This window comes from bacterium (genome assembly GCA_035505375.1).
GTDB lineage: Bacteria > Hydrothermota > Tepidihabitantia > Tepidihabitantales > Tepidihabitantaceae > UBA2258.
In genome coordinates this window covers 1-45,650 of record DATJQV010000073.1, presented here as the reverse complement: position 1 = coordinate 45,650, position 45,650 = coordinate 1, and the positions used below count along the sequence as shown (strand labels likewise).

Below are 45,650 nucleotides of genomic sequence, written 5' to 3'. Positions count from 1 at the left end.
GCGGGGGGGGGGGGGAGGAGGACGAGGAGGTCTTTTCTTCCACGGTCGGCGCGAGGAGGTAGATGTCGTAGTCGGTCTGTTCCCGCATGAGCCGGTAGATAGGCGAGCGGATGAACATGGCCTGAAGCAGTGACCGCCGGGGTTTGCCGATGAGGATACTCGCGACGTTGTTCTCGCGGGCGAAGCGGAGCAGGCCGGGCACGACGTCGAAGCCGGACAGGGTAGTCGCGTGCGCGCCGAACTCCTCGGCGAGGTTGAAGGCGTCGGCCAGCCAGGTCTTTTGCTGGGGTGAAAGCTCGGTCGCGCTCGGGGCCGCGACGTAGACCGCGAACCACTCGGCACTGGTGTCCTTGGCGATGCGGTAGGCCTTGCGCACAAGCTGGCTCGCGGTCGGGGTCGGGCCGATGCAGACCATCAGCCGTCCCGCGGCCGGCCAGGTGCTCGAGATTGCCTTGGCCCGCATGTAGTTCAAGAGCTCGCTGTCCATCTTGCGCGCGGCCACGCTCAGCGTGATTTCGCGCAAGGCGACAAGGTTGCCGCGCTGGAAGAAGCCGGCCATCGCCTGTTTTGCCTGTTCGGGGATGTAGACTTTGCCTTCGCGCAGGCGTTCGAATAGCTCTTCGAGCGGGATGTCAATCACCTGGACTTCGTCGGCCCGGTCGAGCAGGTCGTCGGGCACGGTCTCCTGCATGCGGATGCCGGCTATCTTGGCGATGATGTCGTTCTGACTCTCGAAGTGCTGGACGTTGACCGTGGTGTAGACGTCGATGCCCGCAGCGAGCAGCTCTTCGACGTCCTGATAGCGCTTCGGGTGGCGGCTCCAGGGTGCGTTCGAGTGGGCGAGTTCGTCTACGAGCACGACCGAGGGCTTGCGCTTGAGCACCGCGTCGAGGTCGAACTCCTCAAGCCTGATGCCCTTGTAGTCGGCCGACTTGGAGGGGATGACTTCGAGGTCCTGCAGCAGTTCCGCGGTCTCGGCGCGCTTGTGCGTCTCGACTACGCCCACCACGACGTCGTCGCCGCGGCGTTTGAGCAGGTGCGCCTCTTCGAGCATCGAGTAGGTCTTGCCCACACCCGGCGAGTAGCCGAGGAATATCTTGAGTCGGCCGTGCTTGCCCTCTTCCTTCTGGATTTCCTTCAGGAGGGCGTCGGGGCTGGGGCGGGTCTCACTCATAATGCCCAAGCCCCAATTGCCAATTCCCAATCAAGTCCCAATGCCCAAATGACCAAACAGGACTGAGTCGGGTTGAACAACATGTGGTCATTTCCTCGTTGGTTCGTCATCAGGAATTGGTTATCAGTCATCTCCCAGCGGATATGCTATCGAGCGCGAGGTTCAGTTTCAAGACGTTCACCCGGGGCTCACCGAAGACGCCAAGGAAAGGCCGATCGGTGTGACGCAGCACGAGGCTGCGGACGAGCGCGGGCTCAAGGTTGCGGACTCTCGCAATCCGTGCTACCTGCAAGAGCGCCGACTGAGGAGAGATGTCGGGGTCGAGCCCGCTGGCGGATGCGAGCACAAGGTCGGCGGGCACGGTCGCGCCGGGCGGCAAGTTCTCTTCCGTCTTGAGGCTTTCGACACGGGCGCGGGTCTGGGCGAGAAAGGCGGGGTTAGACGGCCCGAGGTTCAGCCCGGTCGAGTGAGCGGCATCGTACCCGCATTCGGACGGACGGCCGTGGAAGTACAGGGGAGAAGAGAACTGCTGGCCGATGAGGAGGGAGCCGACGGGTCCGCTTGGGACACGATCCGAAACTCCCGGAGAGTTTCGGTCATGTCCCGCGCTGACCAGGCTGCCGTTGGCGCGGAAGGGAAAGAGGACTTGGGCAATGCCGGTGACGGCGAGCGGGTAGATGATGCCCAGCAGGAGCGAGAAGATGCCCAGCATCAGGAGCGACGTTCTCAGGTTGCGCATGGGGCGGTTCGCACACCCCTCACCCTGGCCCTCTCCCCGCAGGCGGGGCGAGGGAGGACCGGAGAGAATATCCACAGACTTCATGGGTTCCGCCGATTTCCGTCCGGACCCATCTGTGTAATCTGCGTAGTCTGCGGATACTCTTTGCAGGTTACCGGGGTTCATGCGAGATGGAGCCAGACCAGCAGCAGGTCGAGGAGTTTGATGCCGAGGAACGGGAGCAGCAGTCCGCCGACGCCATAGACCAGCAGGTTGAGTCGGAGCAGGGCCGAGGCCGATGTCGTTCGGAACCTGACCCCGCGCAAGGCTATCGGTATCAGCATCGGGATGATGATGGCGTTAAATACGACCGCGGCGAGGACCGCGCTCGACGGGTTGGTAAGGTGCATGACATTGAGGAACCCGAGCCGAGGATAGACTGCGACAAAGATTGCCGGGACGATGGCGAAGTACTTGGATACGTCATTGGCAATAGAGAACGTAGTCAGCGCGCCGCGCGTGATGAGTATCTGTTTGCCCACTTCGACGATGTCGAGGAGCTTGGTCGGGTTGGAGTCGAGGTCAATCATGTTGGCCGCTTCGCGCGCGGCCTGGGTTCCTGCGTTCATTGCGACCGCGACGTCGGCCTGGGCAAGGGCAGGAGCGTCGTTGGTACCGTCACCGATCATCGCCAGCAGGTGGCCGTCGGACTGGTATTTCCGAATCAGCTCCAGCTTGGCCTCAGGTCTTGCCTGGGCCACGAAGTCGTCGAGTCCGGCCTCAGCCGCAATGGAGGCGGCCGTGAGTGGGTTGTCGCCGGTAATCATCACCGACTTGATTCCGAGCTGGCGGAGTTGGGAGAGCCGCGCCTTGATGCCTTGCTTCAACACGTCCTTGAGGCGGATGATGCCTAGAAGACGAGGAAGGGGTCGAGGAGTCGAGGGGTCGAGGATTCCAGTGTCCGGAACTGGACCCCTGGAATCCTTGAATCCTGGAGTCCTGACTTCGGCGATGACTAGTGGCGTGTCGCCCTGTGCGGCGAGCGCGTCGACCTTGTGTTTGAGGTCTTCGGAGAACGTGCCGCCGGCGGCTTCGACCCAGGCGCGCACCGCGTCCACCGAGCCCTTACGAATACGACGCGGCGGAAACTGCGAACTGCGAACGCCGAACGCCGAGCTGTCCAACCGGGAACTCCGGACTTCGGAGTTCGGCGATTGGCGATTGGCGTTTGGCGATTCTGGGATGTCGATTCCGCTCATCCGGGTCTGGGCCGAGAACGGGACGAACGAAGCGCCTTCGGGCGCGCGGATGTCGCGGCCTTTGATGCCGAGTTCGTTCTTGCTCAGGACCACGATGCTGCGGCCTTCCGGGGTCTCGTCCGACAGGGAGGAGAGCAGGGCGGCCTCGATTGTCTCCTCGCGCGTCACGCCGGTCGCGGGAATCAGCTCGGTCGCCATGCGGTTTCCGAGCGTGATCGTCCCGGTCTTGTCGAGCAGGACCACGTCCACGTCGCCCGCGGCCTCGATTGCCCGGCCGCTCAGGGCGATGATGTTGTGCTGGAGCAGGCGGTCCGTACCGGCGATGCCGATGGCAGGCAGCAACCCGCCGATGGTCGTGGGCATCAGGCAGACGAGGAGCGAGATGAGTATCGGGACCGTGGTGCTGACTCCCATGTAAGCGGCAAAGGCAGGCAGGGTCACGACGACCACGATGAACAGGACGGTGAGCCCGATAAGCATGATTTCGAGGGCAATCTCGTTCGGGGTCTTGTGGCGGCGCGCGCTCTCGACCATCTTTATCATGTTGTCGAGGAAGGTCTCCCCGGGATTGGCGGTGATTCTCACCTTGATGGTGCCGGAAAGGACTCGGGAGCCGCCGGTGACGCCGCTGCGGTCGCCGCCCGCCTCACGAATGACCGGGGCCGATTCGCCGGTGATGGCCGATTCGTCCACGAGTGACGTGCCTTCGATGACCTCGCCGTCGCCGGAAATCACCTCGCCGTCCTTGAGGAGAATCACGTCGTCCTTGCGGAGCTTGGTCGCCGGGACCGGCTCAGTACTGCCGTCATCGCGCATGACCTGGGCTATGAGGTCGTGTCGTGACTTGCGCAGGGACTCGGCTCGGGCAGTGCCCTGCGCCTCGGCCAGGGCTTCGGCGAAGTTGGCGAAGATGACGGTGAACCAGAGCCAGATACTGACCTGCAGGACAAAGCCGACACCGCTACCGCGGGCGGCATCGATTCCGATGAAGACCGTGGTGACCAGCGCTCCGAGTTCAACCGCGAGCATCACCGGGTTGCGCCAGAGCGAGATCGGGTTCAGCTTATGCAGGGACTGGGTCAGGGCGCGCAGCAGGAGCCGGGGCGCGATGAGCGTCGCGGGACGGTGGTCCATGTTACTCGGCTAGAACGCGCCGCCTCCGGTCAACGTTACGTGTTCGAGGATTGGCCCGAGCGTGAACACCGGGAAGTACGTCAGTGCACCGACGATGATAATGACGGCGACCAGCATGACGACGAAGAGAACGCCGGTCGTTGGGAACGTGGCGATGCTTGATGGCACGCGCTTCTTGCGGGCAAGAGCCCCGGCAATGGCCAGGCCGGGCAGGATTGTCGCAAACCTACCGGCCAGCATCGCCAGCCCGAGTGTCAGGTTGTAGAACGGCGTGTCGGCGTTCAAGCCGGCAAACGCGGACCCGTTGTTCCCGGCAGCGGATAGATACGCATAGATTATCTCAGAAAGGCCGTGGGCCGATGGATTGGCAAGACTGGCCCGTGCCGAAGGCAGGAGGACGGCCAGTGCTGCGCCGAGGAGCATGACCGCCGGCGGCAGGAGCACGCCGATGACGGCCATCACCATCTCGAACGGGCCGAGCTTCTTGCCGAGGAACTCAGGAGTCCGGCCGATCATCAGGCCGGCGATGAACATGGTGAGGATGACATAGAAGAGCATGGTCATCAGGCCGACTCCGACTCCGCCGAAAATGGCCTCGCCGATGCCCATGTTGAACATGTAAACGAGGCCGGTCAGCGGCGAAGCGGCGTCGTGCATGCTGTTGACCGAGCCGTTTGAAGTGCAGGTAGTAGACTGGCCCCAGAGTACGGAATTGACTACACCGAACCGGGTTTCCTTGCCCGCGAGGTTGGGACCGTTCTCGACCCCGAGGTGCCGCAGGGCCGGGTTGCCCGCGAGTTCGGAGGCGAGCGCGATGCCGAGCCCGAGCAGGAAAAGGACCGTCATCGCATAGAAGAGTGCGCGTCCCTGTTTCGGGTTCCCGAGCATCTGTCCGAGCGTGAAGACGAGAGCCACCGGTATCAGCAGGATTGCCAGCAGTTCGAGGAAGTTCGAGAGCCAGTTCGGGTTCTCAAACGGGTGCGCGGAGTTGGCGTTGAAGAACCCGCCGCCGTTCGAGCCGAGCTGCTTGATGGCAATCTGCGAGGCGGCCGGCCCGACCGCGATGGTCTGGCCTGCACCGTCGAGAGTCCGGACGGTCGCGGATGGCCGGAGAGTCTGGACTACGCCCTGGGAGGCGAGAAACAGCGCGAAGACGAATGAGAGCGGCAGCAGGACGTAGACAATGCTGCGGGTCGTATCCACCCAGAAGTTGCCGATGGTCCCCGTTTCCTTCCGGGTGAAACCACGCAACATGGCAAGGAAGGCGGCAATGCCGACACCGGCGGAAACGAAGTTCTGGACCCCGAGCCCTAACATCTGGGTCAGGTAGCTCATCGTGTACTCGCCGCCATAGGACTGCCAGTTGGTATTGGTGACAAAGGAAATAGCGGTGTTGATGGCCGTGTGCCAATGGACTGCGGCAAGGCCCTGGGGATTCAGTGGCAGGATTCGCTGCAGCGCCTGCAGAAGGAACAGCACGATGAGGCCGGCTAGCGTGAATACGACAACGGAAGTACCGTACTCGCGGGCAGTCATCTCGCGGGCCTCGTCCACGCCGCAGACACGATACACCAGTCGTTCAAGCGGCCTTAGGACCCGGGTCAGGAAGACTCGCTCGCCCGCGAATACTCGAGCCATGTACCGGCCAAGCGGGACGGCCAGGCCAACCAGGACTGAAAGCCAGACGCCGACATAGAGCGCGTGTGACATTGTCGCTGGTTTCGTCTAGCGGGACAGTGCTATCGAAGCGGCTCGGGGACTGGTGACGGTCGCCAGAGGTTCCACAGAAACCGTTTGGTCCGGCCGCAGCCGGGCCGGCGCCGGGCGGTCCGGCTTCACGAAGATGCGCTTGCGGAGTTCTTCGAGCAGGAAGATGGCCAGCATGAAGCCGAAGAGCATGCCCCATTGGTGGATGCCAAGGGCCGTCGTGTTGAAGATGCGCTGGAAGAAGGGGACGTAGATGAGGACCGCCGTGAAGAGGAGCTCGAAGGCGATTCCCAGGAGTATCAGTTTGTTGCTGAGGAAGCCGAGTTTGAAGGAGGAGTAGCGTTCGCTGCGGCAGGCGAAGACGTTGGCGAGCTGCATGACGACGATGCCGGCGAAGACCATGGTCGTGGCCTGGAGGTGGAGCGGGTTGGCAAAGATCGTTTCGTGCGGTTCGAGGATGCGGGCCGCGCCCCGGAGTGAGAAGCTCCAGCCGCCGGCAATGAGCGTGATGAAGTAGGCGGCCATGACCGCGACGGTGTTAAGCAGGCCGAGGAATACGTAGCCGCGGAAGAGGACGGTGCCGTCGATGATGCCCTTCTTGCGCGGCCGCGGCGGGCGGTCCATGATACCGGCTTCGGGTTTCTCGATGCCGAGCGCGAGGGCGGGCAGGGTCTCAGTGCCGAGGTCGATGGCGAGGATCTGCATCGCGGTAATCGGCGCGGGCAGTTTCATCAGGACGTAGAAGATGAAGGGCACCGCCTCGGGCACGAGGTGGGCGAAGATGTAGGTGATGAACTTCTTGATGTTTTCGAACACGGCCCGGCCTTCTTCGACCGCGGCGACGATGCTGGCGAAGTTGTCGTCGGTGAGAATCATCTCGGCCGCCTCGCGCGCCACGTCGGTGCCGCGCACTCCCATGGCCACGCCGATGTCGGCGCGTTTGAGCGCCGGTGCGTCGTTGACACCGTCGCCGGTCACCGCGACGATGTGGCCGAGTTCTTTGAACGCGCTCACGACCCGGAGCTTGTGCTCGGGGTTGACGCGGGCGAACACGACTTCCTTGTCCTGCAGCCGTTTCTTCAGGGCTTCGTCGGACAGGTCGGCCAGTTCGGTTCCGGTGATGACCGTCGCCTGGTTGGTGGTGACGATGCCGACCTGGCGGGCGATAGAGAGCGCGGTGACCGGGTGGTCGCCGGTGACCATCACGACGCGGATGCCGGCCCGGCGGCAGCACTGGATCGCGCCCGGCACCTCGGCCCGCGGCGGGTCGGACATGGCAGTCAGACCGATGAAGGTAAGGCCCTGCTCCATCGTCTCGCCCGAAGCAGTTTCGAGCTCGGCCGCAGACGTGTCGCGCCAGGCCAGGCCCAGGACGCGTAACCCGTCGCTCGCGAACGCGTCAGCCTGCTTACCGATTTCCTTGCGCAGGCCGGGAGTCAGCTCAGCCGACGTGCGTCCCTGCATGACTCGGGTACAGAGTTCGAGCAGTTCGTGCGGGGCGCCTTTGACGAACGCCCGCAGCGAGCCGTCGGCCAGCCGGTGGACCGAGCTCATGCGCTTGCGGACCGAGTCGAAGGAGAAGCGTTTGACGTAGGGGTTCGCAGTCCGTTCGGCGTCGATTTCCATGCCGCCTTTGTTGGCCAGGGCGAGGAGCGCGCCCTCGGTCGGGTCGCCGATGGTGCTCCAGTACTTCTGTTTCTCGCTCGGCGGGACAAACTTGGCCGTGCTGCAGAGGACGCCGGTGCGGAGGATGAGGTCCATGCCGTCCGCAGTAAACGCGCCGGCGTCGGTCGACTCCTCTTCGTGTCGAAAGTCAGCGCCCGGTTCGCAGGAGGTGCCGCATACTTCGATGACCTTGCCATTGAGCCAGATGCGGCTGACGCTTATCTGGTTGGTCGTCAGGGTGCCAGTCTTGTCCGTGCAGATGACCGAGGTGCAGCCGAGGGTCTCAACCGATGAGAGCTTCTTGATGAGCGCGTGACGCTTGGCCATGCGCTGGACGCCCATGGCGAGAGCCAGACTGACGGTGGGCAGCAGTCCCTCGGGCACGTTGCCGAGGATGATGCCGATGGCGAAGATGGCGGCGCCGGCGAATGTCATGCCGGTGAAGGCTTTGCCGAACAGGAAGAAGACCATACCCATGCTCACGGCCAGGATCGAGATGACCCGGGTCAGGCGGTTTATCTCCCGCTGCAGCGGGCTCAGTTCTTCTTTGACGGTCTGGGTGAGGCTGGCAATCTCGCCGATCTCGGTATTCATGCCCGTGGCAAATACCACAAACCGACCGGACCCGGACACAACGCTGGTGCCGGCAAACACGAGGTTGGGCATCTCGGTCCAGAGGAAACCGGCGCCGTTCTGCAGCGGCTCCGACATTTTGTACGCCGGACGTGATTCTCCGGAGAAGACGCTGTTATCCACCCGCAGTTCGTGCGCCTCGAGCAAACGGCCATCGGCCGGGATGTTGTCGCCCTCGTCGAGCACCGCGATGTCGCCGGGCACGACGTCGAACGAGGAGACCCGTTTCTCCTGGCCGTCACGGATGACCCGCGCGTACGACGGGATGAGGTTGCGCAGCGCGTCGATGGCCTTCTCGGCCTTGAATTCCTGCCAGAAGCTGAACAGGGCATTGATGATGATGACCGCGATGATCGCCCAGCCGACCTGGGGCATCTGGACAAGAAACGCCAGCAGGCTGCCGACCCACATCAGGATGGCGAGCAGGTTGGTGAAGTTCCGCAGGAAGCGGGTTATCAGCGGGGTCCGCCGGATCTTCTTCAGGCGGTTGGGGCCGTAGTGGTGGAGGCGGGTCTGGACTTCGGCTTCGGCCAGGCCCGAGTCCGTAGTCCCGATTTCCGCGTAGACCTCGTCCTTGGTCAGCAGGCGGAAGCTGCGGGCCTTGCCTTCCTCTTCGATCTTGAGGACTCGGAACATCTCATCCGGGGTGCCGGCCGCGGTCAGCCTGGCCATGAACTCCGGGTGCTGGAACAAGCCGGCGGCCCGTGAGAGCAGCTTCAGGTGGAGTTCGGATTCGGCCAGCGGCGTGACAAAGAGGAAAACCACATGGACCTTGCCGCCGTCCCTGGCCCCGAAGTCGATGCCATCGCGGGAAACGCCGAGGAAGACCAGCGGCTCATCCAGGTTCTCAACTCGCGCGTGGGGAAAAGCGATGCCGCCGCCTAATGCCGTGGATGATTGGGCCTCGCGCTTGAGCAGTGCGTCGAGGATTACCTGATCGTTTCCGACCTTCCTGCGGGCGCAGGCGATGGCGACGATTTCGGCAATTGCTTCTCGTGCAGTCTGCGACCGGATGTCGGCGCTGAGCAAAGAAGGGCTGAGCAGGCTGGATAGGTTCATGTTCCTGTTGCCGGGATCTACAGCCTGGTCTGCCTGCCGGCTTCCGCCATGAGGTGGGGCGCCAGAGGAGAGTAGACGATTGCTAAGTCAAATTGGCGACAATACTTAAGTAGTAGCCTGCGCATGTCGTTGTTGGGAGTCTATTTGCCGGCGGCCATGGAATGTGGCGGTAATTATCGGCAGGGCCATCCGATTGTCAAGTTGATGCTAGAGTACTATGGCGAGTCCGACGGCGGCCAGAAGCCCGAGCACTCCGCCGAACCAGAACGGGGCAGACGGGCCGAACAGGCTCCAGAGCCCGCCGGCAAGCAGCGACGCGGGCAGGAGCCCGACTCCGGTCAGGGTCGAGTGAAGGCCGACAAAGGTGCCGCGCTGCTCTGGGGGCGCGACGTCGGCGACGAGGGCCTTTTCCAAGCCTTCGTTCAGGGCGCTGAATACGCCGTAGAGACCGAACAGCAGCCAGACCAGGCCAGGCTTGCGAGCGAGGGCGAAGCCGACGTAGACCAGCCCATAGAAGGTGTAGCCCGCAACGAGCAGACGCTTGCGGCCGATGCGGTCGGACAGGTGGCCGAACGGGTAGGAGAGGATGCTGTAGACCACGTTGTATAAAAGGTAGGCGGCAAGAGCTGCCAGCACCGAAAGGCCAAGGTTCTTTGCCCGGAGGATGAGGAACTGGTTGGAGGAGTTGCCCAGCGCGAAGAGCGTGACCACGAACAGAAACCACTTCAGCTTGGTTGGCAGGCCCTTCCATGAGATGCGGGGCAGCTTCCGTGCCGCGGTTTCCTTCCGATGTTCGCGGATGAACAGGAGCGCGGCGACTCCGAGCACGGCCGGAATGAGTGATATCAGGAAGATGCGTTGATAGTCGTGGGGGAGCAGGTTGTGGCCCACTGCGTTCACCAGCCAGATGGCGAGGGCGACGCCGGCGGCAGCGCCGAGACTGTCCATGGCGCGGTGCAGCCCGAATGCCTTGCCGCGTTTGCCCTCGGGTACGGAATCGGCAATCAGGGCGTCACGCGGGGCGGTCCGGACACCTTTGCCGAGCCGGTCTACCATGCGGCCGGCGAAGACCAGTCCCCAGCCCTGCGAGATGTAGAGCAAGGCCTTGCCGATGGTCGAACCGGCATATCCAACGATGGCAACCGGTTTGCGGCGGCGCAGCTTGTCCGAGAACCAGCCGGAGAAGACTTTGAGAATCGAGGCCGTGCTTTCGGCAAAGCCCTCGATGACGCCGAGAATCGCCGGCGGAGCGCCGAGCGCCATGAGGTAAAGCGGGATGAGCGGATAGACCATCTCGGTCGAGATGTCGGTGAGCAGACTCGCGATGCCGGTGACGATGACGTTGAACAAGTGGCGACAGTCTAGAGCGGGCGAAAGCCAAGTCAAAGGACGAATCACGAAGCCATAAGCACCACGGTTTGACCGCTACTGCGTCACTGCTATCATTACCGCCAGAATGAGTAGTGTTCCAGTGGCAAAGCGTTCCGGCGGTCGAGTGCTTCGGACGGCCTTATCCTGGTGTTTTGGTGTCTTGGTGGTCGTTCCGGCCCTGCTCCTGTTTGCCTGCGGTGCGAAGCTGCCCCGGTTGAGGCAGGCGCTGAGCGATCCGGACCCGGCCAGGCGAATCGCCGCAATGCAGGCACTGGCCGAGGCCAAGGACACGGTTTCCGTTCCGCCCATAGTTGAACTGCTGAAGGACACCCTGCCGGACATACGCAAGCAAGCCGCGACCAGTCTGGGTGCTATCGGCGACCGCCGTGCCTGTCAGCCGCTGGCTGAGTTCTACGATCACGAGCAGATAGAAGACGTCCAGGATGCCGGGGCCCGGGCGCTCATCCGACTCGGCAGCTTCTCAGTCGAACCGCTTGTCGGCCTGCTGAGCTCGGCCCGGCCGGTCGTGAGGTCGGGCGCGGCACGGGCGCTCGGCAAGATTGGGACAAGAAGCGCGGTTGACCCGCTCATGTCGCTTCTGCGCGACCGGGACCCGGATGTCCGGATGGATGCGATCTTCGCCCTGCGCCAGATTGGAGACGCGCGCGGCATGGAAGCAATCGCCTCGATGGTACAGGACACCAATCCTGACGTACAGAGCGCTGCCGAACAGGCCTTGAGCGGCCAGGGAGCCCAGGAGCAGTTGAACCAGGCCAAGGGTTTGATACGGCGGCTGCCGTATCCGTGATTCCTCAGTTACAATCCCGCAGTAGATGAGTCGCAAAGAGCCGCAGGAGAGCAAGAAAGGCCGCGCCAGTTCGAGACGAGGCCCGGTCAGGCGTTTTGCAGGCACCATTGCCGGCGTCGTGCTCTTCGTGCTTGCGTTGCCGTTCCTTTTGCTGGCCGGCTGGGGGCTCCTGTTCAGCGCGCCGACTCTGGCAGTGGTCGCATTCACCGCTGCCTGGGTCTTGTTCCCGCTGTTCAACCGCATCAAGGCGGTGCGGGTGCTCAAACTCGGCGCTTCGTTCGTCCTGATCCCGGCCGCACTGGCGCTTGCGCCGCTGATGATGCATGAGGTAAACCAGAAGGTCGCCGAACTCAGCCTGAAGCCGAGACGCGACATCAGGGCGTTCACCCTTCAGGACCGGCTCGGCATCTACGGTCTCAACATCGTGATGGGCGTGGTCGGATACCCGTTCTATCCGGAGGCGTCGAAAGAAACGTTGCTGATGGTATTTGACCCCGGGCCAACGGCTCGGCGGGTGTTCTACTCCGACTTCGGCCTGGGCTCGCGCAGAGTGAAGTCGCGGCTCAGAGATTTCCTGGCCAGCCTTCGGTCGGACGACACCACCTCATCTCGTAAGTACGGACCGACCATGGTCCAATGGACCCACTCCGACTACACTTTTACTCGGCCCGAGGCTCGGTACGCGCTGGCCCTCAACCAGACCTGGCTGACCGCGAAGGCCGAGCGCTGCGGGCAACGGTGGCGGATCGATGTGCGCGACGCCATGGATGTCAGATACGCGGAGAGCGCCTACGTCACGCTGGTCAGCCGACCGCCGTTGGCCATGGAGGAGGGATTGTTCTGGGTCCTGCAAGACTGCGGCTGGCTCCATCCCTACACTGCCGAGTTCCGGTACAGCGTCTACAGTGATGACCCGAGATTGAACTGACACTGATGGACTTCGGACTGCTCGGTTCGACCCCCTCCCTCTTGTTCCCTCCCCCTACAAGGGGGAGGGAGAGGGTGAGGGTGAAGACGACGGCCGCCTGAGGTAGGAGCAGATGGATTTCAGACTTCTTACTCTCGCCGACAAGCCGTTCCTGGACATGGCCCTTGGCACCAATCCGCCCGAGATCTCCGAGCTGACGTTCACCAATCTGTTCTGCTGGCAGGCGAAGAGGAGGATTTGGATAAACCGGAACTCAGAATCCAGAGACCAGAATGCAGAACCGGGGGAATGGAATCGGGCACAGGCCAACGGACAGGACAGGATAGGGGTTGAGGATTTGAGGGGTCAAGTGGGCGAATCTGCCGGGGTCGAAGGGCTGGTGCTCCTCTGCGAGGAGCAAGGGCGGCGCTTCTTTCTGCCACCGGTCTGCGCCTGCGACGTCAAGAGCGTGGCTCAAGCAATGTTTGAGCACGCTCAGGCTGCCGGGTTCGAGCCGGTGATGGAGCGTGTGCCGGAGGCCATGGCCGAGGAACTGGCACGCTCGGGGTTCAGGCTGGAAGAGGACCGGGCAAACTGGGACTACGTTTACCTTGTGTCCGACCTGGCCCGGCTCGAGGGGCGGCGCTACGATGGAAAGAGGAACTTCGTCAAACAAGCGCTGGCGAGCTACGGATGCGAATACCGCCGGATCACTGCCGAGAACGTGTCGGACTGCCTGGCCATGGAGACCAGTTGGTGCAATCTCCGCCACTGCGAACTGGACCCCGGACTGGAGGCAGAACAAAGGGCGATTGCTGCATGCTTCGGGAACTGGGCTCAGTTCCCACTGATCGGCGGGGCGGTCCGGGTCGACGGCGCGATTCAGGCATTCTCCATCGCGGAGCGACTGAATCCGACCACGGCGGTCGTACACTTCGAGAAGGCCAATCCCGAGCTGCGTGGCATGTACCAGCTCATCAACCACTGGTTCGCGCAGAATGAGTTGTCCGGTTTCACCTACGTCAACCGGGAACAGGACCTTGGCATCGAAGGCCTCAGAAAGGCCAAGGAAAGCTACCACCCGCACCACATGGTGCGCAAGTTCACCGTCCGTCCCTGACACAGGGCCACCCCGGTTTCAAACGCGGCGTGCGAGGCAGGGGAAGGCGTGATTCCGGAGGCCTTCGGACGGATGGAAGCGTCAAGGCATTCTCGCGCAGAGAGAGAGAGAGAGAGAGCTAAGCTCAGGTTCGTGAGCAGGTTATGACAAGCCGCGACTTGGTGCGTCTCGTCGCGGCTCGGGTTCGCTGCTCGTTGACATAGGCACAACTAGACCTACAATCTACGCGAAAACGCTGACAGGGAGCGGCGCGGGCCGCCAACCAAACAGCGGCGCTGAGTGGCAGCAAAGTCAGAACCTTGCTGGGGGCGCGTATGTCAGACTATGCTCGTGGCAGCGATTGCCGTTACTCCTTCTCCTCCTACAGGCTCAAGAACCTGAAGCCACTGCTGTGCGCGCTTGCGCTCAGCGTGAGCATCGGTCGGTCGCAGTGGCTGGAGACCACTCTGACCGTTCCCGACTCGTGCGGCGGGATGCTGTCCGTGTGGTGCTTCGCCTACGACTCAGTGGACAACAGGACGTACGTCGGCGGCGCAAAGGGTGTAATTGCCATAGACGGCGCAACAGACCAGAAGATAGCGCGGATTCCTTTCGGCACGTGGAACTCCGCCATCTGCTACAATTCCCACGACAACAAGGCGTACAGCGCCGACGGTGCGTCCGACGACGTAGGCGTGATTGATTGTGCGACGAACTCAGTCGCCGCCACTGTCACCGTCGGTCAAGGCCCCGTGGCCCTATGCTACAGCCCGCTGCACAACCGAGTCTACAGCGCGGACAACGCCAGCGGTACGGTAAGCGTGATTGACGGTGCGGACAACTCGCTTATCGCCACGATAGCGGTCGGAAAATGCCCACAGGCCTTGTGTTACAACCCTCAAAGCGACAAGGTCTACTGCGCCAACGACAGCGCGGGCACTGTAACCGTGATTGACTGCGCGACCAACGGCGTGGTCGCAACTGTGACAACGGGGAGCGCGCCCAACGTGCTCCAATACGATGCGCACGACAACAAGGTCTTTTGCGCGAACTACCACGGCAACAACGTGACCGTGATCGACGGGGCGGGCGACTCGGTTATCGCCACGATAGCGGTCGGAAAATACCCGTGGGCCTTGTGCTACAACCCTCAAGACGACAAGGTCTATTCCGGGAGTGAAAACGACGGCACTGTGACGGTGCTAAACGGGGCGACTGACTCCGTCATTGCCACCGACACGGTGGCGACGACGTGGTTGGCTGCCCTGTGCTACGACCCGCTGGACAACAGGGTCTATTGCGCGAGTGCGAATCTGCTGGCCGCGATTGACGGCTCAACCAACTCCGTCGTCGCCAAGATTTCTCTGTACGAAGACCCGAATGCGAGACCGCGTGCTCTCAGCTTCAACCCGCGGAACGACGAGGTCTACTTCGCGAACGACTACGGCAATGCCACAGTCGGGGGTTACGGCAGCGTGGATGTGATTGACTGCAAGACGGACAGGCCACCGGTGACGACTATCTATATGGGAGACCAGACCATGTCGCTCTGCTACAATGCACAGGACGACAAGGTCTATTGCGCGGACTACGGCCACGGGGCCGTGACGGTAATGGACGGTGCGACCAACTCCGTCATCACCGGCGTCAAGACCGGGGCCAGTTCGTGGGCCTTGTGCTACAACTGGCGTAACAACAAGGTCTACTGCGGGTGCAGGCTCACCCCTCAACTCATGGTGCTTGACGGCGCTACCAATCAGGTCATCGACAGCGTCCACGAGAAGTGCGCCTACAAGGGCCTCTGCTACAACACGAGAGACAACAAGGTCTACATTGCCATCGGGTCGCAGTTGGTGGTGATGGACGGAGCAACGGACGCTCTCGTCAAGGGAATCGCGTTCCCGAGCAATGGACCGCTCTACTACAACTCCGCGAACGACCGGCTCTACTGCATAGGCTCGAACAACGCCGTAGGTGTGGCCGATGGCGCAACGGACACAATAATCGCAAACGTACCCGTAGGGGCCAACGCGATTGCCCTCTGCAGCAACTATCCGCCCAACAAGGTCTACTGCTCAACCCCCAATAACACATACGTAATCGACTGCGCGACGGACTCGGTGACAAACGTCATCAAGGTCGGGGGGCAGCTCTGCTGCAACATCCAGAACGACCGAGTCTACTGCGCGTACACTGACAGCAGCCATAGAGGCTTCGTGACCGTGATTGACGGCAGGACGGACTCGGTCATCGCGACCGTCGCCGCCGGATACGGCTCATCGCTTCTATACTACGACGTAACGAACGACCGGGTCTACCGCGTGAATGACGGCGGGCAAGACGAGACCGGTGTCATCGACAGCGTTACAGTAATCAACGGCTGGGACAACAAGGTGCGCCGCTCAATCGCTGTCGACGCTGACCCCAATGCTATTGAGTGGAACATGGCCCAGAACCGAGTCTATGTTGCCAACAAAATGGGCTCCAGCGTTTCAGTGCTGCGAGACTACCAGGGCCCGCCGCTGGGCGACCTTGACGTTGACCCTGACTCGCTCAGAGTAGTGGCCGACACCATCCGACTCAGAGGCGCGGGTTCGTATGCGGTCGGCGAGTTTGTGCTGGTCAACACCAGCGCGTCGTTCAACCCGGACCCTTCCGACGGCCCCAGCCAGTCGCCGATAGATTCCTTCAACTACTCCTGCTCGCTCAGAGGCCCGCGTGGGACGCTCGATAGCATCATCATCCCGCATCTGTCCGACTCGCTGGTCGTGGGCCAAGGCATTGTCTGCTCGCTGTCGGTCTACATCCCGCCGGCGATGCGGAACGGCACCTATTCGGGCTGGGTCAGAGTGGCTGGTCGGGACACGGCGGGCATGGTCGTTGAGGCGAGGTTCTGCGCGCTCGTCAAGCAGCTTGGTGACATCGACATCGACCCCGACTCGCTGGACGTGGTCGGCGACACGATTCGGGTCCGCTCGCAGTCAGGACTGACGCGGGACATGACCGAATTGTCTTCAATTCGGATCGTGTCCCAGGTCCGGACCAACGCGGCAGCCGCGGCAGTGGCGCGCGGGTCCGCTCCATCACATGTCGGTCTCAGTCCGGCACGCAGCCCGGTGCAAGTCCTGCAACCCGGACTCAACCAGACGGCCGGCCGGAACCTGACCGGGTATGAACTCGGGCGGTTCATCCTGGTCAACACGAGCGCGTCGTACAACCCGGACACGTCCGACGGCCCAAGCCAATCCCCAGTGGATTCTCTGCGCTTCACCGGTTCGCTCACCGGGTCCGGCGAGACTCTCGACAGCATCCGCATCTTCAACCTGCCGGAGTCGCTGGCGCAGGGGCAGGCCGTTGTCTGTACCTTGGCTGTCTACGTGCCGGACAACCTGCCCAACGGCGACTACTCAGGCCCGATTACCATCACCGGTATCGATTCTCTCCACTACGAGATTGCGGCGACGGCCTACGCGTTCCTGCAGAAGCATAACGCAGGAGGACCACTCGGAGATTTGGACGTGGACCCCGACTCGCTGAGCGTGAAGCATGATACCATGAATCTGCATGCTCAGCCCGCGGGGCCAAACTACTCATCAACCATCAAGGCTGAGTTCATGCTGGTCAACACGGACAGTGCCTACAACCCGAACAAATCGGATGGCCCGAGCCGGTCGAAGCTCAGACAGGTTAAGGTCGAGGCTAAGGTTGAGGCGCAGAACAAGACCACAAAGTCCCGGTCCGCGTTTCACTCTTCTGACTTCACTCTTCACTCTTCGTCCGTAATGGACAGCGTGTACGTGCTCAACCTACCCGATTCGCTGGCGGTTGGACAGGCGGTTCAATGTACGCTCGCGCTAGTCATTCCGACGAGCGAGTCGCTCGGCAGCCACTCGGGCTGGGTTGTAGTCAGCGCCATGGACACGATAGGCTATCAGGTGCAGGATAGCTTCTTCCTCAAGGTGACTGGCCCGCAGCCGTGGAAGAACCTCGATTCGTTCCGGGTAGCGCCGATTCCGTTCAAGCCGCATCAGAACCCGGCGCACGACGCCATTCACTTCTGGGGTCTACCCGCCGGTGCCCGTGCTATCGTCTACGATGCTTCAGGACAGTCGGTCTGGAGCGCGACTGCGTCAAGTGACGGCCAGCTCAAGTGGGACGCCAAAGTGGCCAGCGGCATCTATGTGTACCTGGTCGTCTCGGCGGACGGCAAGAGCAACAAGGTCGGCAAGCTATCGGTGATACGCTAGCTGAGGACAGATGACGCGGGGCGCTGGTCGGCAGGTTGACATCCTGGGAGTCAGTTCTATCATGTACCCGAGGAAAGCGATGACCATCTTCGCGTTCCGCCTGCCAGCGTTTGATGTTGGGCTTGCGTTCTTCCATTGGAGGTGTCCATGAGAACACCAGTGTTAGCATTCTGTCTGGGCTTGCTGCTGGTCGGCGTCGCGCAGGCCGACTCGCTCAACGTGCGGTTCGTCGGCGGCTACGAGTGCGGCATGACGTCCGCAGACCACGTGGCGCTCGACTCGGCCAGAAACCTGGCGTTTCTCGGGACTAACCGCTCTGTAAGAGTGGTGGACGTGAGCAATCCTGGCTCCCCGGTGGAGCTATCACGAGCGTGGGTGAATGACGAGGTTCAGGGCCTTAGTTATCAGAACAACCTTCTGTTTGTCGCGGATTACGGCGCAGGATTACGCATATTCTCAGTCGCCGACCCGGCACACCCGGTGGAGCTCGGCCACTACACCGACTCGGTCCGTACGATTATGGTAGCTGCCAGCGGTGGATACGCATACATCGTAGACGTCGGTGGCGTGCTGCGAGTCATTTCGATTACGGACCCTGCACACCCGGTTGTGGTCGGGTTGGACTCGCTACCGAGCTACGTCAGTGGTCTAGGTTGTCTAGTCGTCGTTGGAGACCTTGCCTATCAAACGACCGGCAGGACCGGACTGAGGGTGATATCGGTCGCGGACCCGGCAAACCCGGTTGATGTCGGCTCTTGCGATACTCTTGGCAACGCTGGCGCACTGGCGGTCGCCGGAGGCTTTGCCTATGTTGGGGACGGCGACTCCAATAGACTGGAGGTCATCTCCGTTGCCGACTCGTCTAATCCAGTCGTGGTCGGTCAGTGCCGCACGCGCGGCGCTCCAGTCAGTGTGGCCTTGTATGGAAGCTACGCCTGCGTAGCGGATAGCGGATTGACGGTCATCTCGGTGTCTGACCCTGCGCATCCGGCTGAGGACGGACACTGCGCAGTGAGTACTTGGCGGCAGGTAGCCGTGCTTGACGGGTACGCTTATGTCCCGGATGAGGGCCGCGAGCTCTACGTTGTGTCGGTCATTGACCCGGCGCACCCCGCGGTGGTCGGGTTGCTTAACACATACAGTAGCCCTTCGGGTGTAGCTGCTTTTCGAGGCCATGCCTACCTCGTCGGCGACTCTTTTGGGTTGAGCGTCATGTCGACGAGCACTCCGGCCTATCCTTTTGAGGCGGGAAAGTGTACGATGCCGGTCTGGCCGTTGGGCGTGGCTTTGTGCGGAGGTGGCAAGTATGCCTACGTCGCAGATCGCGACTCCGGGCTGCGGGTAGTCTCGATTGCTGACTCGTCGCATCCCAGAGAGGTCGCGTCCGTCAACACGTACTACGCAAACGCCGTCGCCCTCGGCGGTGACTATGCGTACGTGGCAGACGACACGGCCGGATTGCGGATTGTCTCGGTAATGGATCCGACGAATCCGGTTGAGGTCGGGCACTGGCACTACAGTACGCCGGGAGAGGCCTACGGCTTAGCCGTGTCTGGTGACCTGGCTTTTCTTGCCAGCGGACGAGGCGGGCTGAGGATTGTCTCGGTGGCGGACCCTGCGCACCCGGTTGAGGTGGGTTACGACGACAGCATGCCGGGAAAAGTCTATGGCGTGGCTGTGAGGGGAGACTTTGCTTGCGTTGCCGGAGATTCCGGACTACGGGTGATTTCGATCAATGACCCAACTCACCCGGTCGAGGTCGGCTTCAGTGATACGCTGGGTTCAGCAACGAGCGTAGCGATGACCAGGGACAATGCTTATGTCGTGGCATCCGGCAACTTGTGGGTGATGTCGATTGCCGCCCCGGCGCATCCGGTGGAGGCCGGGTTCTATGCACTCATCGGCAATGCGTGGTCTTTATCGAACGATGTGGCCCTTGACGGGGGCTACGTCTACGTCGTCGACAACCGTTCGATGAGAGTACTCCGCTTCTACGGCGATCCCGCGGAGCAGCTCGGCGACCTAGATGTTGACCCCGACTCGCTTGAGGTGTCTGCCGACACGCTCCGACTGGGAAGCTCCGGTGCGAACCGTAGCGGCGCGCTTGTCCTGGTGAATACCACCGCGTGCTACAACTCGGACCCAAAGGACGGACCGAGCTTGTCCTCGGTAGGCTCACTTCACGTCACCGGTTCGCTTGCGGGTCCGGGCGGGACGCTGGACAGCATCCTCGTTCCGAATCTGCCTGAATCGCTGTATCAAGGTCAGACTGCTGTCTGCACGCTCTCGGTCCACGTGCCGTCGGGACTGCAGAACGGCGACTATGCCGGGTCAATCACGATTACCGGCAGGGACGTCAACAACGTGCCGGTCGATGTCACCTTCTACGCACTCCTGCAGGTGAATAACCCGCTGGGGCCGCTTGGGGACTTGGATGTAGACCCCGACTCGCTCGGCGTGGTGCATGACACCATGAACCTGCACACTAACCCGGCAGGGCCAAACTACTCGTCAACCATCAAGGCCGAGTTCATGCTGGTCAACACGGACAGCGCCTACAACCCGAACAAATCGGATGGCCCGAGTCGGTCGCCCCTCAGAGAGGTTAAGGTTGAGGCCAAGGTTGAGGCAAGGATGGGAACCGCCAAGAAGGATGTCATTCCGACCGGAGTGAAACGGAGTGGAGGAATCTCTCAGAAGACAACCGCGGATGACGCAGACAGTATCTATGTTACCAATCTACCAGAGTCCCTTGCAGTTGGACAGGCGGTTGCGTGTACGCTCGCGCTAGCCATACCAACGAGCGAGTCGCTCAGTAGCCACTCGGGCTGGGTTGTGGTCAGCGCCATGGACACGATAGGCTATCAGGTTCAGGATAGCTTCTTCCTCAAGGTGACTGGCCCGGAACCGTGGAAGAATCTCGACTCATTCCGGGTAGCGCCGATACCGTTCAAGCCGCATCAGAACCCGGCGCACGACGCCATTCACTTCTGGGGTCTCCCCGCGGGTGCACGCGTCATTGTCTACGATGCCTCAGGACAATCGGTCTGGAGCGCGACTGCGTCAAGTGACGGCCAGCTCAAATGGGACGCGAAGGTGGCCAGCGGCATCTATGTGTATCTGGTCGTCTCGGCTGACGGCAAGAGCAGCAAGGTCGGCAAGCTGTCGGTGATACGCTAGCTGAGGACGGATGACGCGGGGCGCTGGTCGGCAGGTTGACATCCGGGGAGTCAGTTCTATCATGTACCCGAGGAAAGCGATGACCATCTTCGCGTTCCGCCTGCCAGCGTTAGAGCTTGGGCTTGCGTTCTTCGATGGGAGGTATCCGTGAGAACACCAATTGTGGCATTCTGTCTGGTCCTGCTGCTGGTCGGTATCGCGCAGGCAGATTCGCTCTACTTTCGGCAGGTCGGCCATTGGGGCGGTTCACAACTGGTTGGCGTGGCAGTCAAGGGGGAGTATGCCTTCGTTGTGGGACTTTCGGACGACGGGTATGATGGACTGCACGTTCTCTCTCTGGCTGACCTTTCTCACCCGGAGGAGGTCTGGCGGTGTTCCACGATGGCCGTATCGCGCAATCTTGCGGTAAGCGGGGAGTACGTCTACTACGCGGATGACACGGCAGGGATGCGGATCTTTTCCGTTTCCAACCCGGCGAACCCAGTTCAGGTCGGCTGTTGGAAGCACGAGGCCTGGGATTTGGCTGTCGGCGCGGAATGCGCCTACGTCATTGATTCCATGGGGCTAAGTATCGTCTCAGTGGCGGACCCGACACACCCGACCGAGGTCGGGCGCATCAACGACACATCGGGTCTACAGATGTGGGAGCAGGTAGAAGTTGGTCAAGAGCACGCCTACGTCGCGTCGCGCGCGAGCGGCTTGCACATCATCTCGATCGCGGACCGGGCGCATCCGGTTGAAGTGGGGAAATACACGCCCGGCCCTGTCTACGGCGTTGCGCTGAGCGGTAGCCTTGCGTATGTCGGGTGCCAAGGAAGCTTCAAGGTAGTATCCGTTGCCGACCCGTCGAATCCGGTCGAGATTGGGTCCCTCGATTCGACACCCTTCAACGGCTGGGGGATGGTGCTGAGACGCGGCTATGCCTTTGCTGCCGGCGGCATGTCCTCTGGGCTGTGGGCCATATCCATTTCAGCGCCGACCCATCCGACCCTCGCCGGGTACTACGGCGGCGGGTTTGGTTGGTGCTCCCTCGTGGGGCACGGAGACTATGTCTACTACTGCGGACTTGGGTTTCAGATGTACCGGTTCTATCAACTCGGCGATCTTGATATCGACCCTGACTCGCTGGACGTATCGGCCGACACTCTCCGGCTCAAGGGCGCGGGTTCGTGGGCTCGCGGCGAGTTCATCCTCGCCAATACGAGCGCAGCCTACAACCCGGACACCAGCGACGGGCCGAGCGTGTCTCCGGTAGCTTCACTGAGATGCACCGGTTCGCTCACCGGGCCAGGCGGGACCATCGACAGCCTCGTCATTCCGAGTCTACCATCGTACCTTGCGCAGGGCCGGACTGTAGTTTGCACACTTGCTGCGTACGTACCGGTGGGCCTCAGGGATGGTTACTACACCGGCCAGCTTTTCATTAGCGGCAAGGACACGGCAGGCCTGCAAGTCTATGAAAGCTGCTACGTCTCCGTCAGGAAGCTGGGCGACCTCGACGTGGCCCCAGACTCGCTTAACGCAATAGCCGATACTATTCGAGTTCGACCCCAATTGGTCTCAGCCGGGCCCCCGCCGAAGTACACGGAGTACGCTCTCGGCGAGTTTCTCCTTGCTAATACGAGCACATCCTACAACCCGGACACTTCCGATGGCCCCAGCCATTCGCCGGTGGACTCCCTGCGCTTCACCGGCAAGCTTGCCGGGCCGGGCGGGACGCTCGACAGCATTCTCATCCCGAATCTGCCCACGTCGCTGGCACAAGGCCAGACCGCGGTCTGCACCCTGGCCGTGCTCGTTCCGGCGGAGAAGAGCAACGGTGACTACGCGGGGGCCATTACGATCTCGGGCAAGGACACGGCGGGGTTTCTGATTGGCGTGACGTTCTATGCGCTTGCGAGAAAGCTCGGCGACCTGGATGTGGACCGTGACTCACTGAGTGTAGCTCATGACACGATAGACATGCACACCCAGCCGGCAGGACCGGTCTATCATCCCTACGCCAAAGCTGAATTCATGCTGGTCAACACCAGTAGCGCCTACAACCCGGATAAGTCAGACGGCCCGAGCCGGTCGCCGCTCACGATAACAGGATATGGTTATCGTGAAGATAGAGTGGTGAATAGAGAAGAGAGAAACCCGAACTCCGGACTTCACTCTTCTAGCTTCACTCTTCACTCTTCTGCTCGTGGAGCAGCCATTCACCCTTCACAATTCACTATTCACTCTTCTTCTAGCGCCGACAGCACTTACGTTCTCAACCTGCCTGAGTCTCTGGCAATAGGGCAGGCGGTGAAATGTACCCTCGCGCTAGTCATACCGACGAGCGAGTCGCTCGGCAGCCGCTCGGGCTGGGTTGTGGTCAGCGCCCTGGACACGGCAGGTTACCAAGTGCAGGATAGCTTCTTCCTTAAGGCGCGCGGTCCGCAGCCGCGTCAGAACCTCGACTCGCTTCGAGTCGCGCCCATACCGTTCAAGCCGCACACGCATCCGGAGCAGGATGCCATCCACTTCCAGGGGTTGAGCGCAGGGGCGCGGGTGACTATCTACGACAACTCAGGTCAGTCGGTCTGGAGCGCGGTGGAACACGGCGACGGGCATCTGGAGTGGGATGCCAAGGTCGCCAGCGGTATATATGTCTACCTTGTCGTCTCGGCAGACGGCAAGAGCAGCAAGGTCGGGAAACTATCCGTCATCAGATGACGGAATTCCCAATTCTCAATTGCTAATGCCCAATCAATCAGGAAATGCCCAAGGTCTGAATGCCAGTTGGTCATTCGCCCATTGGGAATTGATTAGGAATTGGCAATTAGTCATTAGTGATTTGAGACGCGGAGCTAAGGAGACAACGTGAAACATACGGCTGTGCTTCTGTGTCTGGTAGCTCCCGTGCTGGTGTTGGCCAACACTGGAGCGTCGTTTCTCAAGATCCCGGTCGGGCCGCGGGTGTGCGCTACCGGCGAGGCGGCTGTGGCCTACATCGACGACGCCTCGGCCTTGTTCTACAACCCGGCCGGGCTGGCGAACGTGCCCACGTTCAGCGCCCTGTTCGCACATAACCAAGGGTTCCTGGACATGAACCAGGAGTACGTGGCCGGTGTGTGCGGCTTTGAGGGACTGGGTAAGTTCGGGCTTGCGCTCGACTACTGGGGCTCGGGAGAGATTCAGGGCATCAACATCCGAGGCGAGACCGTGCCCGGCTACGTGTTTTCAGCCGCAGACTGGTCCCTGAACCTCGGCTATGCCCGGAGCTTCTCCGACCTGTCAGTAGGGCTCGGGCTTGAGTTTGTCCACGACCAGCAGGAGAGCCTCTCGACCTCGGCCGTGGCCTTCGACGCGGGCGCGATGTACGAGACACCGCTGGAAGGCCTGCAGGTCGGTGTCTCGGTGTCGAACCTTGGGACCAAGGGGACGCTGTACCAGGAAAGCTACTCATTGCCCTTGCAGGGCCGCCTGGGTTGGCGCTACGACCGGGGCATCATCGGAGTCATGCAGGACTTCATCTTCTCGTACGAGGGACTAGGCGGGGACATGACCCAATCGTCCTCGATTGGGATCGTGTCCCAAGCCCCGCCCGTGGGCATTGCGGCCGGAGTCGAGTGCAGGCCCGTCTCAATCCTGGCTATCAGAGTCGGCTATCGCACCGGGTCAGACTATGACGGGTTCTCGGGCCTGCGGGCCGGGCTTGGCGTCTCCTGGCATGGCATCGGCGTGGACTACGCCTATGCGCCCTACGGCAAGCTCGGCGCGTCCCACCGCCTCGCCATCTCCTACCACGGCCCGGCAGCGGCAGAGACAGACGAAGAGTAGCGTCCGATGCTTGAGGCCAGAACCCGCAAGCTGCAGGCTGTCCGAATGGTCGTCGCGACGACGTAAGAGGTAATGTACAGAGGAGGATAGATGGCCTGTACTAGATTCCGGACGTTCTTAGTGCTGTGTGTTGCCATAGCGCTCGCGGTGATGTCTTCCTGCAAGAGGAACCACCCGCCCGATGTGCCGGCCGTGCTGGCCGGCCCCGACTCATGTTTCACTGATACTACTTACGCCCTCATGGCAACTACGACGGACATCGACGGCGACAGCGTGCAGGTGCGCTTCGACTGGGGCGATTCCACCTTCTCAGACTGGAAGGGCTGGTTCCCCAGCGGCGATACGGTCGCCCTGGCGCACGCGTGGACCGACACTGGTTCCCACAAAGTCGCTGCCCAGGCGCGGGACCAGAAGCTTCTCGCCTCCAATTGGTCGAGCGGGCTCACCATCCGTGCAGTGCATCACCGTCCGTCGCACGCGCCCGACCGGCCGACCGAGCCGACCGGCCCCAGCATCGTCGGACGCGAGACATCCTGCGTTTTCACCACGGCGGTTACCGATACGTATATAATCCCCGTGGCCGTCAGGTTTGCCTGGGGCGATGGCGACACTTCTGCTTGGAGCGCGTTCGTGGCGTCCGGCGAATCGGTCACGATGCCCCACCTTTGGGCCGTGCCCGACACCTACGCGATAAGAGCCCAGGCAAAGGACACCAGCAGCGTGCTTTCTGAATGGTCCTACCCTTGTAGCGTCGTGGTCCGACCGCCCGATACACTGAGCAAGTGGCGTTTCCGTTTGGCTACTGGATACGACATGTCCCTGCTCTCGTCGCCGGCCATCGCCCCTGACGGCACCATCTACATCGGGTCACCGGATGGAGCATTGTACGCACTCAACCCGGACGGTGCGCTCAAATGGCGCTATCCCGCCGACGTGAACGACCGGTCATCACCCGCCATCGCCCCTGACGGCACCGTCTACATCGGTTCAAACGACGGCCACCTGTATGCCATCAACCCCAGTGGCGCCCTCAAGTGGAGCCACCAGTTCGCAACAGCAGACGCCGTGTCGTCACCCTCCATTGCCCTTGACGGCACGGTCTACTGCGCCTGTGGGTTCGACCTCTACGGCGTGATCCCTGACAGCGGCGGCGGTCTGCGCGTAGCGACTCTCGACTCCAACACGACGGCGTCGGCTGCGGCGATTTCGGCTGACGGTATGGTCTGCCTCACGGACAGGGCCGGCGGCGTGCACGCGCTGTACTCGGATTTCGTAAGCAAGTGGGCGTGGTCTGGTACCCACGGACTCGACCTTACCGACCTAGCTGTCGGAGGCGACGGCACCATCTACTTCGGATGCGGGCAAGCCTACTGGTATGGGCTTTACGCCGTGGAACCCGTGGGCCAGTGGATATGGGGCGCATCCCCAAGATGCGGCGTCAAGTCCGCTCCTGCGGTCGGCCCTGACGGCACCATCTACTTCGGGGCGACGGACCACAATCTCTACGCCGTGAACCCCGACAGCACGCCCAAGTGGCGGTACGCGACCGGCGGTGAAGTTGACGCCGGCCCCGCAATCGCGGCGGACGGCACGGTCTACGTTGGCTCGAACGACGACTACCTCTATGCCGTCAACGCCGACGGGAATCTCAAGTGGCGTTACGAGACCGGCGGAAAGATAGAGGCAGCGTCGACCATCGGTACGGACGGGACAATCTACTTCACCAGCGACGACGGGTATCTGTATGCGCTCAAGGGTTCCAGTCCGCTCGCCAGTTCTCCTTGGCCCAAGTTCCACCACGACCTCCAGAACACCGGCCGAGTTCCCGGAGATGCTCGCTGGACTCGCATGGACACGGTTGGCAGCCCTATTCTCGCTCCCGACAGCTCTGGCTTCACTATCCATGTCGCAAACGCCGGGAACAAGGACGTCACCATTGGCTCGCTCAAGACTCACTACTCGACCGGCTTTGCCTGGATGCGGGATTTCCTTGCCGATAGTGTACACGGATTCGGCTATCCGATTCCGAGCGGACGGCGCGGAACCTGGTCCGGCGACACCATACGATTCACACCTATTACCGTCGCGCCGAACCGGACCCAAGTGGTCGATCTTCAGTTCCTTGATTTCCACGTCGACTCGCTGGGGGCAGACACAACCACGAAGGTGGTCCGCGAGTTGTTCCGATACCAGTTTGAGGACGGCTCAAGCATACAGGTCCAGCCATGAAACTGAGTATGTTGCAGGACCAGGCTCCGGTAGCCCGAAGGAGGCCAAATGGCTCGAACTGACGCCCGACCGCTACTTCTGTTTTTCGCTGTCGCAGCAGTGCTGGTGGCCTCTTCCTGCAAGAGAAACCACCCGCCCGATGTGCCGGCCGTGCTGGCCGGCCTCGACTCCTGCTTCACTGACACGACTTACTCTTTCATGACCACTGCGACCGACCCTGATGGCGATAGCGTGCAGGTGCGAATCGATTGGGGCGATTCCACGCTGTCGGACTGGGGAGGCTGGTTCGCGAGTGGAGACACAATCTCCCTTACTCACGCGTGGTCTGGCGTCGGCACTCGCGACATCAAGGCCCAGGCGCGGGACCAAAAGCTTGCCAGTTCGAACTGGTCGGGTGGACTCGCCATGCGGCTGGTGAGTTTCCATTTACCCCACTCGCCCTACACGCCGGCCGTGCCGTCAGGGCCATCCGTCGGCGGACAGGATTCCATGTACTTCTTCGTAACCACCGACTCCCATCCTGACCGTATCCCCGTCGCAGTGAGGTTTGCGTGGAGCAACGGCGATACTTCGGCATGGAGTAAGTTCGTGGCCTCGGGGGAGTCGGTGCGGATGAGCCACGCGTGGCACGACACCGGCTTCTACGCGGTGGCGGCGCAGGCAAAGGACACGAACGGCGCGTTATCCTCGTGGTCGGAGCGACATAGCATCACAGTGCATGCGCTGGACTTGCTGCGCAAGTGGCGCTTTCGCGTGGCTACCGGCAACGACCTGTCCCTTGCCGCATCACCAGCCATAGCTCCAGACGGCACCATCTACGTCGGTTCACCGGGCAGCGCGCTGTGCGCGGTCAATCCTGACGGTACGCTCAAGTGGACCTACCCGGCCGACGCGAACGCGAAGTCGTCACCGGCGGTCGGGCCCGATGGCACCGTCTACGTGGGTGGCAACTACGGCACCCTGTATGCCATCAGTCCCGATAGTGGTGCCCTGAAATGGAGCCACTCCTTTGCCGTGGGCGTCCCGGTGTCGTCCCCTTCCATTTCGAGTGGGGGGGCGGTTTTCTGCGGTTGTGAAGACCGTTTCAGCTCTCTGACCCATAACGGCGGGTACGTATCGGACTTTCAAACCGACGAACACAGCGTGACGGACGCGGCCGCAGCGATTTCGGATGATGGCACGGTCTACATTGCTCAGCAGAACGGCACCGTGGGCGCGTACAGCACAAACTGCACGCGGAGATGGAAAATCCACACTCACGCCGTCAGCCCTACCGACCTTGCCATCGCAGGCGACCTTTCAGTCTACTTTGGGTCGGAACAGAGTCCGTCATTCACCGATTTTGCGGCTCTCTACCATGACGGGGCTTCTCAGTGGGCCTACAGCGCGGGCGTCGACGTACATTCCGCTCCGGCAATTGCGCCGGACGGCACTGTCTACTTTGGGTCAACGGACAACTGTCTCTATGCCCTGAATCCGGACAGCAGCCTGAAGTGGCGGTATCAGACCGGCGGCGACGTCAGCTCCGGCCCTGCAGTCGCGGCGGACGGCACAATCTACGTCGGCTCGAACGATAGTTGTCTCTACGCGCTGAACGCGGACGGGACCCTCAAGTGGCGCTACCTGACTGGCGGGCGGGTCGAAGCAGCGCCGACCATCGGCACAGACGGTACTGTCTATTTCATCAGCGACGACGGTTATCTGTACGCGCTCAACGGTACGAGCCCATTGGCTGCTTCGCCTTGGCCCAAGTTCCACCACGACCTTCAGAACACCGGACAGGCCACCAGCGGGTTCTCGACTCACGTAGACACGGTCGGCGACCCCGTTCTCGCTCCTGACAGCTCGGGTTTCACAATACAAGTCGCCAACACCGGGAATACTCCGCTTACCCTCAACTACCTGTGGTACAACATTGCGCCGCCCTCTGCATACATGCGGGACCTTCTTGTCAATGGGGCGCACGGATACGGATACCCGATACAGAGCGGGCAGCGTGGCTCCATACCCCCCGATACCATGCGGTTCGCTCACGTCACTATCGCGCCCAATCGGGCGCAGGCGGTTGAGTTCGGATTCCTCGACTTCCACGTAGACTCACTGGGTCTGGGTACAACAACCAACGTGGCCGGGAAGGATTTCGGTTTCTACTTCATTGATGGCTCGGCAATATCGGTCAGGCCGTGACCAGTCGGTCGCGGGGCCACAGTCTTGGGCCAGCAGGTTGGCAAGGTCATGGTGACGAGGTGAGCGACAGAGGACAGTAGACAGCAGGCAGTAGACAGCAGGCAGGGTATGGGCGGGCGAGAGCCCGCCCTTGCGTTCATGCCGGGCGCGCGGGCGGAAAGTTTAGCCTTTGGATATGAGCCCATGGAGCCAGGAAGTCACCTAACTACTTGAACAATAAAGCGCTAGGTCGCCTCTCCGGAAGTCCCCTCCCTCGCCCGGGGGATTGCCCCGCGGATAGTAGACAGGATTCAGTAGACAGTAGACAGGGAGGTTACCTCCACCGCAATTCCCGGATGAACCTCCACCGGAATTCGCCGGGTTGCTTCATCGGTTGCACTCCGCGTTACCTTCCGGGTTAGTCCGTCGGTTGGTCTGCCCGTTCCTCTCCGGGTTGGTTGGAGCGTTGCGGCCCGAGTAAGTCCGCGGGTTCCTGTCCGGGTTGCTCCCGAGTAAGCTCCGACCGTTGCTCTCCGTTTTGCCCGGAGAATAGCTTCCCGAGCTGCTCTGCCCGCTAGGAAGCAGACGCCCGCCGACAGGTTTTGCCGGCGGGCGATGTTGGTCTGGAGCTAGTCCTCGACTTTGATGGCGCTGGACGGGCAGTCTTCGGCGGCCTGCTGCACGCAGTCCTCGGCACCTTCGGGAATAGCGTCGACCTTGATTGTGGCCGTTTCACCTTCGATCTCGAAGATATCCGGGCAACTGCTGACACACAGCTCGCAGCCGGTGCACAGCTCTTTGTCGATAGATGCTTTCATAGTGACCTCCGTTCAAGGCCGGTTGGTAACGCCCGACCGGCGCTTATTGTCCAATTCAGCGCTTCAATCTAATGGCAGAAACCGGTTTGTCAAGACTTGTTTTGGGCCGGATTCGGACATCAACCACAAAGACACGAAGTCACAAAGAGGTCAGGAATCGGAATCGGAGTCCGGTTTCGTGTCTTTGTGTCTTGCCGGCGAAGTCCGTCCCCCGTTTCCGGTCGCGGCTGCTTCGGGACGGGTGAGGAAGGAGTGAACGAAGCTCTCTATGTGCCCGTCCATCACCCCGACGAGGTCGTGGGTTGTGTAGTCGGTCCGGTGGTCCTTCACCTGCTGGTAAGGGAAGAAGACGTAGGAGCGAATCTGGTGCCCCCAGGCGATTTCGGTCTTGGCCGCGTCGAGCTTCTCGCGCTTCTCGTCCTGCTCGCGCTTGTGGAGGTCGTAGAGCCGGGAACGGAGGATCTTGAGGGCGTTGGTCTTGTTCTGGAACTGCGAGCGTTCGTTCTGGCAGACGACCACGATGTTGGTCGGGATATGGGTGATACGCACGGCCGAGCTGACCTTGTTGACGTTCTGGCCGCCGTGGCCGCCGGCGCGGAAGGTGTCGAACTTGAGGTCGCTCGGGTTGATTTCGACCTCGATTTCTTCGACTTCGGGATAGACGGAGACCGCGGCGAAGCTGGTGTGCCGCCGTTTGGCCGCGTCGAACGGCGACACCCGGACCAGGCGGTGGACGCCGATTTCGGATTTGAGCAGGCCAAAGGCGTATGTGCCGCTGACCTCGATCGTTGCTTCTTTGATGCCGGCGACGTCGTTGGGCTGGAGGTCCAGTACGTCATACTTCAGCCCCTGCAGTTCGATGTAGCGGGTCAGCATCCGGTAGAGCATTTCGGCCCAGTCGCACGACTCGGTGCCGCCCGCGCCGGGGTGAATCGAGAGGATGGCCGCGCGGGAATCTTCCTGAGTGCGGAACATCGCCCGCTCTTCGAGCGCCTCAAGTTCGTGGCCCATGGCCTCAACCTGCGCGCTCAGTTCTTTGCGGGCCGCCTCGTCCGATTCGTCGAAGAGGTCCATCAACTCGGTCGCGTCTTTGATTTCGGAAGCGAGCTTGTCCACGCGGCCGAGCATGTCGTTCAGGACCGCGATGCGCTGCATCGTGGTCTGGGCGCGCTCGGCCACGCTCCAGAAATCAGGTTGTGAGCTGGCTTTGGTAAGCTCGGCTAGTTCGACCCGTCGCCCGGGCAGGTCAAAGAAACTCCTGCAGCTTGTGCAGGCGCTCGCCCAAGTGAGCGAGCTCCGGCGCTGCGGCTCGGGAGTCCCCGGTCATCAGGAGTGGTTCCCGGCAAGGAGCCCTGACCCAGCACAAAGGCACGAAGACACGAAGTCAAGTATGAAGTAACAAGGACAAAGGACTAAGCAATCAGGAAAGGACAAAGTGGTAAGGCCGGCACGGGTTCGACCTTGATACTTTCCCATTGCTTTGTCCTTAGTACTTTGTCCTTGGGACTTCCGCCGTTACTCGGTCTTCACCTCGGGCTCAGCCGCAGGCGCGGCGGGCTCCGTTGCGGGCTTGGGTGCCCTGGGCTTCCGGGCCTTTGGGGGCTTCGGGGGCTTGGGAGCCTCAGCGGGTTTGGCAACCTTCGCCGGCTTGGTCGGAACCACGTCGCCGTACTTACGGCGGAACTTCTCGACGCGGCCGGCGGTGTCAACGAGGTGCTGTTTGCCGGTGAAGAACGGGTGACAGTTGGAGCAGAGGTCAACGTTCATCTTCGGCTTGGTCGAACGAGTCTTGACCACGTTGCCGCAGGCGCAGGTGATGGTCGACTCGACGTACTTAGGGTGAATCTTTGGTTTCATGTTACATCAACTTTCGCTCATCGAATCCAGGAACTCTTTATTGTTGCGCGTCAGACGCATCTTGTCAAGCACGAACTCCATCATCTCGACCGGGGAGAGCTCGGCCAGGAGCTTGCGCATCACCCAGATGCGGTTGAGTTCGAACTCCGACAGCAGCAGTTCTTCCTTGCGGGTGCCGGAACGCTGGAGGTCGATGGCCGGGAAGATACGGCGGTCGGCCAGCTTCCGGTCGAGGATGAGTTCCATGTTGCCGGTGCCCTTGAACTCTTCGAAGATGACCTCGTCCATGCGCGAGCCGGTCTCGACGAGAGCGGTGGCGATAATGGTGAGCGAGCCGCCCTCTTCGATGTTGCGGGCCGCGCCGAAGAACTTCTTGGGCTTCTGCAGGGCGTTGGAGTCGAGACCGCCGGAAAGGGTGCGGCCGGAGTGCGGCACAACCAGGTTGTGGGCGCGGGCGAGGCGGGTAATCGAGTCGAGCAGGATCACGACGTCGTGGCCGTGCTCGACCAGCCGCTTCGCTTTCTCCAGCACCATGTCGGCGACCTGGACGTGGCGCTCAGGCACCTCGTCGAAGGTCGAGCTGATGACCTCGGCCTTGACCGACCGTTCCATGTCGGTCACTTCCTCGGGCCGTTCGTCGATGAGCAGGATAATGAGCTTGATCTCGGGGTGATTGGCCGTGATGCAGTTGGCGATTTTCTGCATGAGGATGGTCTTGCCCGCGCGCGGGGGAGAGACGATGATGCCGCGCTGGCCTTTGCCCACGGGCACGAACAAGTCTTCGACCCGCATCGAGAAGTCGTTCTTCTCCGGCACCTCGAGCTGGATCCGCTGCAGCGGGTAGAGCGGGGTCAGCGCCTCGAACGGGATGCGGCGCCGGTCTTCGGCGAGCGGCGTGCCGTTCTCGGTGTCAATCTTCAGGAGAGCGAAGTAGCGCTCGCTGTTCTTGGGCGGCCGCGCGTGCCCGACGATGGTGTCGCCGGTCCGGAGGGCGAACCGCTTGATCTGGGACGGCGAGACGTAGACGTCGTCCGACGAAGGCAGGTAACTGTAGTCCGGTGAGCGGAGGAACCCGAAACCCTCTTCGAGGATTTCGAGCACGCCCGTCACCTCGACGCCTTCGGCGCCGGCATTGCGCTGGCGGGCATCGGCTTCCAGGATGGCCAGGACCAGTCCCTGTTTGTTGCGGTCCCGGTAATCTGGGACGTTGAGCTTCTCGGCGAGGTCAAAGAGCTCGGTTATCTTCTTGCGCTTCAGTTCTTCCTGAATCACTGTCTCTCCTTGTCGAGGCGGATACTCCGGACGGAATATTGAAGTTCTGTACGGAGAACCGCCGGATTCGACTTATGTAGCCGGTTCGGCAATCCGTGCCCGGCCATGCAGCTGCCGATTAGACCTCAGTTGACTTTTCTGGGAACCGGCAGGCCTGATTCTGACAGACTGGGGTACCTATACGGATTGACACGCGGGGTTGGCGGACTTTCGATCAACCCCGTCGGCGGAGAGTATAGACGCCCTTACCTCCATGTCAAGCACGCCTGCGGGCGGCTTGCCTCTTCGGCCTAATTGCGCTAGATTGTAAGGGCTATGAAGCCAATCGTTGCCGCCGTCTGGGTCGCTGCCTGTCTATTCGTCGGGCCCGGGTGCAAGCAGAACGCGCCGCCGCTGACTCCGGGAGCGCCGACCGGTCCCGCCGTGGGCATGGCCGGCGAGTCCCTTAACTTCGTGGTTGTGACGACCGACCCGGAATCGGACAGCGTTCGGTACCAGGTTGACTGGGGCGACGCGCTGGGGAATTGGACCGGTCTGCTGGCAAGCGCCGAGTCCTGCACCCTGGGCCACGCGTGGTCGGTCTTAGACGCATTCAAGGTCCGTGTCCGGGCCGAGGACGCGCATGGTAACGTGTCCGATTGGTCTGCCGACCACACGGTCTCGATTGAGAGCATCTGCCGGCGCTAGCCGGAAGTGACACCGCCTGCTCTCCGTTCCGGACTCACAGGCTGATTCCATGAGGCCGATAGCCGGCCGTTACTGAGTTTCGCGTAAGTAATGGTCCGCCAGCGTCACCCTCACCCTTCCCTCCCCCTCAAGGGGGAGGGAATAGAAGGGAGGGGGCGGAGTGTTGCATTGCCTGTGCGAAGGTCAATAGCCGGACGACGCACCGCCAGCGGTCATCGTGGCGGCAGCACGGTTTGGGCAGTATAATCGTCATAGTACAGGAATCAGACAAAGCAGAAATCAGAAACCAGAATCCAGAAAGCCAAGGCCCGAATGACGGACAACGGGAACGTTGAACGAAGAACGGTCCAACGATGAGCGAATCCCGACGCGGTGAAGTGACCGAGAGCAGGCTGCGCGCGCTTGCAAGGCAGCGCTGGGCCTGGGATTCGGTCGCGCTGGCCCTGTTCAGCCTGGCTATGGCCTGCGCGTTGGTCCTGCTCGTCGTGAATCTGTTCTGGAGCGGCTGGGTCCTGGCGGCGCTAGTCGTTCCGGTCGGGGTCCTGCTCTGGCGGCTGGTGGCGCAGAATCGGTTCTGGTACGTCGCGCGGCTGGTTGAGGAACGGTTCCCTGAGGTGAGGGGAAGGCTGGTGGCGACGGTGCAGCTGGGGAAATGGGGGTCGGGGGTCGGGGGTCAGGGGTCAGGGGCAAAGGAAGGCTATTCGGAGGAGATGATTGACGCGGCCGTGGCTGATGTCGAGCGGACGCTTGCGCCATTGCCGCTGGGGCGGCTCGTCAACCGGCGCCGGGTGGTCTGGGCGGGCGCAGCCCTGGCACTGATGGCCCTGTGTGTCGGGGTGCAATTCCACGCCGCGCCGGCCCGGGCCAGGGTCGGAATCAGCAACGCCTTCACCGGCCGCGCCGACGGCGTGACCCTCGAAGTTCAGCCCGGCGACACCGCGGTGATGCCCGGCGGCAGCGTCTTGCTGCGGGCAAGAGTCGTACCGGCGGGCGTGTTCAGGGCGGTGCGGCTCGGGGTCAGGGGTCAGGGGTCGGGGGTCGGGGGGCACGGAGGATCGTCGGTTGTCCCTTTGCACGGCGACACCGGTCGGATCGCGCTGGCCGCCGGTCACGGGTTTGAGTATCGATTCACAATCCTGAGGCGTTCGTCCGACCTTCACCGCGTGCGCGTGCTCGAGCCGCTGGGCCTCGAGCGGCTGGTGTTCACGCTTCACCCGCCGGCCTACTCCGGTCTGCCTCAGGTCAGATCCTCAGCTACTGAAGTCAGCGGACTGAAGGGGACGGTCGTGGACGTCGAAGGCGAGGCCAATCGGTTGATTTCTGTCGGGCAGGTGATTCTTGGCAGTGACACGTTGCCGATCCAAATCGGCCCGGCGGATTCGGGTCTGTTCAGGGCCCGGTTCGCCATCAAGGACGATGCCTCAGGCAAGATCGAACTGGCGGACAAGGAGGACAAGGTTCTGCAGCCGGCCACGGACATGCAGGTACGGGCCATCGCCGACGAGCCGCCTTTCGTGAAGCTCTTTCTGCCCGGACGCGACGTTGATCTGCCGGTTTCGATGAAGGTGCTGCTCGGCATCAACAGCATTGATGACTTCGGGTTGGGTGACCTCTATCTGCACTACGGCAAGGATTCGATTGACCATCTCGTGCACATCAAGTCGGTGTCGGGCAGGCGCGAGGACACGACGCTGTACGCCTGGGATCTGTCCAACCTGGGGCTGCTGCCGGGCGAACAGATACACTACTTTGTGTCCGTGACCGACAATGATGTGGTTTCCGGACCCAAGGTAAGCCGGTCGGAAATGTACGCCATCCGCTTTCCGACCATGAACGAGATATACAATGCGGCCGTGCAGCAGACCGAGCACACTGAGTCCGAGCTCGGCCCGATGCAATCGCAGCAGGCCCAGCTCGGCCAGGAGGTCGGCCGGCTGTCGGACGAAATGAAGAAGAGCCGCGAGCTTTCCTGGGACGAAAAGCAGGCGTTGGAGAAGGTGCTCGGGGGCCAGCAGGGACTGATGCAGCAGGTCGCGGACCTGAAGCAGGAAGTCTCGGACATGATGAAAGAGATGTCGCAGGGCGTGAACCTCGACCAGCAGACCATGGAACGGATGAGCCAACTGCAGCAGATCCTGTCCCAGGTCCTGCCCCGCGAACTTCAGCAGTCGCTCGCCCAGCTGCAGGACAAGCTCGAGCAGCAGTCGCCGGACGTGAAGCGTGCCCTGGAGAAGTTCGAGATGGACCAGGGGAAGATGAAGGAGGCGATTGACCGGGCGCTGGAGCTGCTGAAAAAAGTGATGGAGGAACAGCGGCTCGACGCGCTGGCCAAGAAAGCGGAGGAGATGGCCAAGGCCCAGCAGGACCTGACCGACAAGCTGGGCAAGGAGCCGAACCAGCGTTCCTCGCAGTTGGAACAGGACATCAAGGGCGCGCTCGACAGCCTGCAGAATGACATGAAGAGCCTCGCCGATTCGATGTCCGACAGGGAGATCGGCGATTCCCTGAACAAGCTCGCGCAGCAGGCGAACGACCAGAAGCTGTCCGAGCAGGCCCGGGATCTCGCGAGCCAGATGCAGCAGAACCAGCTCGACCAGGCCAAGCCCGGCAGCGACAAGCTCGGGCAGAGCCTGGCGCAGATGAGCCGGTCGCTCGGTTCGCTGAGCCAGAAGCTGAAGTCAAAGCGTTCGTCCGAAGTGACCCAGAAACTGCGGGACGCCGCGCAGGATGTCATGATGGTATCGGACGAGCAGGAGAAGCTTGAGCAGGCCACCGCCGGCATGCCGGACCTGTCCGAACGCGCCCAGCAGGAGATCGGGTTGCGCGAGGCAACCAGAATCGTCGCCGAGAGCCTGGCCAGCCTCAGCTCACGCAGCATGAGCGTCGATCCGAGCCTCGGGCAGGAGCTGGCCAAGGCGATGGACGCAATGGAGCAGACGGCGCAGGAAATGGCGGACAATCGGGCCGGAACCGTCCGCTCCGGAATGGAGCAGGCGCGACAGAGCCTGAACCGGACGGCCCAGGCCATGCTGCAGGCGATGGCCGCGTCGCAGAAGGGCGGCGGGATGTCGGGCGCGATGGACGACATGATGCAGCAGCTCTCGCAGATGATCGGAGAGCAGATGGGCATCAACGGCGAGATGTCGGGATTCCCGATACCGATGCCCGGCGGCATGACCGCTGAGCAGATGTCGGCCCTGGGCAGAATGCTCGGTAAGGAGCAGGCGCTGCGGGAGCAGCTCGAACAGATGCTTCAGAAGACGGGCGGGGTTCAGCCGGGACTCACTTCCAGCCTGGAGGGCCTGGTTGACGATTTGAAGGCGGTGGAGAAGGACCTGTCCGAACTGAACGTGGGCCGACCGCTGGTCCAGCGGCAGCAGAGCATCCTCTCGCACCTGCTCGACGCCGAGCGCAGCATCAGGCAGCAGGGATTCAAAGACGAACGCGAGAGCGAGTCAGGCAAAGAGTTCCAGGTGCAGCAGAAGCCCCGCCTGCCCGAGGACAAAGGCGAGCGGAACCGGCTGCTGCGCGAAGAACTGATGCGTTCGCTCAAGCAGGGCTACCCGGCTGAGTACGAGCAGATGATAAGAGACTATTTCCAGAGGCTGCTGAGCGAGTAGCCAAGGATCAAGAACAAAGTGATAAGGACAAAGCAAGGTCCAAGGATGAAGGACAAAGTACTGAGGGAGCCTGACTTTGTCCTTTCCGCATTGCTTAGTCCTTTGTCCTTTGGACTTTGTACTTTATCCAAGATCGGAGCGGCCGCGCCTGCTTTCGTGGTGTTGCTTGCACTGGGCGCGGGCGTTGCCCACGCCCAGAGTTACATGAGCGGCTTCATGCTCGAGCGTGCCGGGCAGCCCGGCCAGGCCTTTGAGGAGTATCGACTGAGCGTCAACAAGGAACCAAGGGACATGCCGTCCTACGACGGTCTGGTTCGCCTCGCCGACACGCTCAAGCGCTGCGACACTCTGGTCGCCGTCAGCCTCAGGCTGGAGAAGCAGTTCCCGGACGTCGCCGATTACTCGTATGGGCTGGTGAGCGGCCTGCTGGGGCTGAAGCGCACAGCCGATGCTCGGGTCGAAGGGCGCAGGGCAGCCCTCAAGTGGCCGGACCGGCTGGCAACGCTGGGTGAGGTGTTTGCCGGGCACCAGGACTACGCTTCGGCCATCGACTACTACGAGCAGGCGCTGCGGCACGGCGCAGACCGGATGGCGATTGCCGACCGGCTGGTCGACCTGTACGACGCCTCGGGCCAGCCGGCGGCGGCGACGCGCGAGATAGTGTCCGTCATCAACGCCTCACCGCAAGCACTCGACCGCTATCGGCAGAAGCTCTCGGCGCTTGCCGTCAGGTCCGGCGCCGGCATCGCCGGCGAACTGGAGAAGGTCAGTGACCCGGCAACCCGCGCGCTAGCCAAGGCCGTCGTGTATCTTGCTACGAAGAACGAGGCGGAAGCGGTACACGTGCTCAAGCCGGTGCTGTCCGGGCAGGAGCTTTACGAATTCGCGCACGACTGCGAGGCGCAGGGCGCGCTGAGGGCGGCGCTTGCCGTCTACCAGGAGCAGAAAGTGCACGTCGACGCAGCGCGGGTGCTGAGGACGATGGGCCGGGTTCCGGAAGCGCTGGCCGAACTGGCCATGGACGACGGCGTCGGGGCGCAGATTGAGCTGGGCGACCTGTGCCGCGACCAGGGCGACTACGCTCGGGCGCTCGCAAGCTACCAACGGGCGCTTGCCCGCCAGCCGGCGAGCGAGCCGGCGGTGTTCGGACAGGCGGCGGCCCTGCTCGGTCTCGGGCATACCGAACCGGCTCGCGCCGCGGCCATGAAGCTCGTCCACTCGTCCGACCGGCTACTGCTGCTCGTGGCCCGCACGTTCTTCTACGAAGGGCAGTTCGACTCGGCCGGCGCATACTTGAATGAGCTGGTCAGGCAGTTCCCGCAGAGCCTGCTGGTCAACGACGGGCTGGACCTGGCGGTCTTGACCGGCAGCGGGGACCGGGCCAAGGAGCTCGCGCGGCTGATGCTCGACTATGAGACCGGCGCCGATGAGGCCGACAAGGCCCAGACCCTGGCCGACGGCGACGACGCTGTCGCACAACAGGCCTGCTTCCTGCTCGCGCGGTTCCTGCGGCGGGAGCACAAGCCGAAAGAGGCGCTGGCCGCGCTCGACCGGTACTGTCAGCGGTTCGGAAGCAGCTCGCTCGCGCCAAAGGCAAGGCTGGAACAGGCCGGGGTGTATCGCGACGACCTCAAGGACGAGGCGAAGTATCGGGAGACACTCCAGCAGTTGATACTCGAATACCCGGGTTCGGCCTACGTGCCGATTGCGCGCAGCCTGCTTGCGGAGGCCGAGAAACCGGTTTCGCCGGAGCCGGTCCGTTGACCGCCGGGATGGCGGCAGACCACCGGCAGCCGACGGGTAGGGTTGACCTGCCTGATGCCGTTGCTATAATTCCCCGGCCGGTAGGACCGGCGTTCCGAACGGAAATCAGTTCCGACCGACAATTATCGTCCGCTACAGTCTAACAGGAGGACAGTATGTCTGATGCAGTCAATGCCTTTATGGAAGGCATTATCGCGAAGAACCCCGGTGAGAAGGAATTCCACCAGGCGGTGCGCGAGGTCGCCGAGTCGCTGATGCCGTACCTCGACAAGAATCCGAAGTACAAGAAGGCGAAGATCCTCGAGCGTATCTGCGAGCCCGAGCGCGTCATCATGTTCCGGGTCCCGTGGGTCGACGACAAGGGCGAAGTCCAGGTCAACCGCGGCTTCCGCATCGAGATGAACTCGGCCATCGGCCCGTACAAGGGCGGGCTCCGCTTGCACCCGACCGTGTACCTGGGCCTCCTCAAGTTCCTCGCCTTCGAACAGGTGTTCAAGAACTCCCTCACCACTCTCCCCATGGGCGGCGGCAAGGGCGGCTCGGACTTCGACCCCAAGGGCAAGAGCGACAACGAAGTGATGGCCTTTATCCAGGCCTTCATGAGTGAGCTGTTCCGCCACATCGGGCCGAATACCGACGTGCCGGCCGGCGACATCGGCGTCGGCGGACGGGAAATCGGATTCATGTTCGGGATGTACAAGAAGCTGCGCAACGAGTTCACCGGCGTGCTCACCGGCAAGGCCCTCGGCTGGGGCGGCTCCCTGATTCGTCCCGAGGCCACCGGCTACGGCGCGACCTACTTCGCGCAGGAAATGCTCGCCACCCGCGGCGATTCCATGAAGGGCAAGACCTGCCTCGTGTCCGGTTCCGGCAACGTGTACCAGTACACCGTTGAGAAGGTCAACCAGCTCGGCGGTAAGTGCGTCACCGCTTCCGACTCGAACGGCTACATCTATGACGAAGCCGGCATCGACGCTGAGAAGCTCGCCTTCATCATGGAGCTCAAGAACGTGAAGCGCGGCCGCATCAGCGAGTACGCCGGCAAGTTCAAGGGCTCGGTCTACACGCCGGTTGATCCCAAGCTCGACTACAACCCGCTGTGGAACCACAAGGCCCACTGCGCGTTCCCGAGCGCTACCCAGAACGAGATCAACGGCAAGGATGCCGCGAATCTCATCAAGAACGGCGTGTTTGTGGTCTCCGAGGGCGCCAACATGCCTTCGACCCCGGATGCGATGAAGGTCTACATCGACAGCAAGATCCTCTACGGTCCGGCCAAGGCCGCGAACGCCGGCGGCGTCGCCACCTCCGGTCTCGAGATGTCGCAGAACAGCCTGCGCCTCTCCTGGACCCGCGAAGAGGTCGACAAGAGACTCCAGGGCATCATGAAGGCCATCCATGACACGTGCGTCCACTATGGCAAGGAAGGCAACTTCGTGAACTACGTAAACGGCGCGAACATCGGCGGCTTCGTTAAGGTAGCCGACGCGATGCTCGACCAGGGCGTAGTCTAGGCCCGAGTTCGAGTTCAGCTATAAGGCGGGAGTCCTTCGGGACTCCCGCTGAGCGTTACGGGCCACTCGACCCGCTCACGCCGACTGGTCACACCCGGCGCTTGGCATTCGGAAACAGTCGTGCCCCCGCCTTGACTGTATCGCCGGGGGATAGATACTTACCAGGATGGAGCTTGCGCACACCGCTCACGCCCGGGACATGCTCACGGAGCGTGCGATACCGGACGCGTGGGTTGTCCGGGCAGTGGAGTCACCGTTGCGCACGGAGAACCACGATGACGGCGCGACTCACTATCTGAGCGAAGTGCCGGAGCGCAGCGGCCGAATCCTGCGCGTCGTGATGAACACGGAAGCCAGTCCGCCGATTGTGGTCACGGTCTTCTTTGACCGTCGCCTGAGGAGACAATCATGAGATTGAAGGTAGACAAAGCTAGTGATGCACTGTATCTGCGACTCGACGAGGCCGCGGTGGTCGAGTCCGAGGAGGTCCAGCCCGGAATAGTCCTGGACTACGACGCCGCCGGCAACATGGTCGGTGTTGAGATCCTCAACCTCAGCAAGCGCGTGGCGCCCGAGCGCCTCCGCGTCCTGCAACTCGAAACGGTCTAGCCCGCGAACGCCGGCTTCGTCAAGGTTGCCGACGCGATGCTCGACGCGGGCTTAGTCTAAGACCCAGCCCGGACCTGTCTGTCCAGCGGGAGTCCTTCGGGACTCCCGCTTCTCACTGATGACATCCGGGGATAGCCCCGTTTTGTGTCTGACGCAAGCGTCGGGGACACATCCGCGATGCGGCCATCGCATTGCTCCGTGGACGTGTCCCTTGCGTGTCCTGTCCCCATCTCGATGAGCCGGGTTGCAGCGGACGCCGGAACCGTCCCTGTTACTCTTCAAGTAGCTCCACACGTTGATCTCAAGGTTGTCTGCAGGGTTACCCGGGAAGGAAGCTGGACGGGAAACTCGACTGTAAATCGGCAAGGAACCTGGGATTGAACCCGACTCGTTACTCGGCAAGGAACCGGACAAGGAACTCTGGTCGTTGCTCGCGAAGTAGCGGAAGAAGTAGCGGTGGAAGTAACCGTAGAAGTAGCCCGCGTCGTTCCTCGGGAAGTTGCTCCGGTCGTTACCTCGGAAGCTATGTGCGGAGCTACGGGGGGAGCATAGGAGGGGTTGGGAAGGGAACAGGGGTTAGGGGATTGGGAATAGGGAAGTTAGGACAGGAATTGGCGGTTGGGGGAGTGTGTACTATATTACACAAACAGGATCTGGATTGAGCGATGAAAATGCTGCTCTCCACCCGTGGCTGAAGGACTCGCGGCGAGCTCAGACGTCTCCGCGGCCGAGTCCTACTGACGCAAGGCTAGCTGGCCCGCATGAACTGACAAAGCACTCCATCCGGCCGGACTTCGACCTCAGCCTCGACCTTGTCCCAAAACAGCGCCTCCGCAGGCATGCATGAGTAGGGACCGGCAGGCGTCCGCCTCTGACAAGACTTGAACGTGCTGATTGACATGAGAGGGGCCACGGCTAAGATACGCCCAACGGGGGTGCCGAGATTGGCGGAGCGCGAGGTCCGCGCTGCCGCAGTCTTCTCGACACCAATCCGTCTGAGTTCGGCTCAGAACGGAGGTAAATGTGTTGAGCGTCCGCTCAGGTGGTTCGTACAGTCGTGCCGTCGATACACACAACCGGGCCGGGGCAGTGGTGCTGCTTGCCCTTGCGTTGGGGACGCTGCTGGCATCGTCGGCGCAAGCCCGCGTGCCCGGAATCGGCGAGCATCGCGCGGTGCAGGAGTCGCTGAGCCGGGTGCATCCAAGGATGCGGGCCAGTTGGCTGCGTGAGCGCGGGATTGAGGATCCGTACTACACGGCCGTCAGGAGGCCGGATAGCGGTCGGGGACTAGTTGAAGTCGGCCGTTGGTCATACGGACCGTCGTATGATGTGGATGGGAGAACCACCCCAAGCGAGACGTTGGTCGCGCTGGCACGCGGCTCGGGAGTGAGCCTGCTCAGGTTCAGCCGGCAAGATTCCCTCTCAATCCAACTGCTCGCGGACATCAATGCCGAAGGGCTGATGTGCCGTGTGAAGGTGGTCGACACACTCCTCTACGTCGGTTCACGTAAGGGGCTGGAGATCTACAACATCGCCGACGAGCAGAATCCAGCGCGTCTCTCCTGGACCCCGATACCGCTCAACGACTTTGTCCTGCAGGACTCGCTGGTCTACACCATCAGCGGCGATGACTCATTCCGCGTCTACAACGTCTCGAATCCGTTCAGCCCGGTCTTCCGTGGAGCCTGTGTTGATTCGGGTGACGTGGTTTCGGCAGCGGGCAATACCGCTTTCCTCGGCCAACGCTGGGGCCTGTACGTCATCGATGTCTCCAATCCAGCCAACCCTCATCGGGTTGGTTCTTGGGGCAGCGCGGTTGAGCAGGTGCAAGCCAGAGGACACCTCTGTTATGTCACTACGTTCGACCAGAACGGCGAGCCACCGTGGATCACGTTCCATATCCTCGACGTGACGGTGCCGGCCAATCCGTATCAAGTAGGGTCCTTGGACTCGGTTGGAGGCTACGGGGTGTATCTGGTAGACACGTTAGCCTACTGCTCCGGAGACGCTGACCTGCCAGAGTTCTCGATTGTCTCCTTGGCTGATTCCACCCGCCCGTACGCGCTGAGCATGAGGGACGTGCCCGGCTGGGGCTGGGGAGCCTGGGCCAGCGGACTTGCGCAGGCGGCGTTCATCGGTTGCCACAGGGCGGGGCTGCAGGTATTCGACACCAGGAACACGGTTCTGCCGGTGCGCGACACCGGACTGCTTGGGGCTGACCAAGCGGTGGACGTCGATGTCGATGGCGGAAGGGCCTATGTGGCTGACTACAACGCCGGGCTTCAGATTCTCGACGTCAGTGTCCCGTCGCGTCCAATGCTTCTGGCCCAGTACGATTCAAGCAGGACGGTCCGTTCTGCGACTGCGAGGGATTCGTTCGCCTACGTATCATGGCCCATGCCGAGGATGGTAACGCTGGATGTGACCGACCCACATCACCCGTTGCGGGTGGCAGGTTGCGACGGCATGTTCAATCCTCCCGAGGACATGGTCCTTCGCGACAGTTTCGTCTACTGCGCCGAGATGAACCGCTTCCAGATTGTCAACGTCGCCCGGCCGAGACAGCCGGTACTGGTAGGGAGCTGCGTGTCTACTGACGGAGTCTATTTCGGGCTGGCGGTGCAGGACACCCTGGCATACGTGGCGGGCGGCGCCAGTCTTGAGGTGGTCAGCGTCGCAGACCCCGCCAATCCCCGCGTCATCGACAGTGGCGGCCGTGCTTCCTCTGGTGTGACAGTCAAAGACACGTTCGCTTACATTCCGTACCCATACGATACGCTGTTCGTCTACAGTGTCGCGGACCCGAGCAACTTCCGCCTACTATCTGCGGTTCCAGCGAGCGTCTGGCCGTGGGACGCAGTGCTGGGCGAGTCCAGGGTCTATGTTGGCGCGGGAAACGGTATTGACGTCTACATCCTGAGCAATCCAGCCCAACCGCACCATGCCGGGAGTGTAAGCCCAGCTGACGGGGTGAGGCGACTCAGCTATGCTGGCGGACTGCTCTATGCAGCTCTCTGGGAGGGTGGCGTTGCCATCTACGAGACGACAAGCGTTGGAGTACAAGAGCAGTCCGAGGTACCAGAAAAACAAGTGGGACTGCGAGTCTGGCCCAGTGTGGCACCGGGCAGAGTGCGGTTTGAGGTCGGCGCAGCGGCGCGTGCCAGCGATGTTGAGGTGTTTGACGTTTCCGGAAAGCGACTCAGAGACGTGCCCCTGCGGGCCGATACGAAAGGAGGTGCCACGAATGGCGTCATAGACCTTGCCGGTCTTGCCGCCGGGGTATACGTTATCAGAGTCGAATCAGTAGAGAGGAGCTTCACGGCGAAAGTTGTGAAGACGAATAGGAGGTAAGGCATGAAAGGTGCAGTATTGCTGCTCCTGATTGCAGGGGAAAACAGGGACACTTCCCTATTTTATTGACAGCTTGGGGTCTTCGGCTATCCTTGGTGCATGCCGAGAATAGCCCGTGTCGTGGCAGTCGATCTGCCGCACCACGTTACCCAGCGCGGCAACAACCGCGGCCAGGTGTTCTTTGATGACGATGACCGACGGTTCTACCTCTGGACGCTGGCCCAGTATCGGCGTAAGTATGGCGTTGATATCTGGGGCTACTGCCTGATGGATAACCATGTGCACGCCCTGGCCGTGCCGCACGAGGCGGACTCGCTCGCCCGTTGCTTTGCCGGCACGAACCTGATCTACACGCAGCACGTCAACCGCAAACAGGGGCGCAGCGGTCGGCTCTGGCAGAACCGTTTCTTCTCGTGCCCGGTAGACAAAGACGAGTACCTGTGGCCGGTGCTAAGGTACATTGACCGCAACCCGGTTCGGTCGAAGACGGTGCACCGGGCATGGGAGTACCAATGGTCCAGCGCCCGCCAACACGTCACTGGCGAAGCCGACCCGCTGCTGAACGAGCCCGACTGGCTCCTTGCAGAACTGCGCCGTCAGAAGTATCGTAGCTACCTGAGGGACGATTCCGAGGAGAAGACAGCAGAGATACGGCGTATGACGGCCACCGGCCGTCCATTGGGCGGGACTGCGTTCCTTTCGGTGTTAGAGTCGCATCTGGAGCGAGTCCTGAGCGCACAGAAGCGGGGTAGACCTCGCATAGTCACTGGAAAATAGGGAAGTGTCCCTATTTATGTATTTATGGGCCGACGGCCTAAACTCTGCGACATCTCGATCAAGCTGGTGAAAGTGCTGGCCAGCGGCGAGAAGAAGCCCGGATACTACAGCATCGCCTGGAACCGGCAGGACAGCAAGGGACGTACTTGTGCCTGCGGCGTCTACTTCTGCACCATGACGGCTGAGGACAAGCGCTTCAGCAAGAAGGTGGTGCT

Annotated in this window: 27 protein-coding genes and 1 pseudogene; 18 read left to right on the top strand and 10 right to left on the bottom strand. The window is 61.9% G+C overall.

Annotated features, from left to right (window positions below; all coding sequences use genetic code 11):
• The 6 genes from VMH22_11615 to VMH22_11590 all read right to left on the bottom strand — a co-directional run.
• Positions 1-1,174, bottom strand: a 1,174-nt coding sequence (locus tag VMH22_11615; GenBank protein HTW92344.1) for a universal stress protein, incomplete at its 3' end; no start/stop codon positions are given.
• Positions 1,175-1,301: 127 nt separating this feature from the next.
• Entirely contained in the window at positions 1,302-1,997 is a 696-nt protein-coding gene (gene kdpC, locus VMH22_11610; protein ID HTW92343.1) for a potassium-transporting ATPase subunit KdpC, read from the bottom strand.
• A 77-nt stretch (positions 1,998-2,074) separates the two neighbouring features.
• Positions 2,075-4,285 (bottom strand): HAD-IC family P-type ATPase, encoded by a 2,211-nt coding sequence (locus VMH22_11605; GenBank protein ID HTW92342.1) that lies wholly within the window; start codon positions 4,283-4,285, stop codon positions 2,075-2,077.
• 9 nt (positions 4,286-4,294) lie between these two features.
• Positions 4,295-5,995, bottom strand: a complete 1,701-nt coding sequence (kdpA, locus tag VMH22_11600) for a potassium-transporting ATPase subunit KdpA (protein HTW92341.1) — start codon at positions 5,993-5,995, stop codon at positions 4,295-4,297.
• Positions 5,996-6,010: 15 nt separating this feature from the next.
• Complete coding sequence (locus VMH22_11595; protein HTW92340.1) at positions 6,011-9,349, bottom strand: HAD-IC family P-type ATPase; 3,339 nt, start codon at positions 9,347-9,349, stop codon at positions 6,011-6,013.
• Between the two features lie 207 nt (positions 9,350-9,556).
• On the bottom strand, positions 9,557-10,699 hold the full coding sequence (locus VMH22_11590; protein HTW92339.1) for an MFS transporter: 1,143 nt from the start codon (positions 10,697-10,699) through the stop codon (positions 9,557-9,559).
• Between the two features lie 106 nt (positions 10,700-10,805).
• Between VMH22_11590 and VMH22_11585 the strand changes: the two genes are divergently transcribed.
• From VMH22_11585 to VMH22_11545, 9 genes are all read left to right on the top strand, one after another.
• On the top strand, positions 10,806-11,528 hold the full coding sequence (locus tag VMH22_11585) for a HEAT repeat domain-containing protein (GenBank protein HTW92338.1): 723 nt from the start codon (positions 10,806-10,808) through the stop codon (positions 11,526-11,528).
• 25 nt (positions 11,529-11,553) lie between these two features.
• Positions 11,554-12,456 (top strand): hypothetical protein, encoded by a 903-nt coding sequence (locus VMH22_11580; protein ID HTW92337.1) that lies wholly within the window; start codon positions 11,554-11,556, stop codon positions 12,454-12,456.
• Positions 12,457-12,568: 112 nt separating this feature from the next.
• Complete coding sequence (locus VMH22_11575) at positions 12,569-13,555, top strand: phosphatidylglycerol lysyltransferase domain-containing protein (protein ID HTW92336.1); 987 nt, start codon at positions 12,569-12,571, stop codon at positions 13,553-13,555.
• A gap of 314 nt (positions 13,556-13,869) precedes the next feature.
• Positions 13,870-17,781 carry a YncE family protein gene (locus tag VMH22_11570; GenBank protein HTW92335.1) on the top strand — a complete coding sequence of 1,304 codons (3,912 nt, stop codon included), beginning with the start codon at positions 13,870-13,872 and terminating at the stop codon, positions 17,779-17,781.
• Between the two features lie 147 nt (positions 17,782-17,928).
• The gene (locus tag VMH22_11565; GenBank protein HTW92334.1) at positions 17,929-20,961 is read left to right on the top strand and encodes a T9SS type A sorting domain-containing protein; all 3,033 of its coding nucleotides are present in this window, start codon (positions 17,929-17,931) and stop codon (positions 20,959-20,961) included.
• 147 nt (positions 20,962-21,108) lie between these two features.
• A complete protein-coding gene (locus tag VMH22_11560; protein HTW92333.1) occupies positions 21,109-23,664 on the top strand; it encodes a hypothetical protein in 2,556 nt (851 codons plus the stop codon).
• Between the two features lie 147 nt (positions 23,665-23,811).
• The gene (locus tag VMH22_11555) at positions 23,812-24,771 is read left to right on the top strand and encodes a PorV/PorQ family protein (GenBank protein HTW92332.1); all 960 of its coding nucleotides are present in this window, start codon (positions 23,812-23,814) and stop codon (positions 24,769-24,771) included.
• A 90-nt stretch (positions 24,772-24,861) separates the two neighbouring features.
• On the top strand, positions 24,862-27,000 hold the full coding sequence (locus VMH22_11550) for a PQQ-binding-like beta-propeller repeat protein (GenBank protein ID HTW92331.1): 2,139 nt from the start codon (positions 24,862-24,864) through the stop codon (positions 26,998-27,000).
• A gap of 48 nt (positions 27,001-27,048) precedes the next feature.
• Positions 27,049-29,187, top strand: a complete 2,139-nt coding sequence (locus tag VMH22_11545; protein HTW92330.1) for a PQQ-binding-like beta-propeller repeat protein — start codon at positions 27,049-27,051, stop codon at positions 29,185-29,187.
• Positions 29,188-29,795: 608 nt separating this feature from the next.
• Here the strand turns inward: VMH22_11545 and VMH22_11540 are convergent.
• The 4 genes and pseudogenes from VMH22_11540 to rho all read right to left on the bottom strand — a co-directional run bounded on the left by VMH22_11540 (position 29,796) and on the right by rho (position 33,113).
• Complete coding sequence (locus tag VMH22_11540; protein ID HTW92329.1) at positions 29,796-29,984, bottom strand: ferredoxin; 189 nt, start codon at positions 29,982-29,984, stop codon at positions 29,796-29,798.
• 243 nt (positions 29,985-30,227) lie between these two features.
• Positions 30,228-31,250, bottom strand: a pseudogene (gene prfB / locus VMH22_11535) (peptide chain release factor 2).
• A gap of 249 nt (positions 31,251-31,499) precedes the next feature.
• The gene (rpmE, locus tag VMH22_11530; GenBank protein ID HTW92328.1) at positions 31,500-31,841 is read right to left on the bottom strand and encodes a 50S ribosomal protein L31; all 342 of its coding nucleotides are present in this window, start codon (positions 31,839-31,841) and stop codon (positions 31,500-31,502) included.
• Positions 31,842-31,847: 6 nt separating this feature from the next.
• Positions 31,848-33,113 carry a transcription termination factor Rho gene (gene rho / locus VMH22_11525; protein HTW92327.1) on the bottom strand — a complete coding sequence of 422 codons (1,266 nt, stop codon included), beginning with the start codon at positions 33,111-33,113 and terminating at the stop codon, positions 31,848-31,850.
• A gap of 315 nt (positions 33,114-33,428) precedes the next feature.
• On the opposite strand from rho, the gene VMH22_11520 reads away from it, so the two are divergent.
• From VMH22_11520 to VMH22_11480, 9 genes are all read left to right on the top strand, one after another.
• Positions 33,429-33,800 carry a hypothetical protein gene (locus VMH22_11520; GenBank protein HTW92326.1) on the top strand — a complete coding sequence of 124 codons (372 nt, stop codon included), beginning with the start codon at positions 33,429-33,431 and terminating at the stop codon, positions 33,798-33,800.
• A 353-nt stretch (positions 33,801-34,153) separates the two neighbouring features.
• On the top strand, positions 34,154-37,420 hold the full coding sequence (locus tag VMH22_11515) for a hypothetical protein (GenBank protein ID HTW92325.1): 3,267 nt from the start codon (positions 34,154-34,156) through the stop codon (positions 37,418-37,420).
• Positions 37,421-37,576: 156 nt separating this feature from the next.
• Positions 37,577-39,184: a tetratricopeptide repeat protein gene (locus VMH22_11510; protein ID HTW92324.1), complete on the top strand. Its 1,608-nt coding sequence runs from the start codon at positions 37,577-37,579 to the stop codon at positions 39,182-39,184.
• A gap of 155 nt (positions 39,185-39,339) precedes the next feature.
• Positions 39,340-40,698, top strand: coding sequence for an NADP-specific glutamate dehydrogenase (gene gdhA, locus VMH22_11505; GenBank protein ID HTW92323.1), 1,359 nt, complete (start codon positions 39,340-39,342; stop codon positions 40,696-40,698).
• A 166-nt stretch (positions 40,699-40,864) separates the two neighbouring features.
• On the top strand, positions 40,865-41,110 hold the full coding sequence (locus tag VMH22_11500; GenBank protein HTW92322.1) for a DUF4258 domain-containing protein: 246 nt from the start codon (positions 40,865-40,867) through the stop codon (positions 41,108-41,110).
• Positions 41,107-41,307 (top strand): DUF2283 domain-containing protein, encoded by a 201-nt coding sequence (locus VMH22_11495; GenBank protein HTW92321.1) that lies wholly within the window; start codon positions 41,107-41,109, stop codon positions 41,305-41,307. The genes VMH22_11500 and VMH22_11495 overlap by 4 nt, the downstream gene beginning before the upstream one ends.
• Before the next feature lie 1,023 nt (positions 41,308-42,330).
• Entirely contained in the window at positions 42,331-44,658 is a 2,328-nt protein-coding gene (locus tag VMH22_11490; GenBank protein ID HTW92320.1) for a T9SS type A sorting domain-containing protein, read from the top strand.
• A 99-nt stretch (positions 44,659-44,757) separates the two neighbouring features.
• A complete protein-coding gene (locus tag VMH22_11485; protein ID HTW92319.1) occupies positions 44,758-45,435 on the top strand; it encodes a transposase in 678 nt (225 codons plus the stop codon).
• Between the two features lie 24 nt (positions 45,436-45,459).
• The coding region (locus VMH22_11480; protein HTW92318.1) for a hypothetical protein at positions 45,460-45,650 on the top strand (191 nt) is incomplete at its 3' end.

Excerpts from the sequence above, each read along its gene's own strand:
- kdpC (HTW92343.1), bottom strand. The coding sequence starts at position 1,997 with ATGAAGTCTGTGGATATTCTCTCCGGTCCTCCCTCGCCCCGCCTGCGG.
- VMH22_11605 (HTW92342.1), bottom strand. The coding sequence starts at position 4,285 with ATGGACCACCGTCCCGCGACGCTCATCGCGCCCCGGCTCCTGCTGCGC.
- kdpA (HTW92341.1), bottom strand. The coding sequence starts at position 5,995 with ATGTCACACGCGCTCTATGTCGGCGTCTGGCTTTCAGTCCTGGTTGGC.
- VMH22_11595 (HTW92340.1), bottom strand. The coding sequence starts at position 9,349 with ATGAACCTATCCAGCCTGCTCAGCCCTTCTTTGCTCAGCGCCGACATC.
- VMH22_11585 (HTW92338.1), top strand. The coding sequence starts at position 10,806 with ATGAGTAGTGTTCCAGTGGCAAAGCGTTCCGGCGGTCGAGTGCTTCGG.
- VMH22_11580 (HTW92337.1), top strand. The coding sequence starts at position 11,554 with ATGAGTCGCAAAGAGCCGCAGGAGAGCAAGAAAGGCCGCGCCAGTTCG.
- VMH22_11575 (HTW92336.1), top strand. The coding sequence starts at position 12,569 with ATGGATTTCAGACTTCTTACTCTCGCCGACAAGCCGTTCCTGGACATG.
- VMH22_11570 (HTW92335.1), top strand. The coding sequence starts at position 13,870 with ATGTCAGACTATGCTCGTGGCAGCGATTGCCGTTACTCCTTCTCCTCC.
- VMH22_11565 (HTW92334.1), top strand. The coding sequence starts at position 17,929 with ATGAGAACACCAGTGTTAGCATTCTGTCTGGGCTTGCTGCTGGTCGGC.
- VMH22_11550 (HTW92331.1), top strand. The coding sequence starts at position 24,862 with ATGGCCTGTACTAGATTCCGGACGTTCTTAGTGCTGTGTGTTGCCATA.
- VMH22_11545 (HTW92330.1), top strand. The coding sequence starts at position 27,049 with ATGGCTCGAACTGACGCCCGACCGCTACTTCTGTTTTTCGCTGTCGCA.
- VMH22_11540 (HTW92329.1), bottom strand. The coding sequence starts at position 29,984 with ATGAAAGCATCTATCGACAAAGAGCTGTGCACCGGCTGCGAGCTGTGT.
- rpmE (HTW92328.1), bottom strand. The coding sequence starts at position 31,841 with ATGAAACCAAAGATTCACCCTAAGTACGTCGAGTCGACCATCACCTGC.
- VMH22_11520 (HTW92326.1), top strand. The coding sequence starts at position 33,429 with ATGAAGCCAATCGTTGCCGCCGTCTGGGTCGCTGCCTGTCTATTCGTC.
- VMH22_11515 (HTW92325.1), top strand. The coding sequence starts at position 34,154 with ATGAGCGAATCCCGACGCGGTGAAGTGACCGAGAGCAGGCTGCGCGCG.
- gdhA (HTW92323.1), top strand. The coding sequence starts at position 39,340 with ATGTCTGATGCAGTCAATGCCTTTATGGAAGGCATTATCGCGAAGAAC.
- VMH22_11500 (HTW92322.1), top strand. The coding sequence starts at position 40,865 with ATGGAGCTTGCGCACACCGCTCACGCCCGGGACATGCTCACGGAGCGT.
- VMH22_11495 (HTW92321.1), top strand. The coding sequence starts at position 41,107 with ATGAGATTGAAGGTAGACAAAGCTAGTGATGCACTGTATCTGCGACTC.
- VMH22_11485 (HTW92319.1), top strand. The coding sequence starts at position 44,758 with ATGCCGAGAATAGCCCGTGTCGTGGCAGTCGATCTGCCGCACCACGTT.